This is a genomic window from Methylovulum psychrotolerans, from assembly GCF_002923755.1.
In the GTDB taxonomy this organism is placed as follows: Bacteria; Pseudomonadota; Gammaproteobacteria; order Methylococcales; family Methylomonadaceae; genus Methylovulum; species Methylovulum psychrotolerans.
Map to the genome: position 1 here is coordinate 65,453 of NZ_PGFZ01000008.1, position 57,671 is coordinate 123,123.

The following is a 57,671-nucleotide window of genomic DNA, read 5'->3' on the forward strand; positions in this document are numbered from 1 at the left end:
AAACAAGGCTTTTTTCATTAAACGGACTGAAATCAGTCTGATTAAAATCTCTGAGCTATATGTATAAGTCATTGATTTTATTCTCCCCACCCCAACCCTCCCCATCAGGGGAGGGAGCCGTCTACCTTGACAAGCCTTAGCTCTTCGCTAATCTTTTCCACTATTTAGAGGTGACTTTATGAAAAACTTGATGATCGAGTTTAACGTTTGTCTAAATATTTCCTACCCATTCCTAAGTAGGCTTTCATCTATTTTTTTAGCCTTTGTTAAAATGTCTATAGGGGAGAGCAGACCCCAGCCCTCGTTCCCTTCGGCTTCGCTCAGGGAACGGCTGGCTTTTAGGCGCAAGTCTAAAGACGCGCTAAACCCCTAAAAAGCATCCAAAATTGCTTTTTTCTTCGCGGCATACTCCTCCGCCGAAATCAATTCCGCTTCAAACAGCTTCTTCAATTGCGCCAATTTTTCGCTGGGGTCTACGGCGGCAGGGCTAGGGGAGGCAGGTGCCGCCGCATTATTGCCAAACGCTTGGGCGATGTTTTGCCCAAAACTGATGCCTGCCCCCAAGCCCATACCCATACCCGCGCCGCCGCCTTCGTTTCTGGCTGCTTCCCGTAACGCCTCCAATTGCTGTATCTTGGCATAATCCAAACCGACTGCCTGCGCGGCTTGGGCTTCGGCGGTCATATCGGCGATACGGTTGATGCGCCGTAAGGTATCCTCGTCAAAATCCGTGCCTTCGATACGGAAATCGGTGATGGTAAAGCCTAAATCGGCAAAAATCGCCGCCAATTTTTCTCGGACACCATCGGCGATTTCTTCGCGGTTGGCATCAATATCGACATAGCTGAAGTGACTGGTGGCGAGAAAGTCCGCCAAGGGTTGGTTAAGACGGGCGACAATCACCGCCCTTAAGGCTTCGCTGGTAAACAGGCTCTGCCCGCCGACCACATTGGTAAAAAAAGCCGCCGCCGTTTCGATACGGTAGCTATAATTACCGAACGCCCGCAAACCGACCGGAAACTGGTAACGCGGGTCCAGGTATTTAATCAGCGAATTCGTCCCCCATTTCTGGTCCAGCATCACCGTGGTCTTAAAAAAATACAGACCGACCTTATGCTCGCTCTCAAACGCCTGCATAAACTTGCTGATCGTCGTCCAAAATGGGATATTATCGGTTTTTAGGTTAACTGAGCCGGGTTCTTGGTAAACCGCCTGCACCTTGCCTTGATAAACAAAAATACAGCCTTGGCCGGGGCCGACAATCAGCGTTGAGGCGTTTTTAATCTCGTCGCCGTTATCTGTCCAGCGTTCAAACAAGGCATTAGGCTGAGGGTTTTCCCACTCAATCACCGAACGCAGTTGGCGCTTTAAACCGTCAAAGAATCCCATGGATGTTGTCTCCGTTGTAGCAGTTAGTAAAAATACGATTAGGGGGTTAGGGGCTTTTAGGTTGGTGCATTTGTAAAATACACAAGCCTATAGGGTAAGACAGTTCCCTCCCCTGATGGGGAGGGTTGGGGTGGGGAGAATAAAATCAATAACTTATACTCATGGCTAAGAGATTTTAATCAGGCTGTTTTTATTTTGTTTAATGAAAAAAGCCTTGTTTAGAATCTCCGCACCCCAACCCTCCCCATCAGGGGAGGGAGCCGAATTCCATTGCAACTTTTTGTTTTAAAATAGCTTGTATTCTTTTTTAATATCCGATAGCTGAACTATTTATTCGGATTTTAAAAACTTGATTATCGAGTAATAGCTCTCCCTACATTGCTAGCAAACCCCCAAAACCCATATAGATCCACCATCATTATATAGGCCTATTGCCGCTTATGAAAAAAACCCTACCCCCCGACTTTCAAAACCGTCTCTGGACGGCCATTAAAGCCATCGAGCAACACTCGCAAGTGGAAGTGGTGGTCGTGTTGCGCTCACGCTCGGCAGACTACCACGACATCCACCTCAGCTGGGGGTTGTTAGGGGCATGGTTGGGGCTGACCTATAGCATCTTCGCCCCCACTTTATTTAGCGACTTATGGGTCTACAGCCTTCCTATCGGCGGCTTCATGCTCGCCTACCTGCTCGCCCATATCCCGGCACTGACCCGGCTAAGCGCAGGCAAACGCCGCTTAAACAAACAAGTGGAAATCATGGCGCGGGCGGTGTTCCAAAAAGGTGGCATCCAGCATACCCAAGCCAAAATCGGCGTGTTAGTGTACTGCTCATGGCTAGAACGCCGCGCGTATCTGTTGCCCGACCAAGGCGCGGCGCAAGCCCTACCCGCCGCCGTATGGCACACCCTAGACGCAGGCCTGCAAAACGCTATGACCAGCCCCAAGCCCTTAGAGGCCTTATTGGTGGAACTGGCCAAAGCCCAGCCGATTTTTCAGCGTTATTTGCCGCCCCAAGCCAATGACATTAACGAACTGCCCGACCTGATGGAGATTGACTTATGAAAATCTGGCAACGCATCGGGCTATTGATATTCATTATAGTGGGGCTGAACGGCGCAGAAGCAAGACCCGGCGGCGGTCATGCCAGTTCCGGGCATAGCGCACCCTCAGGCGGCGGCTATAGCCATGGCGGCGCTTACAATTTTGGTTCATACGGCTCAGGCCATAGCTTTAGCGGTGGTAACGTAAAGTTAGGCGGTGTTCCCGCCGATTTACCCGCCGCTTATATCGCGATTATTGCCCTGATACTGCTGATTTACTTGCTGCGCCAATGGGACAAACCCAAAATGGTGGTCGCCCAAGCCACCAGCGCCTACAAAAGCCAGCAAAACAACCGCCTGCAAAGCCAACTGGCAGTCTTTAAACAGCACGATACGAATTTTTCGACCGTGTTATTGCTCGATTTTGTCCACTCCCTGTACAGCAAATTTTATAGCTATTCCACCCACCCCGAATTCAGCTACCTTAGCCCCTTTCTCAGCCCCAGCATCCAAACCCATTTCCAACAAGCCGGGCCGTGGACAATTAACGAAATCGTCATTAATGGCCTGCGGATTGAAAATATCGGCACAATAATGGAAGGCGACCAGCCCACCGACCGCCTCAGTGTGCGCATAGAAGCCAATTACACCCTGCACCAGCAAGACCACGCCACCCGCTACACCGTCACCGAACGCTGGGTTTTGCAACGCCAACACGGCCAGCTATCGCCCCCACCGGAAAAAATGCAGGCCTTATCCTGCCCACATTGCGGTGCGCCCGCGCATTTTACCGATGCCGGGGAATGCCAGCATTGCGGCAGCACCATCAGCCAAGGCGCGAACCAATGGTATTTAAGCCAACGCGCCGTTATCCAAACCACGGCCTTGGCGACGGCTGATTTGGTGAGTTACGCCCAAGAACAAGGCACGGCTTTGCCGACCCTGCTACAAGAAGACTTGGCGCAACAGCAGCAAACCTTTAGCGAAGCGCATGGCCTAGTCGCATGGCAAGACTTTTGGCCGACATTTGCTGATGATGTGGTTAAAGCCTACTTTCTCGACATTTATAACCATTGGAGCCAGCGCGACTGGCAAGCCGTCCGGCATTTGCTCTCAGACCGCCTCTACGAGAGCAACGCTTTCTGGATGGCCTTATATGCCGAACACGACTGGTATAACCGCCTCAACCAGCTCAGCATCAGCCAAATAGAAGCCGTAAACATCGACCGCGATGCCTTTTACGAAGCCATCACCGTGCGGATTTTCGCCTCGTGCTACGATTACACCGAAGATGCCCAAGGCAAGCTCATCGGCGGCTCTAAACGTGAGTTGCGCCGTTACAGCGAATATTGGACATTTGTCCGCCGTAATGGCGTAACCCCCAGCACCGCGCCGTATAGCCTAACCCAATGCCCCCAATGCGGCGCCCCTGCCGACAAAATGGGTCAAACTGCTGAGTGTGGGTATTGCGGGGCGAAAATCAGCACCGGGGCGTTTTCTTGGGTGTTGTTTATTATTAGCCAGGATGAGGTTTATGGGGGGTGACAAGCCGTAGATACCGGGCAGGCGGTTTTGCCCGATAGTTTGCTGCGTGGCCTGCCTATGCGGCGGTAAGCCATACCGCCGCTTTTTTAAGCTAAAAACAGTACAAAATAGTTTAATTTTTTGGTTTTTATAATTTTTTCTATTTTTCAAATGCGCTGGACGTGTATGTTGCAAGCGTTAATAAACGATGTGTAGATACTTATGCCCGCTTTGGCACTTGTAGTGATTATTTTTGGTAATCTTGCACACATTCCAAAAACCGTAAGAACGTGCGCCGCACCGCGAAGAATGCGGGGTTCGCGCCAAACAAGTGCGTTAAGCCAGTGGCGTATTAGCCCTAAGCGTGTAAAATCATAAGTAAAAATCACCGTTAGTATTGATTTTGCGGTATCATAATCCCCATTTGAATTTAGGGTGTTTTATGGCTTCATCTATCAGTCCCAATAAAATCTATCTGACACCTAACGAGGTGGCAGAATTGTTGATGGTGTCCCCTGTAACTGTCAGGTCATGGGCGCAAAAAGGCGTATTGGTTGCAAAGGTTACGCCAGGGGGGCATCGCCGCTTTTTGAAAAGTGACGTGGAAAATTTTGTCCGCGACAGTGGGGTGGCTTATGTCGAAGCAAAGCCCAGCGTATCACGGATTCTTATTGTTGATAACGACCCGCTGATGATGACGTATGTCTACGACATTCTTAATGGTTCGGGTTTGGGTTTTGTGTTGGCCACGGCGCAAAATGGCTTTGAGGCGGGGGCGAAAATGTATGCCTTTGCCCCTGATGTGGTGTTGGTTAACGTTATGTTGCCGGATGGCGACGCTTTTCTGATCACCTCGCAGATTAAAAAAGACTTGGCGACCCGCCATATCTCCGTCATTGCCATTACCGCAGACACGGCTACTGAAAGTATTGCGCGTATCTTGGCGGCGGGCGCCGAAACTTTTCTGGCTAAACCGTTCAGTCCGCAAGATTTGCTGGGGCTGTTAAGCCATACCGCCAGCGTCAGCAAAACTGGCAGGGGCGGGGCGGCAAAGACCGACCAAAAACCGTCGGCTAAATTAAGCGAAGCGGAGTCCTTGCTGTTTTCCTTAAAGCGGCTGGTTGAAACCAAAAACAATTATATAGGCCACCATGATGCTACCCGCCTTAAAGCTATGGTGGGGATTTTTGGCCGCTCGTTGGGCTTTTCGCCCGAACAGTTACAAGCCCTGCATAATGCCTGTGTCCTGCACGACATCGGCAACTTAGGCATCCCCGACAGTATTTTGCTCAAACCCGCCCCACTCACCGAAGAAGAGTGGACGGTTATGCGCAGCCATACGGTGATTGGTGCACAATTATGCGCCAGCTTAAAGGAAATGGAGTCGACGGTGCAGATTATCCGTTCGCATCATGAACGTTGGAACGGCAGCGGCTACCCTGACGGTCTTAAAGGCGAGGCGATTCCGCTGTTAGCAAGGGCATTCCAAATAGTCGATATTTTTGATGCCCTGACATCGCCCCGGCCTTATAAGCCCGCCCTAGATTTTGCTGCCGTCATCGACATTATTAAGCAGGAAATTGCCGAGGGGTGGCTAGACCCGCAGTTAGGCCGCATCTTTTTGGAATTGCTAGAAACCCGTCCACAAGATTTTGCCGTTATCCCTTCCGTTGACGAAGCCGCTTAAGGCAATGCGCTAAGGGAAGTCGCTGTACTTCCCCCTTAGCGCCGTTGGCGGTAGGCTCAAAATCCTCTTTTGCTAAATCCTAATCAAGCGGTCCGCCGCCATTTTTTGCTTTTTCTGTAGGCTAATGATAAAAGCGGCGAGTCTTGCACATTCCTCATGGCCTATGCCTTATCAAATTAGGGCTTTCAGGGTAAACGGGGTTTATGGTACAAAGGCCATAAATTTTCGCTAGGCTCCTGGGCGGCATTGTTGCAGGCGGCCTGTTTTTGCATCACTTCACTAAGGAACATTTGTATGAGCATCAGCTGGGAAACCGTCATCGGCTTGGAAATCCACACCCAATTGGCTACCCAATCAAAAATTTTCTCCGGCGCGTCCACAGCTTACGGGGCGGAGCCCAATACCCAAGCCTGTGCAGTCGATTTGGGCCTGCCGGGGGTGTTGCCGGTGTTAAATGCCGATGCGGTGCAAAAAGCGGTGATGTTCGGTTTGGCGATTGATGCCCATATCGCCCCACGTTCGGTGTTTGCGCGGAAAAATTATTTTTATCCCGATTTGCCCAAAGGCTACCAAATTAGCCAGATGGATTTGCCGATAGTCGGCAAAGGGCATTTGGATATTGAGGTCGATGGCGAGGTTAAGCGCGTCGGCATTACCCGCGCGCATTTGGAAGAGGACGCGGGCAAATCCCTGCACGAAAACTTCCACGGCTTAAGCGGTATCGACTTAAACCGTGCGGGTACGCCATTGCTGGAAATCGTTTCCGAACCGGATATGCGCTCCGCTAAAGAAGCCGTGGCCTATATGCGCAAACTGCATGAACTGGTGCGTTATTTGGGGATTTGTGACGGCAATATGCAGGAAGGCTCGTTCCGTTGCGATGCCAACGTCTCGGTGCGCCCGAAAGGCCAAGCCGAATTTGGCACCCGCGCCGAAATTAAAAACATTAACTCGTTTAAGTTTGTCGAAAAAGCTATCAACCACGAAATCGAACGGCAAATCGAGCTGATTGAAAGCGGCGGCAAAGTCGTGCAGGAAACCCGTTTGTACGATGCCAACAAAGACGAAACCCGTTCCATGCGCAGCAAGGAAGAAGCCAACGATTACCGCTACTTCCCCGACCCCGATTTATTGCCTGTGGTCATCAGTGACGACTTTAAGGCCGAGGTAAAGGCGACCTTGCCGGAATTGCCGGAAGCCAAAAAACTGCGTTTTAAGGCCGATTACCAACTCGACCATGAAAGCGCCACCATCCTGACCGCTTCGCGCCCCTTAGCGGATTATTTTGAGGCGGTGGTCGCCCAATCCGGCTGTGAAGCGAAGTTATGCGCCAATTGGGTCACAGGCGAATTGTCCGCCGCGCTGAACAAAGCCGATTTGGACATTACCGATGCCCCGGTCAGTGCCGGGCAATTGGCGGGCTTGCTGGCGCGGATCAGCGACGACACCATTTCCGGCAAAATCGCCAAGCAAGTGTTTGAAGCTTTGTGGCAACAAAGCGGTGCCAGTGCCGATGACATTATCGAGGCTCAAGGCCTGAAACAGATTACCGACACGGGCGCGATTGAGGCGGTTATCGACCAGATCATCGCCGCTAACGGCAAGCAGGTGGAGCAGTACCGGGGCGGCAACGAAAAAGTGTTCGGGTTTTTTGTCGGCCAAGTGATGAAAGCCATGCAAGGTAAAGCGAATCCAGCGGAAGTGAATAAAATGCTGATGGCTAAGTTGCAGAAGTGATGGGGCGGTTAGAGGACGGCGTTGAGGTGGGCAAGCGGTATCGTCGGACAATGGGATAAGCCGATAAGCTTGGCATTTTTCATTATTGCCAAGCTTATTCTCTGGCTAGCCGCTTAATTGTATTCTAACAACGCCAATAAGGTCTCTAACAGCAAATGAATATCAGCCGCCTCACGCGCGTCAACCCGCACGACAGGCCAAAGGTAGCCACGGTTTTCCAATACGCCGTAGTAGTCCTTAATCGCGGGGCGGCTGGCTTCGTCAAAATGGGTGATGCCGACAACGGCGGGGTTATCCATTAAAAATTCTTCGTTTAAGTGCAGATAGTAGTCCAATTGCGCCAGCGGGTCGTCGTCGCTGTTATCAATCAGAATAATCAGTCCTAAAGCCCCAGCCGTTAAAATTTCGGTCATGAAGGCGAAACGGATTTGGCCGGGTGTACCATACAAATGGACTTTTTCGCCGTTGTTTAAGGTCAGTTCGCCATAGTCCATCGCCACGGTAGTTTTACTTTTACGCAGCTTGACACTGGCTTCGGTCGAGATGACATCGGTGCTAATCGGCAAGGTTTCGCTGATGGTGGCAATCGCGGTGGTTTTACCGGCACCGACACTACCTGTAAAAATAATTTTGATCTGACTCTTCTCGTGCATAATCCCCTCCTTTTTTACGTTATTATTATTTTTGTTGGTCAGGCTTTTACAGATAAACCCGTTTTTTACTGTACTATTTAGCCCTAATGTTGTTAGGCATAGCGGATAAAATTTGTAGCCATGGCTGAAAAATATGACACAAAATAGTCTATTTGAAAAGTTTGTACCATCAATTAATGCAAGCTATTGTTTACTAGGGTGTAAACTATTTAATACTAGAATTATTTATAGTGTGACTACAATTAAAATATAAAGGGTTTATGATAGCTTTGAAAGCCCCGATGTTGCCGGGAAAGGCAGTTTTGGTAGAGTATGTGATATTCCGGCGGCAAAGCCTTCTTTTCATGAGATAATGGCAGGACAAGCCCCTATTGAGAGGGTGCCAGCGAGATGGGCGCGGCTTCCAACCCTTTAGCTAATCGGCCCAGACGGCTCTGTGCGGGCGGATAAGCAATGGCTACCCTGACTTTTTAGACTTAAAAAAACGATCATGCTTAAATACATTCTTCCTTTAATCCTATTCATCGTCATGGCGGTGTTTCTGGCCATTGGCTTAAACCTTAAGCCGAACGACATCCCTTCGCCGTTGCTGGATAAACCCGCGCCTAGCTTTACCGCCCCGAAGTTGCAAGCCCCGCAAGAAAAGCTCTCTACCAGCGATTTAAAAGGCCAAGTCTGGTTGTTTAATGTCTGGGCTTCATGGTGCGTCTCCTGCCGTGCCGAGCATCCGGTGTTGAACGGGTTGGCGCAGCATAAAGCCGTGACCCTCATCGGCCTAAATTACAAAGATGATCCGGCGGCGGCGCAAGGTTGGTTGGGCAGTTTGGGCAACCCGTACACCATCAGCATTATGGACCAAGACGGGCGGATCGGTTTGGATTGGGGCGTGTACGGGGTACCGGAAACCTTTGTGATGGATAAAAAAGGTATCGTCCGCTATAAGCACACCGGCCCCGTAACGGTAGACGATGTTCAACAGATTTTCTTGCCTTTAATCGCTAAATTACAAGCGGAAGCACCATGAAACGCGGCCTATTGATTTTCTGTTTACTGTTTTTGCCCTTGGCTGCCCATGCCATTGACGCACGGCAGTTTGCCGACCCCAAACAGCAAGAAGCTTATGACACACTGACGGCGCAATTACGCTGTTTGGTCTGCCAAAACCAAACCATTGCCGACTCCAATGCCGAGCTGGCGGCGGATTTACGGCGGCAAGTGTATGAAATGCTGGCAAAAGGCCAATCGAAAGAAGAGATTATCCAATTTATGACCGACCGCTACGGTGATTTTGTCTTATATAAACCGCCGTTCACCGCAAAAACCGGCTTGTTGTGGCTGGGGCCGGCAGGCTTTTTGCTGTTGGGCTTATTGGGGGTATTTTGGGTAATCCGGCAAAAAAAAGCTGCCGCCGACCCGGCCAGTGGCCAAGCGGAAAAATTGGCGAAAATCCGCCGTTTATTAGATGAAGGGGATGCGTCTTGACTGTGTTATTTTGGCTGTTTGCCGCCCTGATGGTATTAGCTGCCTTGGCTTTAATCGTACCGCCGTTATGGCGGCAACGCGCGGTCGCCGCCGCCGATATGGACGGGCGCAATATCGCCATTGCCAAAATCCGTTTGGCGGAGTTGCAAGAGCAACGCGAGGTGGGGCTGTTAAGCCCGGCGCAATATACCGAGCAGCGCACCGAGCTGGAATTGGCGTTGGCGGATGATTTGGACATTGCCGCCCCCACTGCCGCCGCAACTCCCCAAAGCCGTTGGCTGGTGTACGCGCTGGTGCTGCTGATACCGTTGTTGGCGGTGTCGCTGTATGCTGATTTGGGTACTTATCAGGCAGTGGAACCGACACCGGAAATGCTGGCGACCACCACCCCGACTGCCGCGACCCCCAGTATCGAACAGATTAACCAGATGGTCGCCAAGCTGGCCGAGCGCATGAAGACCAACCCTAACGATGCCGAAGGTTGGGTGATGTTGGGCAAATCGTATAAATATCTGCAACAATTCCCTAAAGCCGCCGATGCGTTTGGTCAAGCTTATAGGCTGTTGGGCGACAATTCTGAGGTGATGTTGCTGTATGCCGACGCATTGGCGTTTGCCAATAACGAGCAAATGGCGGGCAAACCTGCGGAGTTGGCGTTTAAGGTCTTGGCGAAAGAGCCGGACAATGTCACCGCCCTTTGGTACGGCGGTATGGCGAAAGCCCAAGCGGGGGAAGCGGTGGAAGGCGTTAAATTATGGCGCAAGCTCGCCGCCTTATTGCCGCCCGGCTCGCAAGCCCAACAAGAAACGCAAGCGATTTTGGCCAAACTGGAAGCGACCGTACCCGGCGGTGTGCCTAAGGAAGCGGGGACGGTGGCGACACCGGCCCCAGCGGCGGGCGTAACCCTGCAAGTACAAGTCAGTTTGGCGGCCTCATTACAAGCCGCCGCCGCGCCGGACGATACCGTATTTATCTATGCCCAAGCTTTGACCGGGCCGAAAATGCCGCTGGCGATTATCCGCAAACGGGTCGCCGACCTGCCCGTCACGGTCAGTTTAAGCGATGCCCAAGCCATGTTGCCGACCATGAAACTCTCGGCCTTCCCAAGCGTCAAATTATTGGCGCGGGTGTCCAAATCCGGCACCGCGACTACCGAGCCGGGGGATTTGTTGGGGGTTATTGAGCCAGTGGCGACCGGCAGCAGCCAAAGCCAAGCCATCGTCATTGACACGCAGGTACAATAAGATGACGGAAGCACGGATTATCGAGCTGGAAATCAAAGCCGCCTATCAGGAAGATTTGCTCCAGACCCTAAATCAAGTCGTCAGCCAACAGCAGCAACAGATTGACCGCTTGGAAAAGACCTGTACATTGCTGAATGAGCGGATTAAGAGCGTCTCCAACGAACGCCGCGATGGTGGCAACGACGGTAATGGGCATAAGGTGCCGCCGCATTATTAATCCGGCAGGCAAAACCAAAGACTTTATAAGGTTCATGCTTGTAGAGCGCAATAGCGTCTTCACCTTACTTGGATAAGCGATGAAAAAAATCCCCATCGGTATCAGCAGTTGTTTGCTGGGCCATAATGTCCGTTTTGACAGCGGCCATAAACGTGATGCCTATATCGTCGGTACTTTGGGCGAGTTTTTCGACTTCCGGCCTTTCTGCCCCGAAATGGCTATCGGCTTGGGTGCGCCGCGCCCGACCTTGCATCTGGTCAAGAGCGACGGCGATACCCGTTGCGTCGGCGTGAAAGACCCCAGCCATGATGTCACCGAGCGTCTGCGTGCTTACGCGGCGCAAGAGCAACCCGCTTTTGCCGATTTGTGCGGCTATATTTTTAAAAAAGATTCGCCCAGTTGCGGAATGGAGCGGGTAAAGGTTTATACCAACGGGCAGCCGCACCGCGAAGGTATAGGCATTTATGCCGCCGAGTTGCTGCACAATAACCCTTTGTTACCTATGGAAGAAGAAGGCCGCTTGGGCGACCCCGGCTTGCGGGAGAATTTTATCCGGCGCGTGTATGTCTATTATCGGTGGCGGGAATTATTGGCGGAGGGGCTGACCGTCAATAGCCTGATGACCTTCCATGCCCGCCATAAATTGATTATTATGAGCCATGCCGATTACCGGGGCCTGGGGCAATTGCTGGCCTGTATCGGCAAGGACAATATTGAAGCGGTGGCTGGCCAATATATTAAGGAACTGATGCGGTTGCTGAAAATCATCGCCACGCGGGGCGGCCATGTCAATGTCCTGCAACATATCCAAGGTTATTTGAAAAAAGACCTCTCCGCCGATGATAAGGCCGAATTGTGCGAGGTGATTGAAAGCTACCGCAATGGCGAAGTGCCGCTGATTGTGCCGCTGACCTTGCTTAAGCACCATTTCCGCCACTCCCCCGACCCTTATATCGAAAACTCTTATTACCTGTCGCCTTATCCGCAGGAGCTACGCTTGCTCAACCAATAACGCCCCGTCCGTTATTTTTAAGCTAGGCACAATTTTTTAACGCCCGCCCAATCTGGCCGACTCTCTAACCGCCAGATTGGACTTATCTTCTCCTCTCTCTAAACTGAAAAGATTATCATGAACATACAACAAAAAGCCCACCCTTGGCACGGTATCAGTGCAGGCGATAATCCGCCTAATATTGTCACGGCCTTTATTGAGATAGTGCCTTCCGATACCGTCAAATATGAAATCGACAAAGTCAGCGGTTATCTGATGATCGACCGCCCGCAAAAGTTTTCCAGCACTGTGCCGACCCTGTACGGCTTTATTCCGCAAACCTATTGCGCCGAAGAAGTGGCCGAATTTGCCGAACAAAAATCGGGCAAAACCGTTGCCAAAGGTGACGGCGACCCCTTGGATATTTGCGTCCTTAGCGAGCGCACTGTCACCCATGGCAACATCATCTTGCAAGCCATCCCTATCGGCGGTTTCCGTTTATTGGATAAGGGCGAAGCCGACGATAAGATTATCGCGGTGATGAAAGGCGACGAGTTTTATCGGCAATGGAACGATGTCTCCGACTGCCCCGAATCGTACATCAACCGCTTAAAGCATTATTTTTTGACCTATAAAAATTTGCCCGGCGAACCCAGCACTTGTGAGATAACCAATGTTTATGGCCGCGAAGAGGCCCATGAGGTCATCCGCCGCGCCCAGCGCGATTATCAAAACCATTATGGCAGCAGCCCTTGGGTTAAACGGCGGGCAACGGATACGGATATTGATTTGGTCTAAAGGTTGGCGCAACAGGGCTGTGTGTTTCAGAGTATTCCTTAGGTTAACTCCGCCCTGATAGCCGATCAACGGCCAAAATCCGGCAATTTTTCGGCTAATAAAGTTATTGGCTTTAATGGGCTTGCGTTTCCCCGCAAGTTACGATGAAATAGCAGGAATATTTTTATCCTCTGATTTTGTTAATTGTGTAATGACCGAAAAATATAAAATAGTCGTTGAGGCCAAGCCGCATTACATTGCCGCACAATCCGCACCGCAGGAACACCGCTATGTGTTTGCCTATACCATTACTATCACTAATCAAGGCACTGCGCCGGCCAAGCTGTTAAGCCGCCATTGGCTGATTACCGACTCTAATGGCAAAGTCCAAGAGGTTAGGGGCGATGGCGTTATCGGCGAGCAACCCTATCTTAAGCCGGGCGAGATGTTCCAATACACCAGCGGGGCGATGCTGGACACGCCAGTCGGTACCATGCAGGGCGAATATACGATGAGCTCTGATGAGGGCGAACATTTTAACGCTCTTATCCCTAAATTTACTTTATCCATACCCAGAACCTTGCATTAAGCCATGGCCATTTACGCTATCGGCGATATTCAGGGTTGTTTTGATGATTTGTTAAGACTTCTGGATGTTATCGCCTTCGACAAAAAAAACGACCAACTCTGGTTTGCCGGAGATTTGGTTAACCGTGGCCCTAAGTCCTTAGAGACCTTGCGCTTTGTCAAGGGTTTGGGCGACGCGGCGGTCACGGTGCTGGGCAACCACGACATGCACTTGCTGGCGGCGTCGTGTACACAGAAAATTGCCCTGAAAAAAGACGCACTGACCCCGGTGCTGGAAGCCCCCGATGCCCAAGAGCTGATCGATTGGCTGAGGAACAGGCCGCTGTTTCATCACAGCAACGGCTTTTGCCTAATCCATGCGGGTCTGCCGCCGCAATGGGATTTGAAAAAAACCCAAAAAATGGCGCAGTTGGCGGAAGCAACCTTAAGGGGGCCGGATTATGCGATGTTTTTAAAGCAAATGTACGGCAACAAGCCGAATATGTGGTCATCGAACCTGAAAGGCATGTCGCGGCTACGTTTTATCATTAATTGCTTTACGCGGATGCGTTATTGCGATGAGGCTGGGCGTTTGGATTTTGCCAATAGCGGGCCGTTAGGGTCGCAGCCGAAAGGCTTGATGCCGTGGTTTCAGGTACCTAACCGCAAAAGCGCGGGGTTGCGCATCATTTGCGGGCATTGGTCAACGCTGGGCTATTATGAAGGCGACAACTGTTATGCCATTGATACGGGCTGTTTATGGGGCGGACAACTGACCGCCATCCGCCTAGGCGAGACGGTCGAGCGTTTTAGTATTGATTGCCCAGGGGAGAAGAAGCCGGGCAAGTCGCGGCTGGTTGAAAAAACATCAGCGAAAGCGCAGATGGTAGGGACGGCGGCTTATTCATAAGGCTCGCCTGAGCCAAACCTGTTGATTAAGCTCTGATGTTACGCAGTCACTTTTTCGATATTGAAAAATGTAGCGATGAGTCGCTGTCGCGACGGTTTTTTTAATCGGGTTCTCGCACCCGAAGGCGAGATACTTTCTTTTGCTCCGCCAAAAGAAAGTATCCAAAGAAAAGGCGGCCCGGTTGCCGCTTCTTCCTGCGCTTCTCGGTTTTGTCGGGGGTCGGCAGAGTGGGCTCCTGCCCACCTGCCGACGCGCGGCATCCCTGCCGCGCCCCTTCGGGCTGATCCCGACAAAACCTGCGATGCTCGGCGCGGCAAACGGGGGTAAAGCACGTTACTGCGTAACGTCAGTTAAGCCCTTATTGCGCCGCTTGCAAAAACTTGCGGTAATCGATGGACACTTTCAGCCCGGCAAACTTGCCCGCCATGATAATCAGGGCTTGGGTGTTCTTGGCAAAGGTGAGTTTAACTTCGGATACAGCGTTATCTTCGTAGCCTTTTTCAATGCGGGGGGTGTCCAGCAAAAACAAATAGCTGTACACCTCTTGTTCCGGTTCGTCCTCAATTTTTAACGGTGGCCCCAGTTTTGCCAAAACGGCGGCTTTACTTGGCAGCGGTGCGGTGATTTTGCCGATATGGTCGGTATTGGCCCGTAACGATTGCTTCTCCTTATCAATTTCCGCCCCGGCGATGGAACGCAACGACACTTCTAAAAATTGGGGCGGGGCGATTTCTAAAAATAACCCCGAAAACGACCAGTCGGTGAGTTTTTTCTCGGCATTAAAAACCAATTGGGAATAAAACTTAATTTCCGGCTTCAGCACCTGTTTGTCTTGCCCGACTTTACGGAACCAATACCGCCACCGCCTGCCGTCCTTAAGGGGCAGGTCTTCGCTGGGGTAGAGTTTGGCAAGGGCGACAAAGTCGCTGCTGTAGAGTCTTGGCTCCTTAAAGTGCAGGGTAAACTCGTCACTGGCCTGCACGTTAAAATGGCGGTCGAAGTCGCTCATTTGCAGATAAGTCTGGTAGGCGTGCAGCCACTGCAAGCAGCCGGTCAGCGCGGCCGCTAGCACGAGGATGCCAAGACGGCGGGAATGGCGGGCTAACCAGCTTGGGGTCATTATTTTAGCCTAAACGTTAGTGGCGGGTGGTGGAGGTGATCGCCAAGCCTTCGGGTGCGAAGAGGGTTTCGGCATCGACTTTGTCGAAGCTATAATGCGCCCCGCAAAACTCACAGATCACTTCAATCTGGTTTTGTTCCGCCAAAATCCCTTCCAACTCGGCGCGGCCCATGGCGCGTAAGGTGCGCTCGATGCGCGGACGCGAACAGGCGCACTGGAAGGCGACGGGTTCAGCCTCAAAAACCCGCACTTTTTCTTCATTAAACAAGCGGTACAGCACTTGTTCGCAGTCCAGTTCCAACAATTCTTGGCGGGTAATAGTGCTGGCCAGCAGTTCGACGCGCTCCCAGTCGGCCTGAAAATGTTTCTGGGCGGGCAGTTCCTGCAATAACAGGCCGGCGGCATGGTATTGGTCGGCAAACAGCCACAAACGGGTTTTCAGTTGTTCCGACTGCACGAAATAGGTTTCCAAAGCATTCGCCAGCGATTCGCCTTCCAGTGGCACAATGCCTTGGTAGGGATCGCCATTGGCTATCTCAATGGTCAGCACTAAGCGGCCTTCGCCAAATAACTCGCTTAGGCTGCCTTGGTCTATCGTAGTGTTACTGCGCACCAAGCCGCGTATTTTCCGGTCATGGGTGGCTTGCGCGACTAAAGTCCTGATAGGGCCATCGCCTTGCGCCTGTAAAATCATCGACCCGGAAAATTTAACGGTGGCGGACAATAGGGCGACCGCCGCCAAGGCCTGCCCCAGCAGTTCTTGGACAAAAGCGGATTCTTGCTGATGTTGGCGGGCCGCTTGCCAACTGTCGCCCAGTTTGATCCATTCGCCGCGTACGCCTAATTCTTCGAATAGGAAACGGTGTAAAATATCTTGTTTAATCATGTTACTCTCATTAAAGGTTTGGCCTTTATTATAAGGCAAATTCCTGATAGTCTTAGGTAAAGGCTATTTCCGAACAGAACTTTACCTAAAATACCCGCCATTTAAAAGGTTGCCAATGATTTTCTCCACTAAAAAACTGGGCTTACCCACACCTGAAGAGGCTTTGCCGGGGCGGGACACGCCTATGCCTATCGTTAATCGGCATTTTGTCAGTGGCGAGCCGATTGCCCCACCTTTTCCTGAGCATTGGCAACTGGCGCTGTTCGGGATGGGCTGTTTTTGGGGGGCGGAGCGCAAGTTCTGGCAACAGCCGGGTGTGTGCAGCACGGCGGTGGGCTATGCGGGCGGCTATACGCCCAACCCGACCTATCAGGAAGTCTGCACGGGCGATACCGGCCATAACGAAGTGGTCTGCGTCTTTTATGACCCTGCCCACACCACTTATCAGGCGTTGCTGGAAGTGTTTTGGCAAGCCCATAACCCTACCCAAGGGATGCGCCAAGGCAATGACCGGGGCAGCCAATACCGCTCTGGCTTGTATACCTATACCGATGCGCAATTGGCTCAGGCACGGGCTTCCCGGCAGCATTATCAAGCGCGTTTACTTAAGGCTGGGCTGGGGGAGATTACCACCGAGATTCTGCCCGCCCCGACGTTTTATTATGCCGAAGACTATCATCAGCAATATCTCGCCAAAGAGCCGCAAGGCTATTGTGGCTTGGGTGGGTTAGGGGTGGGGTATAGTTAACTGATGTTACGCAGATATATTCTTCGGTTAAAAAAATAATGAGTCGCTATCGCGACGATTTTTTAATCGGGTTCTCGCACCCGAAAGCGAGATACTTTCTTTTGCTCCGCCTCGGCAATTGCTCCTGCATTGCTCTACCTCCTGCATCCGTGCAGTCGAAAAGAAAGTATCCAAAGAAAAGGCGGCCCGGTTGCCGCTTCTTCCTGCGCTCCTCGGTTTTGTCGAGGGTCGGCAGAGTGGGCTCCTGCCTTTATGCCCTTTGGGTGCACCTGCCGACGCGCGGCATCCCTGCCGTGCCTCTTTATGCCCTATGGGTATTCGGGCTGATCCCGACAAAATCTGCGGTGCTCGGCGCGGCAAACGGGAGAAAAGCAACGTTACTGCGTAACGTCAGTAAATTAGGGAGCAAAAACGGCGGGCAAAAAAAAGGCGGTTAAAAAAACCGCCTCAAGAGTATTAGGAAGGATATAACGCAACTTTCAGCCAAGTAAGCTCTAGGAGCTTCAAAAGTTAGGTTAATAATATCAACACGCCATGCAATTAAAAATGTGACATATTGTCGCAGGTGTGCAACAGGGGGGGTTAGGCAGGCAAAAGCCACTGTGGCAAGGCGGGAAAACGGTCGCCTGAACGTATCGGCTGGCTCAGACAGTATGGGTTTATGTCATTAATTAACTGATTATTATGATAATTAATAATGTATCCTGCTGTTGTATTCGGTTTTTTAGCGGTTGGCAGCCGTAACAGTGTACGCTTTTGGATACACACTATATCTAAAACTCCCGCATAAAACTAAGCCTTCTGAAACGGTTATGGGCGGCAGTCTGTGCCTCAAAACTTAAAACGGCATTTTTGCCCCAAACCTAAACAACAATAAAGCGGCCAAGCTTGCCCCCAAGGTATCCGCAACCCAGTCCATACTGTCGGAACTGCGGCCAGGGACAAAGCTTTGGTGCCATTCGTCAGACAGCCCATATAAACTGCTGAAAGCAATACTGGCCACCGCCAGTATAATAGGCGGCTGGACAAAGGTGCGGAAACCGCGCCACGCCAACACCGCCAAGATAAAATACGCCCCGCTGTGGTAGAGCTTGTCTTGTCCGGCAAACCACATCGGTGCGGGTAAGGACGGCTGGTCTGACAGCCAATAAATAAAGCCGCAATACGCCAACAACCCAAAAACGTCTATACTTCTAACCATAATGAATAACCTGTTTGACTACGCGCAAGCCTGTTTGCATAACGCGGACATTGCCGAGAAATTGGCGTTAACCCATGAAGCGAAAGCCCGTTGTAGCCGTGGCGAGTTAAGTCTCGCCCAGCTAACGCCTGTGGCGGATATTAGCCACGTCACGTTTCCGGCCCAGCCGCAGTGGTTGCCGCCGCGTTTGGTGCCTAACCGCAAACTGACCCAAGCGGGCGGGGTGGCGGCGTTTTTCCATGCCATTGCCCATATTGAGTTTATGGCGATTTATCTGGCCTGGGATATTCTTTATCGGTTCCGTGGCTTGCCTGACGCATTCTATCAAGATTGGCTGAACATTGCCGACGAAGAGGCGCAGCATTTTGAAATGATTTGCCGCCATTTGCAGACCTTAGGGCTGGGATACGGCGACTTGTCCGCCCATGGCGGCCTCTGGGATCATGCGCGGGACACCGCCGATGATGTGCTGGCGCGTTTGGCCTTAGTGCCGCGCTGTATGGAAGCGCGGGGCTTGGATGTGACACCGGGCATCATCAAAAAATTCGCCGCTATGAACGATACTGCCAGTATTGCGGTCTTGCAACGGATATTGACCGATGAGGTCGGCCATGTCGAACGCGGCTCTTATTGGTTTAACACCCTGTGCAACCAACAAGGCTTGGAGCCGGAAAGCCATTATCGGCAGTTAATCCGCCATTACTACCAAGGCGGCAAGCCAAAAGGCCCATTTAACCGAGAAATGCGTATAATTGCAGGCTTTTCTGCTACTGAATTGGACTGGTTGGAAGAAGCATCCTCATGAAGACAAAAACACTATTCGATTACCCGCTGTTTGCCTTGGGCTTTAGGGCGTTTTTCGTCCTCGCTGGCCTGTCTGCACTGATGCTCATCTTGCTGTGGAACGCCATGTTGAAAGGCCAATGGCTACACGCCAATTACTTCGCCCCGAATTTTTGGCACGCCCATGAAATGCTCTTAGGTTATTCGGTCGCTGTGGTGGCGGGTTTTTTGCTCACTGCCGTGAAGAACTGGACAGGCCGCGCCACCGTCACCGGTGGTGCGTTGTTGGGCTTATGCCTGTTATGGCTGTATGGGCGCATTTTGCCGTTTTATGCGGGGCTGTTGCCGGATGGCCTGATTGCCTTAGCCGATCTGGCTTTTTTGCCGTTATTGGCGTTCCGGGTCGGCGTACCTATCGTCCAGGCTAAGCAGTATAAGAATCTGGTTTTTGTGCTGATTTTACTGGTCTTAAGCGTCGGTAACGGCCTGATCCATACCCAAGCCCTAGGCCTTGCCGATACCGCCAGCGTCGGGCTGGAACTGGTGCTGGCGACGTTAATCATCTTGATTTTGGTGATTGCCGGACGCATTTACCCGTTTTTTACCGAACGCGCCATTTCCGGCACTTTAATCCTGAAAAACCCGCTCATTGAAGGCTTGGCTATTGCCAGTGCCGTGCTGGTGTTCGGCCTGCAATTGGCTGACGTGGCGGGCGGCTGGCTGGCGTGGGGCGCGGGCTTTGCCGCGACGGTCAACTTCCTGCGCATCGCTAACTGGTATGTGCCTAGAATCCGCTATGTGCCCTTACTGTGGGTGTTGTATGTCGGCTATGGCTGGATTATCGCCGGGTTTGTCCTTACGGCTTTAGCTGCCTACGCATGGGTGGCCCCGTCTTTGGCTTTACATGCCTTTACCGTTGGCGGCATCGCCGTAGTCACCTTAGGGATGATGGCGCGGGTGGCGTTAGGCCATACCGGACGGGCGCTGAGGGTCTCCAACGCCATTGCCTTGGCGTTTCTGCTGATTAATCTGGCTGCGGTGCTACGGGTGCTGTTGCCCATGGCCTTACCCAGCTGCTATGACTGGTTTATTTATGCCTCGACTTTATGTTGGTTGGCGGCGTTTGCGTTATTCATCTTCATCTATTTGCCGATTTTGACCCAGCCGCGCATAGACGGCCAAGAAGGTTAGTCCTGCCATGCTTTCACACGTCTCCCCCAAATCCGAATTTTCCGCCCGTCAAAATCTGCGCTGGCTGTTTATTTTAAGAAATCTGATGATCCTCAGCGAATCTTTGCTGATTATCCTCTCGACGTATGGTCTGAACATCCGCTTGCCTGAGCAACAGCTCTGGCTGGTAGTATTTATGATCTGCGCCTTAAACTTTTACACCTCCATGCGCCTCCAGGCTGAAGAACCGGTTAACGAGACGGAACTGTTCATCCAGTTAATTATGGATGTGGTGGCTATCGGGGCCTTGCTGTATTTGACGGGCGGTGCGTCCAACCCGATCATTTGGGTGTTTTTATTGCCGGTGATCATCACCGCCATTATGCTGCCGCACTCTTATGCGTGGTATATGGTGATTATCACCACCTCCATGTACACGGTGCTGATGGCGTTTAACATCCCTTTGCCCGCCATCGAGCCGCATTCGCCCAGCCCGCATTTGCTGCATTCGACCATGAACTACGATCTGTTGCAGCAAGCCCATGCCATGAGCGACAAGCACTATTTCAACCTGCATATCTTCGGCATGTGGTTTGGTTTTGTATTCAGTGCGGGTTTGGTGGCGTTTTTTGTCGTCGAATTGGCGATTGCCCTGCGCATCCAAGAGCGTAACCTTGCTGAAGCGCGGGAAAATGCCCTGCGTGATGAGCGCGTGGTCGCCCTCGGTACCTTAGCCGCCAGCGCGGCCCACGATATGGGCACACCGCTGGGGACAATCGCCATTGTCGCCCACGAGTTGGAACAAGAGTACCCCGAACACCGCTTCCCGGATCTGCATGAAAAGACTCTGATTATGAAGCAGCAAATCGAACGCTGCAAAGCCGCCTTGTCGGTGATGTCGGCTTCGGCGGGGGAGTTACGCGCCGAATCTGGCCGCGTCATCTTGCTGACTGAATATATCGACGAGGTGATCAAACAATGGCGCACCCATAAGGTCTCGACCAAACTCAGTTTTGTCATTGACCCGGATGTGCCGTTTGATGCGCAAATTATCGCCGAGCGTACCCTGACCCATTCGATCATTAATATCCTCAATAATGCCGCCGAAGCCTCACCGCCAGAAAAAGGCATCGAATTCCATGCCGACTGGAGCCGTCAACAGGCGATTATCCGTATCCGTGATTTTGGTACCGGTCTCCCCCCGGAACTGCTTAATTTTGCCGGCAAACAGCCTGTGGTCAGTAAAAAACGCGGCTTAGGAGTCGGGCTGTTTCTTACCTACTCCACCATTCAACGTTTAGGCGGCAAAATTAACCTTTACAATCATGACGCAGGCGGTGCCTGTGTGGAGATTACTATTCCCCTTTTACATGCAGAAGAGCAACATGATGACCTTACAGGAATTGGACAAGCCCCGTTTATTGCTGGTGGATGACGACGAAACCTTTTGCAAGGTTTTAAAAGCGGCGTTGGAAAAACGCAATTACGAAGTCCTCGTCGCCAATAACGTCGCCAGCGGTATTGCCTTAGCCGAACAAAACCTGCCCGAATATGCGGTGATAGACTTGCGCATCGGCTATGAATCCGGGTTGGAATTGGTCAAAAAATTGATCTCGCTGGACGATAACACCCAAATCGTCATGTTGACGGGTTTTGCCAGTATCGCCACCGCCGTCGAAGCCATCAAGCTCGGTGCCACCCATTACTTGACCAAACCCGCCAACGCCGACGAAATCGTCAACGCCCTGAATAAAAACGAAGGCGATGCGTCTGTGTCCATCAGCGAAAACCCCTTATCGGTGAAGCGCTTGGAATGGGAGCATTTACAAAAAGTGCTGATGCAGTATGACGGCAATATCTCGGCAGCGGCACGGGCGTTGAACATGCACCGTCGGACTTTGCAAAGGAAGTTGGATAAGCGGCCCGTGCGGGAGTGAGTGTTGCAGACTCCCTCCGTTAACCGTTCCGGCAAGGTATCAAAACCAAACTGGCGCGGTTTTTTAGGGTAAGCACATAAACAATCGATTATATAATAATCCCTTAGACAGTATCAGGAAGTTTGTCCAGATGCTTTTTATTTTTTACCAAGAGCCACCCCCATGACCGCCAAAGACCCCAAAGCCATCCGTATCGCCCCGAAAAAACAAGGCAGTACCTTATCGGCGGCGCAGAAACGCTTTAATAACCTGATCAAACAAATCGATAAAAATAAAAAATTGTTGCTGGACTGGAAAGACACCATTCCGGTTTACCAGCAAAAAGTCGGGCAAGAATACGAGCCGCTGTTCGATACGTTTAACGGCTACCGCTTGGAATGGCTACAATTATTAGACCAGTATTATGAACACCCGCTGTTTAAGAAAACCGATAAGGCCAAAATCAAGCATATTATCAGCGCGGTCTGTGATGATTTAGTGGTTGATATGGAATCGGAGGCGGTGAAAGCTCTGTTCAATAAATACAAAGACACCGACTACTATGCGATGGTGCAGGAACAGGAGCAAGCCATGGCTGAGATGATAAAGGGTCTCGCCAAAGAAATGTTTAAGGTCGATATTGATGACGACGTGGATGTCAGCACCCCAGAAAAATTCCAAGCCCATTTGCAAGACAAGCTACGCGAGCAAGCTGAGGCAGAAGAAGCCGTAAAGGCCGCTAAACCGAAGAAAAAAACCGTCAAGCAATTGGCACGCGAAGCCAAGCAACAGGAAGACGAAGCCTTAGCGGGTAAATCGGTGCAGGAAATTTACCGTAAGCTGGTCGCCGCCTTGCATCCTGACCGCGAACCGGACGAGCAGGAGCGGGCGCGTAAAACCGAGCTGATGCAGCGCGTCAATACCGCTTACGGCAAAAAAGATTTGTTGCAATTGCTGGAACTGCAATTGGAAGCGGAGCAGGTGGATGCCGCGCAATTAGGCCATATCGCCGATGACCGCTTAAAGCATTTTAATAAAATACTCGGCGAACAATTGGCGGAATTGACAGAGGAAATAGGCCATATCGAGATGACGTTCATGGAGCGTTTGAATATGCCGTTTTTTGGCAAAATCACCCCCAAACATTTGTTAGCGGAACTTGCACACGATATGCGGCAGGTCAAACAAGATATTGCTTATATTAAAGAAGACCTGCAAGACCATGCCGACCCGGCCACCTTTAAGGCGTGGCTAAAAGCTTACCGGATACCTAAGCCTAAGCGGCGGGATGCTTTTGATGAGCTGTTTGGCGGCGATCCTTTTGACTTTCGCTAACAGTCTGCATGGCCCTAACGCCTGTTAGGGCAGGTCAGCGGACTATGCCTTTGTGCTCCCGTTTTATTATCGGCTTATCCTTACCTTGGCGGCGGCTAAGGATACCGTAACCGTTTGTTACCTTGCCGCCCTAACCGAAAACCGATATGTTAAGAATCACCGAACTGAAACTCCCCCTAGACCATACCGAAGCCATGCTGAGCGCCACTATTATCGGGCGGCTAGGCATTAGCCCAGAGCAGCTAAACGGCTATACCATTTTTCGGCAAGGCAATGATGCCCGCAAACGCGCGGCGATTTTGCTGGTCTATACCCTAGATGTGAGCTTGAGCAATGAGGCGGAGGTGTTGGCGCGTTTTCACGCTGACCCGCATATTTTGCCGACCCCCGACACCACTTACCGTTTCGTCGGCCAAGCCCCCAGCAACCTGAGCGAACGGCCTATTATTATCGGCATGGGGCCGTGCGGTTTGTTTGTCGGGCTGATTTTGGCGCAAATGGGCTTTAAACCGCTGATTTTGGAGCGTGGCAAGGAAGTGCGCGAACGCACTAAAGACACCTTCGGTTTGTGGCGCAAACGGGTGTTTAACCCCGAATCGAATGTGCAGTTTGGTGAAGGCGGGGCGGGGACATTCTCCGATGGCAAGCTCTATACCCAAATTAAAGACCCTAACCATTATGGCCGCAAGGTCTTGACTGAGTTTGTCAAAGCCGGGGCACCGGCAGAGATTTTACGGGTCAGTAAGCCGCATATCGGCACGTTTCGGCTGGTGTCGATGGTCGAGCAGATGCGGGCGAGTATTGAGGCCTTAGGCGGGGAAATCCGCTTCCAATGCCGGGTGGATGATCTGGCGATTAGCGACGGACAAGTACAAGGCGTGACCCTCGCCAGCGGTGAAACCTTGCGTAGCCGCCATATCGTCTGCGCGGTCGGCCATAGTGCGCGGGATACCTTTGCCATGCTCTATGAGCGCGGCGTTTATATCGAAGCCAAGCCGTTTTCGGTGGGATTGCGTATCGAACACCCGCAATCCTTAATCGACACCTGCCGCTTTGGCGCGGCTGCCGGACACCCTTTATTGGGTGCGGCGGATTATAAGCTTGTCCACCATTGCCAAAATGGCCGCTCCGTGTACAGTTTCTGCATGTGTCCGGGCGGTACAGTGGTGGCGGCGACCTCGGAAGCGGGGCATGTCGTCACTAATGGTATGAGCCAATATTCGCGCAATGAACGCAACGCCAATAGCGGTATTGTGGTCGGCATTACCCCGGAAACCGATTACCCCGGCCACCCCTTAGCGGGCATTGCCTTACAACGCCAGTTAGAAGCCCATGCCTTTGTCTTAGGCGGCGGCACTTATGATGCACCCGGGCAATTGGTCGGCGACTTCCTCGCCCAACGCCCCTCGACCACCTTCGGCAGCGTTTTGCCTTCGTACACGCCGGGGGTGCATCTGGGCGATTTGTCCACCGCCTTGCCTGATTATGCCATTACCGCCATCCGCGAAGCCTTGCCCGCCTTCGGCAAAAAAATCAAAGGCTTTGCGATGGATGATGCGTTGTTGACGGGCGTGGAAACCCGCACTTCGTCGCCTATCCGCATCAAACGTAACGGAGATTACCAAAGCATCAACACCAAAGGCCTATATCCGGCAGGCGAAGGGGCGGGTTATGCGGGTGGGATTTTGTCGGCGGCGGTAGATGGTATTAAAGTCGCCGAAGCGGTGGCTTTGGCGATGTTAAGGAATGAGTAGGGGGTATACGCGCTAATTTAACAATCAAGCTATGCTGCAAGCTGGGCAAACAGCCTCATGCTTTCAAGCACTGACATATTGCAACATAAGCTTGCGGGGGCGCAATATCACTGCCACGCCTTGGCCGGGCTGTTCAAAAATGGCCTACGGATGGTAGCCCCTGTCCAGCCAGGCCACGTCGCCTTTGACGAGATGGAGAGGTTAAGGCGTTCGCCCACATCCTGGTCGGTCACTGCAATGTGGACGAACGGCAGCACGGCCAAATCCAACGCCACATCTAACCGGTAAGACGTGCCCGCCGCGTTCACCAAACTGCCGCAGGTTGCCGGGCATCCCCCTACATGCGGCCACATTTTTTTACAACAGGGCTTTTAACCAAGGGATGTACACGGAAAGCCGTTTTTGCACGGCTGTGTCAGCGATGCGCTCCTGCAATAGGGTGATATTTCCCGCCACACCCTGCCGCGATTTGTCCAAATTGCAGTACATCAATACCAACTGCCCCAAACCCAAGGGGCTGCTGATCTTCCGCGAACGGGTGAAAGCCTTGAATTCCCCCTTTCTTCCTTTTTTGTCTGAATTTAAACACCTAATAAGCACATAGTAAGCATGTGGTAAGCACTTATTAAGCACATAAGGGTTTTATTTATAATATTTATTCTCGCAATTAACTAAAATACGGTATAAACTCTAAATCCAGACAGGTCGATTTTCTGATGGCGCAACTTAGAGTGATAATTAATGGCGACATATAACGGCGATAACGGCAATAACTATTACGTCGGCACGGCAGGCGATGATGTTATTGAGGGCAATGGCGGCGATGATTCGCTGTTTGGCAATGGGGGCAATGATACCGTTACGGGTGGGGCGGACAATGATTCGTTATATGGCGGTGACGGTAATGACACGCTCAGCGGCGGGGCAGGTAATGATACGTTATGGGGTGGGGCGGGCAACGACACTTATCTGGTCGCCAAAAACGGCGGGATAGACGCGCTGTACACTGGCGGCGGTAGCGATGTGGTCAAGTTCACTGATGTGGCCGCCGCCGACATCAAAATTAGCCGGAGCACTTCAGATTTGCTGCTGCAATATAGCGGCGGCCAGTTGATCGTCCAAGGTTATTTTAACTCGACAGACTATCGTGTCGGGCAGTTTCAGTTTAGCAATGGGATTGTATGGGGCTGGGCGGATATTAGCCTGAAGGTGTTGCAAGGGACTGCCAATACTGACATCTTGTCTGGTTATGACGACAGTAACGATACTTTGAATGGTTTGGCGGGCAATGATTGGCTGTATGGCAACGGCGGCAACGATACGCTGAATGGCGGTACGGGTAGTGACACCTTGTCTGGTGGCTTGGGCAACGACACTTATCTGATCGCCAAAAACGATGGGGCGGACACGCTTTACGATAACGGCGGCACCGATGTGGTCAAGTTTACCGATATGGCAGCTACCGACATGACCCAAGTCAGCCGTATAGATGTAAGTTATAGCAACGGCGATTTGTTGTTAAGTTATAGCGGCGGCCAACTGATTGTCACGGATTATTTTAATGAGGACATGGCGTATTATCGTATCGAGCAGTTTCAGTTCAGCAATGGGGCGGTGTGGGCTTGGGCGGACATCAAGGCCAAAGCGTTGCATCCCCCCACCAGCGGCAATGACCGCTTGTATGGCTATGACGACAGCAATGATAACCTAAACGGTTTGGCGGGTAATGACAGGCTATATGGCTTCAACGGCAATGATACCCTAAACGGCGGCACTGGCAATGACTGGTTGGAGGGTGGTCTGGGCAACGACACTTATCTGATCGCCAAAAACGACGGGGTGGACTCGCTGATCGATAACGGCGGCACCGATGTGGTCAAATTCACCGATCTGGCAGCCACTGGCATCACCCGCGTTAGCCGCGAGGGCTTCTATGGCAACGATTTGGTGCTGGGCTATGGCAGCAGCCAATTGACTGTCCAAAGTTATTTTTACTCGACAGACTATCGGATCGAGCAATTCCAGTTCAGTAATGGGGTGGTTTGGGGTTGGGCGGACATTAAAGTTAAAGCCTTGCAAGCGGCCAACAGCAGCGGTAATGACAATATCTATGGCTATGATGACAGTAACGATACCCTGAACGGTTTGGCGGGCAATGACACGCTGTATGGCTTCAACGGCAATGACACCCTAAACGGCGGGGTAGGTAATGATTATTTAGAGGGCGGTGCGGGCAACGACATTTATCTGATCGCCAAAAATGACGGGGCGGACACGCTGTATGATTTCGGCGGCACCGATGTGGTCAAGTTCACCGATCTGGCCACCAGCGGCATCACCCAGGTCAGCCGGGTAGGGTTGTACAATACCGATTTGTTGCTGGCTTATGGCGGTAGCCAGTTGACCGTCACGAATTATTTTTCCTCCGCAGGTTACCGTGTCGGGCAATTCCAATTCAGCGATGGTGTGGTGTGGGGTTGGGCGGACATCAAGTTAAAAGTGTTGCATCCGACCAGCGGCGATGACCACTTGGATGGCTATGACGACAGCGGCGACATCCTGAACGGTCTGGCGGGTAATGATACCCTGAATGGCGGCGGCGGCAATGACACCCTGAACGGCGGGTCAGGCAATGACCTTTTGTATGGGGGCGTTGGCGACGACACTTATTTGATCGCCAAAAATGATGGGGACGATACGCTTTATGATTTTGGCGGTACCGATAGGGTGGTATTCACCAATCTGGCTTCCACAGACATCACGCAAGTCAGCCGCTTCGGCGGGTTCTACTACGGCGATATATTGTTGCTGGGCTACGGCAACAGCCAACTGACCCTCCCGGATTATTTTTCTAGGGCAGACGACCGCGTCGAGCAATTCCAATTCAGCGATGGCGTGGTGTGGGGCTGGGCGGATATCAAGTCAAAAGTGTTGCAGGGGACTGGCGGTAACGACACTTTATATGGTTATGACGACAGCAACGACATTCTGAACGGTCTGGCGGGCAATGACACCTTGATGGGCGGCGGCGGTGATGACACCCTAAACGGCGGAACAGGCAATGATAAGCTGGATGGTGGCCAGGGTGCCGACACTTATCTGATTGCTAAAAATGACGGGGCGGACAGCATTTCCACCGATAACGGCGGTACCGATACCGTCAAATTCACCGATATGTCAGCCACCGACATCAGCCAGGTCAGCCGGGTCGGTGCCGGTTACGATTTGTTGCTCAGTTATGGCAGCAGCCAATTGACAGTCCAATATTATTTTGGCGTAACCGACAGCCGCGTCGGGCAATTTCTGTTCAGCAATGGCGTGGTCTGGCGCTGGGCGGACATTAAGGCCAAAGTTTTGCAGACAGCCGCCACCAGCGGTGATGATAGCGTGGAAGGCTTTGATGACAGCGACGACACGCTGAACGGTTTGGCGGGTAATGATTCGCTATATGGCTATGGCGGCAACGACACCTTGGACGGTGGCACAGGCAATGATTCTATGGTCGGCGGCAAGGGCGACGACCGTTATTGGGTCGATAGCGCCTTAGATCATGTCTACGAGTATCTTAATGGCGGCAATGACACTGTCTATAGCACGGTGAGTTTTAGCTTATGGGGATATGGGGTGAACTTTGTCGAAAACCTGACCTTGCTGGTCGGCGGCCAAGCCGCAACCGGTAACATTCTGGACAATATCCTGATTGGCAATGCCGCTGCCAATAGCTTAAACGGCTTGACGGGCGACGATGTGCTGCAAGGTGGGGACGGCAACGACAGCTTGAATGGCGGTGCCGGTAACGACACCCTGGATGGCGGTAACGGTACCGATGTCGCCCACTATTGGGATGCCACGGCGGGCGTGAGCGTCAATCTGGCACTGACGGGGGCGCAGGACACCCTCGGTGCGGGTACGGACACCTTGGTCAGTATTGAAGGCATCAACGGCAGCACCTATAACGATACGCTGACGGGTAACGCCGCCAATAATAGCTTATGGGGCGGGGCGGGTAATGACACTCTCAAAGGCGGTGACGGTAATGACGGCCTTACGGGCGGGCTGGGCTCCAATATCTTGGATGGCGGCAACGGCTTGGATGTCGCCCAATATTACACCGCCAGTGCGGGCGTGACCGTCAATCTGGCGCTGACCACAGCGCAAAACACAGTGGGCGCAGGTACGGACATCCTGCGCAATATCGAAGCCATCAACGGCAGTGCCTATAACGACACCTTGATTGGCAATACCGCCGCCAACAGCTTATGGGGCGGCGGCGGCAACGATGTGCTGGACGGCGGCTTGGGCAATGATTTGCTTAAGGGCGGGCTAGGCCAGGACACTTTTGTCTTCGACACCGCCCTGGGCCTGAACAACAAAGACACCCTCGACGACTTTACTGTCAGCGACGACACCATCCGCTTGGAAAACGCCATCTTTACCGCTCTGACCCACACCGGCGTATTGGCCGCCGACCAGTTCAAAATTCTCGGTAACAGCGGGGTGGCCGACAGCACCGATCGCATCCTTTACAACAGCGTGTCCGGTGGCCTGTTTTACGATGCCGACGGCAACGGCACTGGCGCGGCGGTGCTGGTCGCCGTGCTGGGCAAAGGCTTGGCGATGACGGCGGCGGATTTTATGGTGGTGTAGGGGGCTGTATAACCTCCCTAAGGAATGAGTGGGAAATAATTTAGGTAAACGCTAAAGGGTACGGGTCTTGGAGCGCGGGCAAGATGCCCGCGCTCCAAAGAGAAAACCGCCTCACGATAAGATTTATTTTATGCGCGTTCCTTAGCCGCCGCTATCTTTTCCACGATGATACCGCTACCTGTCTGATTGATGGCGAAGCCGTTTCTGCCTTGGTGTTTGACTTCGTACATGGCTTGGTCTGCCGATTTATAGAGTTTTTCCAACGTTTGTCCGTAACCGTCGCCAATGGCAATGCCGATACTGACCCCTATGTGCAGGGTGGTTGCCGCATTGAGTGGGATAGGCTTGCTCAGGGCGATAATAATATTTCTGGCAATTTGCCGAATGTGTTCGGACGTGCAGTTCACCAGAATAATAAGAAATTCGTCGCCTCCCAGCCGGGCGATAATATCGCTGGTACGCACACAGTCATGAAACCGTCTGGCGACTTCCACCAAAACATAATCACCGGCATCATGCCCATAAGTATCGTTGATTTCCTTGAAATAATCCAAATCAAGCAGCAGGATGGCCGGTGCCTTGTTCTGGTTTGCCGGGGCATTAAGCAGTTTGATTAACTGGCGTTCGGCAGCTTGTCGGCGCAGCAGGCCCGTCAGCGAATCATAGTCGGCCTCGTGCCGGATTCGGGTCTCGACGGCGATGCGGTCGGTAATGTCATAGACCACGCCTTCGAAATGCGCCGCGCCCGACAGGGCAGGTTGTCGGGAGATTAAGCAATGGACCCAGGTCGCCGTATTGGCGGCATCGGCCCGCGTTTTTAAGCACATGTCCTGGGCTACCGATTGGTTCCGTTCGGCGGCCAGACGCATGAGTTCGCGCATCAGTTCCGGTTCGGCGAAAGCCACTTCAGGAAAATCCTGCCCCAACAAGCTGTCAGACATCGCCTCCGGCAACCTGATGGCTTTGCTCAATGTGGGATTGGCGGCCAGTAGCTTGCCCGTTTCATCCAGTAAGAAAATGCCCGCACTCGTCGTGTCAAAGATATTGCGTAACTGTTGCCCCATCATCTCGATTTCCTCGCGCAGGAGATGCTCGGCACTGAATTTTTCTTGTAGCGTTTCCAACAGGCCATTGATGTCTTGGACAAGCTGGCCCAATTCGTCGTCCTGATTGTGTGGTAAAGGCTCTAGGCGCTCTTGCTCCCCTACCTCAATGGCGTGCAGTGTGTCGGATACTTTCATTAATGGGCGAGAGAATGACGAGCGCACCATCAATAATACGATGGCGGCGGTTAGGCCGATGAGCACAGACGAACTTATCCCGTTAGACAGGGCGCTGTGGCGTGCCTCTAAAAGATTATATTGTGCTTCCGGGATAATGGAGAGGCTGCCGATGACTTCTGCATCCCCAAATGGCGAGTGCAGGATGCGGATGATTTCGGTTTGCCGGGCCACTTCGCTGTTGCGTACTTGCGTTAAGTGGAGGTCTTGGCCATTGCTGAGGCGGGCTTCGTGGACAATATCATTGCGCAGCAATCCTTTGAGGACATCCTCGCCAATGCTGATGTTATTGGAGTATGCCGAAATGGCGGCGGTGCTTTCCACAGTGTCCAGCAACTGGTTGATCATGACCACGGTTTTTTCGCTGGCCCGTTTAAATTCAGTGAGAAAAAAAACCACCGAAGTCAATATCGAAAACAGTAGGGTGACCACAAATACGGACTTGGCCAGTTTATGGTAAAGGTAGCGCTTTTTTGCAATCTTCATCAGTGTAGCGGCAACAGGATATGGACAGTATTATCGACATGGGTTTTATCGATATAGCCAATGGCGCCTTCATTTTCGCGCACCGTCTGCAATACCGCCTTATCATCGGGCAATTGTTGCGGGGGCGAGGCTTGCCCGGTGAACATGATCCGCGCCCAGTAGGCATTGATTTGCTCCACGGGCCGCGCGGTGAGTTTTTGGTAAAACTCGGCACGCAGGGGCGAGGATTGGTCTATGGGTAGGGCAAATTTCCCATTGGGAAACAAGCGGGTGCGCCCCATGAAAATGTCTTGCACTTGCTTGGCGGTGAGATTGTTGAGGTTATTGGAAATATGGGTGATGACCACCAGTTCGGCTTGTGCCGAGGGGATGGGGAAAGCCAGCACTAGGGAGAGAAGAAGTTTTTTCATGGTCAGAACACAAAGTCCATACCGACTGACCATACATTAACGGCATCGGGCGTAGGCCCGCCGGAGGCTGGGGTACGCCATAATGCCGTGCCGTTTTGGCCCAGCCAGTAATAGCTCCATTGTGTTTTCAGGGCGATATGCTCACCGACATCCCAGCGCAGGCCTAAAGAAAGTGATTTTTCGTCCACGCCGTTGCCGTTGATCAATTGGTCGGCGGCACTGTGCAGTTGGCTTAGTGCCGGGAGGGCGATTAGCGGATCGCTGAGCGTAATCCGCTTACTCAGGGATTTCGATAGGCCCAACAGCGAGTACAGCGTCACTTTCCCAAAGCGCCTGCCTGCGCTCAAGTAGCCGCCTGCAACACTGGGATAGCTTGCTATATTCGAATTGACATAAGAAACTTCCATTTGCGCCAGCCAGATGCCGTCATCATAAGCCAAGCCGATGGCGTTAAAATGCGCGACCCTATTTTTGGTGGCGATGCGCTGCGCAAGCCCTTGCGCACCTGGCCAGACCGTATTGATCGCCTCACTATTGAGAGTGTTTAACAGGGGGTTTAACGCGCTCAACTCATCGTTGTTTTTTGAATAGCTGTAGCCCAAGCGGGCCGTCCAGTTGCCATATTCATAGGCCAGTTTGCCGCCGACAACGGTAAAGCTCTCGTCGGCAGAGCCCGCAAAGTTGGTGGGGATTTGCAAGAAGCTGTTGCCCCCGAAAGCCTTGATGGTTATCGTTCCTGCACTGGTTGCGAATTTCTTCGCAATGTCGGCGCCGTCAAAGTGGTAGACGGGTATGCCTGCGTAAAACTCATGGGGAGGACGTATCCAGAGGAAGGCATAGCCAACATTACGGTATTCCGAGAGCATGAAATTATCGAAACCCAACCGTCCGGCTCTGATGTCCAGATCATCCGCAGGCCGCCAGCGCAAAAAAGCCCAGTCAATGTTTTGTTCTAAAAAATCGCCTGTGGTATTGCGGGCGACCCATTGTACCGTCGCATGCCAGGATTTATTAATGTCCGCATCCGCTTGCAGGCCTAAACGGGAGTCGTCGTCAAGCCCCCAGTTATTGGTCACGCCGGGGGTTTGTTTGATGTCGCGGCGAAAACCGAGTTGGCTGGTATTTGTGCCGCTGGCCCCTAAGGTGCCGAAACCGGAAACCGTGAAGTTAGGATAGGTGTCTTTGGCAAAGGCATTAGCGACATCCAACAGCAGTACCGTCGCTGTTAATAAGATGAGGGTTTGTTTCATGGGGCTTTGTCTTTAAAATGGCGATGCGCATTGGGGGGTGTCCAGTGCAATCAACGGTAAACCTAAGTGCCTATATAGAAGGCGAAGCCAGTTAAGCTATGCTCTGAACGGTCAAGTTTTCGGTTTTTGGAGCGTGGTCATCTTGACCGCAATTGGTGGGCAGGATGCCCGCGCTCCCTCACACTAAAAAACCGAAAACCTGACCGCTTAAAGTATACATAGAGTTGCCGCCAACCAAAGCCTATCCTTAGATACGTTTATGACCAGCCTTGGAATTATATAATATGATGAAAATGATGAAAGGCCTATTTTTAAATTAACTAAATTTTGTAACTGCTCACGCCCCCTTTATAAAAATTAATCATTCATAAACAATTTGTTAAAATTTAAAGACCCCCGCTTCTTCATTTTTTTAGAACTATTCACTTTTTTAGGTGATTTTTGACGATGATTCCAAAAAAATAATCTATGGACATTGTCAAAATTAACGCCTTAAATAAGTTGCCTTTGGTGAGCATATAGAGTCCGAAGTTGATCACGCGACATAATAAGTGCATGAGTTAAAAACGGGCTTCGATTAGCAGAGAGCCTACGTCGTTTAACTGGCTTCGGTCTCTATACTGTTGGGGCGCTGGCGTTTTCCGAACAATGAACCGCTAAAAGACGTTACCCTTATACTACAACAAATAAAGCTAATGCTCTGAAATTTTGCTGGTTTTGGCAAGGGATGTGCGAAGATTGTCCAGCCGTTGACTAAGAAGGTGTGCATATATTTTTTAACATTGTTATCTCTGCCTTCTGAGGAATTGTACGGTGTACGCAAAAATCCCGGACAAATTAACAATAGGGCCGATAAGCCAGAGTATGTGCACATTAAACAGGCATTAGAGAAGAAACTATTGACGGAACTGAGAAAAGCGGGGGACCTGCGGGTCATAGGCCATGGCAAGCATTTTGACCGCCCGCTTTATACCGACCGCAAATTTGTTGCTTGCCAAGATACATCCCTTTACCTAACCCTGCCGACAGGGATACGGTTACGGACTGCGCGACACCGCGTGCAAAGGCCTTTAGCCTTTGTACGCGGGTCTTATACGCTGAACGGTCTTTTGGAGCGCGGTCATCTTGACCGCAACTGATGCCCGCCCCTCACCTCGTCGCCACATCCTCACACCCCGCCGCTCTGTTTTATTTTAAGCACCTCATCAGCAGTAAATAAACACAGAAAGGACGATGTATAAGGCTATAAATTTTTGTGTGCGGTAGATTCTCTCAAAATTAACTAAGATAGGGTATAAGCACTAGGTAAAGGTGAAAGCCTTTGCCCGAAGGCCTAAGCCCGTGTGCCCGTGTCCTGCCTAGCGTTGAATTAACCCCGGACGTTATATCCATAAAAACAATATATAATATAGGGTTTATATGGCATTAAAATTGTGTGGCTATTTAAAGTGCCGGCTTACGATTGTCGTTTGCCCCCCCCCCAACAATGCGGCCTGTTTCAGTCCGATACGACAATTCTTCAGTGCGGGTTTGTATGAAAAAAAAAGCTATGTGTAAAATAGGGTTGGCTGTTATGTTGTTGCTGACACCCATGATGGGTTGGTCAGCAAAGCGGCTGAATATTGTGATCATTGTCGGTGACGATTGGGGAGGGCCTTACGCTAGCGCCTACACCGGCATTTATGGACGTAATTTACCCAGTAATGTCGTCAAGACCCCTAATGTTGACCGTATCGCACAGAATGGTGTGCTATTTAAAAACGCTTACGTTAATGCGCCTTCCTGTACCCCGTCGCGCAGCTCCATTTTTACCGGGCGGTATTTTTTTAACACGGGCGGTGGCGCGGTGCTCGGTGGGACTTGGGATTTTACTATTCCTTCTTTTCCTTTGTTATTGTTAGATGCGGGTTACCATATTGGCTTGACTAGCAAAGGCTGGTCGCCCGGTACGCCTCGGAATGCCCCTTTTGGCGGTACAGCGCATTACTACCAATATTTTGGCACGTCAGTAAGTAGTTTTAGTAAAAGCGTTACGAAATGGACAGCAAAGGGTATGCCCTTTGAAAAGGCCAAACAAACCATGCTTGATCAAGTCCGCGGTAATTTTGAAGCCTTCTTAGCCGACAGAAAACCCGATCAGCCTTTTTTTTATTGGTTCGGGCCGACCAACACGCACCGCACTTGGGTGAAAGGATCAGGTAAAGCCTTATGGGGGATTGAGCCAGACAGCTTAAAAGACCAATTGCCGGTTTATTTACCGAATAACCCGGAAGTACGCGAAGATATGGCCGATTATCTGGGTGAGATTCAAGCCTTAGATGCGTATATTGGCGTGCTGTTGAAAAAGCTGGAAGAGATCGGCGAATTGGATAACACCATAATTGTCGCTACAGGCGATAACGGACCGGGCGGTTTCCCGCGTGGGAAATGGAATTTGTATGATTTTGGTGTCGCCACGCCCTTGGTTGTGTGGTACCCACACAGTACAGGCGGACGTGTTGTCACAGATTTCACGACGCTGATGGATTTGGCGCCCACTTTTCTGGAAGTGGCTGGTGTGGCCATACCGCCAAAAACGGACGGGCGTAGCCTGCTCAATATTTTGACATCGCCTCTTAGCGGACAGGTCGACCCACAACGGACATTTGCGATTACAGGCGAAGAACGGCATAACGCCAAGGCACGGGACGATAGTTTGCCTTATCCGGCGCGGGCATTACGCACAGCAAGATATCTTTATATCCGTAACTTTGCCCCTGACCGTTGGCCTATGGGATGCCCTTACGTTGCGGCGCATGTCCCCTATGTATTTCACGATATAGGTGAACCCAGCCCTACTTATGACTGGATTATTACTAACCGCTCTATACCCAGTGCGGCAGACTATTTTACATGGGCGTTCGCAAAACGTCCGGCTGAGGAATTGTACGATGCACACAAAGACCCTGGACAAATTAACAATGTTGCCGATGATCCGATGTATGCCGATATTAAGAAGTCATTAGCAGAGAAATTATTGGCTGAACTTAAAAAAGCCGGTGACCCACGGGTCATAGGCGATGGCGGAACGTTTGACCGCCCGCCTTATACCGACCTTAAAACCGTCGCTTGCCAAGATACCATCCCTTTAAATTGGGCACCCGGCAGTCATCACTAGCGGCTCAACCGATGTTACGGTTGGCGGGCGGGCAGCTTGCCCACCCGCCAAAATCCGTGGCCAGACTAATTGCCTGCTATTTTTATCATCCTGCCGCACAGGCCCTTACGCAGTTCCTCCAACACCAGTACCGCTCCCGCTATCCCCGTCGCTAACAGCCAATCCCCACCCGTTAACGCGGTGGTATGGAAAACCATCTGTGCGGGTGGCCAGTGGATAATCAGGATTTGCAGCGCCAGCACGGTGCTGATGGCCAGCCAGAACCAACGGTTGGCGAAGAAATGGCGGTTAAAGGCGGTGCCGTGTTCGGTGCGGGCGTTAAAGACGTTAAAGACTTGGAACAAGACAAAGGTATGGAAGGCTAAGGTGGTGGCATGTGCCGCCGTGCCAGTTTGGAGGCCATAATATAAAATCCCCAGCGTGCCTATCGCCATGGTTAAACCATAGCACAGTAAATTGCCCAAGCGCGGCCACGATAAAATGGGCGCGGCACTGGCGCGGGGCGGGTGCTCCATGCTGTGTGCCGAGAGAGGGTCTACGCCCAGCGACATGGCGGGCGGGCCGTCCATGATGATGTTAATCCACAACAATTGCACGGCGGTAAACGGCAAGGGCATGCCCAGTAAGGGGGCACTCAGGACGGTGAGGATGGCGCCGATATTGGTGGACAGTTGGAAGCGGATAAACTTAACCATATTATCGTAAATGCCCCGGCCTTCCTTAACGGCGTTGACGATACTGGCAAAATTGTCATCGGTCAGGATCATGGTGGCGGCCTCTTGGGCGACATGGGTGCCGCTCACCCCCATGGCAATGCCGATGTCGGCGCTTTTTAAGGCGGGCGCGTCATTGACCCCGTCACCGGTCATGGCGACGATGTGTCCGGCCTTTTTTAGGGCGTTGACGATTTGGACTTTTTGGGCAGGGGTCGTCCGCGCAAACACGCCGATGCCGTCAATTGCCGCCGCTAAGGCTTCCGCTGACAGCGCGGCCAATTGCGTACCCTCCAGCACCGTTCCCGGTAAGCCCAGTTCTTGGGCAATCACCGACGCGGTCAGGACTTGGTCGCCGGTAATCATTTTTACGGCAATGCCCGCCTGTTGGCATAAGGCGATGGCTTGGCGGGCTTCCGGTCTGGGCGGGTCGATCAGGCCGATTAAGGCGGTAAAGGTCAACGCTTGCAGCAAGTCGGCCAAGGCCGGGATAGTGTCGGGTAAGGGGCCGTCGGGCAACTGCCCGACCGCTACCGCCAGTACCCTTAAGCCCGTGCTTGCCAAGGCGGCGTTGTGGGCTAAGAGGGCTTCGTGCGGTAGGGCGACTGACTCGCCTTGGGCGTTTTGGACAAAGGTGCACCGCGCCAGCAGCACTTCCGGCGCACCTTTGACAAACACACGGATGCCGTCGGCACTGCGGTGGAAGGTCGCCATAAATTTATGCTCGGCATCGAAGGGGATTTCGGCAATGCGCGGCAGTTGCGCCAGCGCTTGTTGCTTGTTCATGCCGCCTTTCGCCGCCAGTACCAGCAACGCGCCTTCCAACGGATCGCCGATCACCTCCGCGCCGTGCCAGTCGCTGTCATTGCATAACACCAAGGGCAGCAATAAATCGTTGAGGTCGGCAGTGCCGGGGCTAGCGGTGTCCGGCACAATAGCCCCGGCGGCTTGGTAGCCTTCGCCGCTGACCTGGTAGGATTGGCCGCGATAATAAACCGCGCGGGCGGTCAGTTGGTTGACAGTTAAGGTACCAGTTTTGTCGGTGCAGATGACAGTGGTGCAGCCTAAGGTCTCCACTGCCGCCAAGCGTTTAACAATGGCATGTTGCTGAGCCATGCGGTGCATACCCAAGGCCAAGGTGACGGTCACTACGGCGGGCAGGCCTTCTGGGATGGCGGCCACCGCCAGGGCAATGGCGGTGAATGCCGCCTCGGCCAGCGGCTCGCCGCGCCATAACGCCGCCGCGAAGACTATTGCCACCACCGCTAACGCCAATAAAGCCAAACGTTTGCCGACACTGCCCAGTTGCCGCTGTAAAGGTGTTTCTGCCTCGTCGGTGCGCGTTAATAGCTCCGCCAGTTGACCGATTTCGGTCGCCATGCCCGTAGCGGTCACGACCATTTCGGCACGGCCACGCGTAATGGTGTTGTTCATATACAGCATGGTGCTGCGTTCCGCGAGCGGTGCGGCGGCGTCGCTGAGGGCTTGGGTTTGTTTGGCAGCGGGCAGCGATTCGCCGGTCAGTGACGATTCGTCGGCTTCCAAGCTATAAGCCAGCAGGATGCGGCCATCGGCAGGGATTTTGTTGCCCGCTTCCAGCAGGACAATATCGCCCGGCACCAGTTGTTCGGCGGGCAGTTCCGCGACGTTGCCGTCGCGGCGCACGGTAGCGTGTAAAGTCAGCATTTTTTTTAACGCCGCCAAGGCTTGTTCGGCTTGGAATTCCTGATAAAACCCCAGCAAGGCATTTATCATCACCACGCCCATAATGACCGCGCCATCCATAAGATCGCCAATCAAGGCCGCCAGCACCGCCGCTGTTATCAGCACCAAAATCAGGATGCTTTTAAATTGCGCCAACAGTAAGCGCCAAGCGGGGCGGGGCGGCTTGGCCGCTAATTGATTCGCACCGTGCTGATGCCGGCGTTGTTCGGCTTGGGGAGTGCTTAAGCCAGTGAGCGCGTCGGTTGCTTGCGCTTTCAGCACCGCCTCGGCTGACAAGTGGTGCCAAGCGGTGTTGGGCGGTTCGTTGGCTTCGGGCGGGGCAGTTGCCGTGTCCGTTTGGGTCGCCAGCCAGGCTTGCCAGACCGCCAATAAGACCGACAGCACCACTGGCCCTAAGAACAGCCCGACCAGTCCGAAGCTGCTGAGGCCGCCAAATACGCCAAACATCACCACTAAAAATGGCACTTTGCCTGCCCCGCTAATCACCAAGGGGCGGATGACGTTATCAATGGTGCTCACGACCAGCGTCCCCCACAGCAATAAGCCCAGTCCGGCCAGCCATTGGTCACTGAGAAACAGGGACAGGTCTATCGCCCCCCAGACCAGCATCGCCCCCATCGGCACCATCGCCAGTATGGCCGTCACCACGCCTAACAATACCGGGGCTTCAACACCCGCCACGGCATAACCGATCCCGGCGGTAAGCCCTTGGCCTAGGGCCGCCAGCACCAGTCCGTAGACCACCGCGCGGGTGGTGTCGCCAGCGGTTTGCCAATACAAGGCTTGGGAAGCGCCCAGAAAGCCTTTCAGGCCGAGCCGTACTTGTTGGAGTACGGTATTGCCATCACGGAAGCAAAAGAAGACCGTGACTAAGACTAGGCCTAAGTTTAGCAACGATTCCCCGACTCCGCCCAGCCATTGCGCCAGTTGCCCCAAGCCTTGCCGCGCCGCGTTCAGCACTTGCACGACCGTACCGCTACGGTCGCGGTTAAGCCGGTCCATCCAGGGCTGTAAATAATCCCCTAACCATGGGTTGTGCCTGATAGCGGGCGGCAGTTGGTAGGGTTGTTGGCTGAAATTGGCGGCGAGGCTCTGGTAGGCCATAGTGACCTCATTGTGCAGCATCGCCACCAGCCAGAAGATAATCAGGGCGATAAGGCCAGTGATGGCGGCGGTCATCAGTCCCGCACTCAGGTCGGCGTTATCGTTAAGCCTCTGCCGGAGCCGCCGATAGAGCGGCCAAGTGATATAAGCGATAATCACTGCCCAAATGATGCTGGTGAAAAAACCGCTTAATACCCAAGCTGCCAGTAGGATCAGGCCAATTAGCAGCAGCAGGGGCATAAAAGCTTGTAGGGGGGCTTTCGCTAAGAATCTGTCCATTAGGGATAACACCAAGATAAGGGGGAAGGGCAGGCATCGGCAAGGCGACGGCTAAGGGCGGTGTATGGGCTGTTTGACTGTTGCTGATTATACCCGTTAACCGGCATGTCACGATGGCTTTCTGGTTGATAATGGCAGGGGGCGTTTTTGCCTTGTGCCGGATAGGGCGAAGAAAAACGCCGCTTAAAGTGAACAGCCGCTGCAATAATCGGTCAATGCGCTAAGGCTGGATGTACAACAGCCAGACATCTGTCCTTGCCTCTTTTCCGTTAATGCCATGAAACCTATCAACAATGACCTCTCCCACCACATCTTACCCAATTCCGCGACCATGGTCGGAGTTTGTATCATGGTTATCAGTATCGTTAAGGGCAGTATGGAGTCGGGTTTGGAATGTTATCTGATTGATAAGTTTTTAGCTGTCGATAGCTTAGTGTTTATGGTGAGTGCCTTGCTGTCTTTTTCTTCGATCCGCACCGTGCGGATGGAGGCTAATTTGGAACGCTGGGCGGAAATCCTGTTCTTGTTGGGGCTGGTGTCAATGACACTGATCACCTTAGTCTTTGCGTTTGAGATTGTCTAAGGGCTGGGCATGAAAAACGGCCAAGCCCATTTTTGGGAGCGCGGGCATCTTGCCCGCAGCCTTTGCGGGCAAGATGCCCGCGCTCCTAGGCTTTATCAGCTAACGTCGTCCACTGGCCGTATGCGCCGTCTGGCGCGTATCAGCGAGACGATCACTACGACTAATAAGGTCGCTAAAGACAATTCCAGCAACACAAACGCCGCAATTTTAAAATAGGCGAACAGGGGATGGACGAAGCGCACCAGCCAACCGCCCGCTTCGTCGGCGACGGCGGAGAGATAAGTCAGGCTGCTGAGCCAGATTTTCAGGCGCACCGAGAACTCGGTCATAAGCATCAGATGGGTCAAGGTCAGCACCAGCATCCCCATAGAAAACAGGTGGAAATGCGAGACTTCCAACATGCCTTGGTAGCTGCGCGGTTGGGTGAACTGTTCTTCCGAACCGAGATAATAGCCGACCACCGAGCCGGGGGTTAAGTCCATACGGTGGAAGTACATCAGGCCGTTGCTGAGCCAGAGCAGGACAATATAGCCTAAAAACATCAGGACTAGGGCATTCAGCAAGGCTTTACGCTGTTGTTCGCCAGTGACAAAGTAGCGCATCAGAGGCCTTTATGTTGGATCATGATCTGGTGGAAGGCCATCACCTTACGGATGCTGGTCAAGGCCGAGCGGGTACTGAGGGTCGCGCCGGAAATGCCGTCTACGCCTTTGCTTAATTCCATGTCTGCCAAGGGGCGTTTATACAGTTTCTCGTACCAGTGCGCGGACGGCAGGTATTCGGGCGGTTCATGGAAAGCCAGGGTGTAGACATTGCTTAATTCGCCTTGCGGGGTCAGGACGATCATCAGGGTTTCCGGTTTGGTGCGGACATTACTGGTTTCAATGGCGGCGTAGGCGATTATCGTGTCCTTATCTTTGCCGACATAAAAAGTGAACATGCCGGATTCCAACGGGGCTTTGGTGAGGGCTTGGATAGCGGCAGTCTCTTTGTCATCAGGAAACAACGCTAAGTTTTCGACCGTGGCGTTTTTGCCAAAGACCAGTTCCATTGCTTCATTTTTGCTGTAGAAAATGGTTGCAAAGCTGGGTAAGGCAGATAGGGTAAGCAATAAGGCTAAACTAAGGATAAGGCGTTTCATAGTGGCTGGCTTAAAAAGGTGTGGCGGTAAAGTCGGCGGGGGTTTCCAGGCTGAACGTGTCGTCATGGATGCGGGCGACGTAAAATCCGGCGTTGAGGACGCGCTGCTTAAGGGCTTCGGTCATATCGACGGCGGCGATAATACCATATACTGTTTTGTCCTTATGCTCCGGGAACAGGCTTTTAAATTTGCTTAAGGTGTTCTGCAATTGGCTAATGGCCTCTTCGCGCAAATGGCTTTTGACCTCGACGACGTAGGCGGCGTTAATCTGGCTGTTGGCGTAGGCCAACACGTCGATCTCCAGTTCCACACCGTTCTTGCTGACCCGCACACTGGGGCTGACCACCTCCATGTTAAAGCGTTGCCTGAGGATTTTGGTCATTGACGGCAAAGCTAGGCCTTCGGTGAAACTGCCGAATTTTTTGCCCAAGCCGCCGATTTGCTTGCCCAGTTCTTTGAGCTGCTTATCGGTTTCTTTGGTCCGCTTATCCGCTTGCCGCCCCAGTTCTTTGAGCTGCTGGTCGGTTTCTTGGAAGCGTCTGTCCGTTTCCTGGAATTGTTTGGCGGTTTCCCGCTGGGCGATAGCCAAGCTGGCAACCAGTTGTTTTAATTCATCGTCAGTCATGGGGTCTTCCCGCCAATAAAGAGGAATAGGTCAGCTATTCTAACAAACACAAGGCCGTTCTGTGCAGTTATCCGCGCCTATTCCTCCGGTTCCCATTTGCGTCTACGTCAGGCGATTAAAAGATAAAGCCAAAGCCTAAGTTAAAGTCATCCGGTGCCAAACCTTGTTTGGCGTGGAAATTACGGTAATCGGCTTTGATAACGACATTCGGGATAGGCTTATATTGCAGGCCGAACTGGTAAATGCGCAGGTCTTGGCTAGGATCGTCGGCATAGCCGGTGGGGGCGCTGGCGATGGTGTCCAAACGCTCATACCTGAAAAACGGCGCGAGATACTGGAGGGTATCCGCCCTGAACAACGGCAAAATGTCATAACCTAGCTCAGTGTACCAGCCGTAATTTTCTGAACCGATAGTTTGCCCGGCGGCTTTGCTTAGTAAATCGGCATTGCCGATGTGTCCCCATGAGCCAAGGGTACGGAATTCTAAGCCCCGGTATTTCCATTGGACATGGCCTTCATAGAGTTGGGTGAAGACATCGGCGCGTTGTCCGGCATAGCTTAAGTTTTGCCCGGAGTTACCGACAAACAGCGAGCCGCCCAAGGTCACGCCCGGCAAATAGCCCGGCGTATAATCCATGCGCCCGACATAGCCGACATCTTCCGCTTTGGCTTGGCTACCGCCGCCGCGCCCTTCAGCAATCCCGGCCGAGCTAAAGCCGCTGGCATCCAAGCCGTTGACCAGATAAGTGGTGTAGGTCAAATTCGGCGTGATTTGCCCAAACAAACCCACGCCCATTTCCCGCCAAGTGCTGGGGATGATGCGTTGCTCGACTTCGGGGCGGTGGTTACCGAAGAAGAACGGCGGCTCATGGATTTGGTTGATAAAGCCCATTGGCATCAGCACCAAACCGGCACGGACGTTCGCCAACGGATCAATGAAAAAGTCGAGGGCGGCAAATTCTACGCCGACTTCGCCCTTTAGTTCAGAGCCTTCGCCGCTGGAAGCGTGTTCGAATTCAATTTCGCTGTTAAATAAAATGCGGTCGGTGAACTTATAACCCGCATACAAGACCATCCGTTCCAAATCGGCATTGTTTTTGGTGTCTGGATTACGGTCATTGACATAATTTTGGTAAATGGCTTCGCCATAACCGCCTATCGACAAGCCTTTGCCGACTTGGTAAACCTTAGAAGCCGCAGGGCCTAAGCCATAGGCGCTTTTGTATTTGACTTCATCGGGTATCACTAAGTTGGTGCGCAATTTTTCCACTTCTTGACTCAGCACATTGGTTTTGCGTTCCAGTTGTTGCACCGTACTGGTACTCGGTGCGGGGCTGCTGGCAGGAACAGCTTGGCTGGCAGGGGTGGCGGCGTTCATCTTGGCTTTCATCGCCTCAATTTCTTGCTGTTGCGCCTCGATGATTTTCCACATTTGCTCCATCGTTTTGGGTTTGTCCAAGGCGTTGGCAGCGGTGCTTAGCCCGGCCAATGCGGTCACTAATAGTGTCTGTTTTAATTTCATTGTTAGGCCCTTTGCATAATTTAAGTCTGGTTTGATTATAGTGTAAATAGTTGCAATGATGCAAATGATTCTTATTTGAATTTTTATAATCTGTCCAAGCGGATATTGGCTGCCCGCTATCGCGCTGCTATGGCGGCAAAACGATGATTTTCTGTAAGATTACGGCTTATAATGGTTAACTAGAACGCCCGCTTCTGGTATATTCAGACCTATAGCGTCATGACGCTATAGCCGTAGCCAGTCTAATAAGAGGGGGCGGCGCGGTATTTGGGGTGGAGCTGGCATCAGGGCATGATGGGCTGCACTGCCGATAGGCCGTTTAGGCCGATGGGCAAAACTGATAAGGTTATGATTTGCCAAAATAATAATAAAAACTACTGAAGAGGAAAGTCGTTATGACTGAAATACTGTTTATATTCACCACTATTTTTGTGGCCTACGTCATCTATAGCATCGCTGACGGACAAAAGACGGCAGCGCCGTCACCCGTACCGCCCCCCGCCAGCCCTGCCGAGCCGCCAGTCGCTAAAGCCGCTCCCGCTGCCAAGGCTACTAGTGCCCTGGCTTCTGCTCAACCCGCCGACGCACCAGTGTCCGCCGAGCCTGCGGCCGCTGTTGCCGTTAACCCCTCCGCCGCAGAACCTGCCGTCACTATCGCCAAAGCCCCTCCAGTTGCCGCTAAGCGTGTAGCTGCCGAGCCTGTCCCCACTGCGGCGCATACCGTAGCAGCCAAAGGCAGTGTCCGCAATCCGAAGACAGGGGAGGTGGCGACCGTGACCAACAATTACCGCTTCACCAAGCGTTGGATTAAAGAGGCCTTGGTGGCCGAAGGCCTATTAACTAAGATATATAAGAACAACGAGCTGGATACGGCGGCGGAGGCGGCCATAAAAACCGCGTTACTGGAATTGGCGGCAATGGCTAAATATCAGGCCTAAAGCGATAAGTGTGGGCTCGGTAATGGGTAGGGGATAGCTTATCTACAAACCGCTGAGTTTGCTGTATCTGCCTGTGCTTAAGGCGGAGATATTGAAATCTGGCGGTTGTGCCAAAATGCCGGGCAGAGGCACCTGCCCGCCCTATCTGCATTGGGTTTTTCCCAACAACGGGTGATGATCCTTGGCCCGCTTTTACCATGTGGTATTCCTCCCCTGTTTTTCTAACCACCACCCCGCCAACAGTCCTTGTCTGTACACGCTTTAGCAGGTGCTGAAAAATCAACAGCAAAGCAACGATTTCTGTTTATAAGCCAACATGATTTAGCCTGTTAAAAAACCAAGGCATTGATTTTTCATGGACTATATTGTGGCATTTTTATTGCGTTGATGTGTATTGGGCAATAAAACAAAGTGAGTTGGAGGAAACCTATGAATATGTCTGCAATTGAATTAAATGCTACTGTTGGTATCATCACCCCTATAGTCACAACCCGTTCCCCAGAAGCTTTCGTCAAGGCTAGCCAATTTGCAGCGGTGAATATCCTACCTTAGCCAATCCGGTAAACGCCCCTATGCAAGCCGCTAAAAAAATAGCCGTCGTTGGTTCATCCCATGTCACTTGGTGGGAGTTGGCTATCGAAAGGCGGCAGATACCGCAGCCATTGCCCGCCATCGTCTTTATAGGCCGTAGTGCGATGCCGATTTGGGCGGATTATATCCAAGCCAAACTTGCCGCTATTGAAGATCAGGTTGATGAAGTCTTTGTATTTTTAGGTGATTTAAGGTTTGGCAATAAAATCTTAACGGACGGGGAATTTATCCGCACCGGAGCGACATCGGGAAGCTTCCTTTATATTGATAAAGACTTGATCAGCGACGCAAACGACAAAATCATGTTGGGTCTCACGCTGTCTTATTTACAGCAATTGTCCGCCCGATTAGGGTCAAAATTGCGTATCTTGTTTTGGTCATCGACATTCCGTGAATACTATAACCTAGAAACTGGGCGCTATGGCGGGCGGGGCAATTATCGCCATCCGGTTTGGAATTTGGCCGAGCTGATCGCTCCGTTCGGTAGCACTGCCATCGATACCACAGGCTTAACCGCATTGCCGATAGACAGTTATTTTCTTGACGGTAACGGCCATTGCACCAGCAAAGGCTATGCTTTTATTTACCGTTTGCTGGCAGGGCAGCGGGCTGTGGCGGCTTACCAATCCGTCTACGCCGATTTTGCAAGTTGGGGCCATCTGTTGTTCCCAAGCGGAGCTGAGCGCTATAAGGTAAATATTACCGGTGCTTCGATAGCCTTTAAAACTTTGTTAAAAGCAGTGCGCACCGATTATTTTAAGCTACCCGCCCAATGGGCGGTCAATGAGGTAAAAACCTGTAAAACGGTAGAGGATTCTTATGATGTTGTGGTTTATCTTTCCGGCTTACATTTCCAGGACGAGGATCAGGTGCAGATTCACGCTAAAATCGCTGAAGAAAAGGCTAACCTTCAACGCTTGTCCTCTGGCGGGTCTCTGTGCGTTATTTTTTGGGACCAGTGGGCGCGGGAAATAGTGGCTCAGCGTCCTGAGTATCGGCAGCAGTTTTTGCCGAAACATCCCGATGGCCGAGTCCGGCAGATTGAGCAAGCCTTTGCCCCTTATGAGGTCAAGCCATTAAGCCTTATCCCTTTCGTGGATGCCGATGGCATGGTGGAGTGCGGCAGCTCTTTTGAGCCCACGACCAAAGGTTTTGCCGCCCTTTTCCATCTGATCATAACCGAAGACATGGTGACGGCCTTTGCGCGTTACCATAAGATGGCTGGCTATTGCCTAAACCAAGCTTATGACGCAAATGCCTAGCCCATTAACCCACATTTGGGATGGTTAGGTGTTTTTGCAATTTGGCCGGGCAGGCCGGATTGCCTGCCATGGTCTTTTGCCCGTCTATCCGTTAGCCCCGCCTGACAGGGGGTTAGTTATCCATGTTCAGCTTTTTAAGACGGTAGCGGAAGGAGCGGAAAGACAGCCCTAACTGCTTGGCGGCGGCGGTTTTGTTCCATTTATTTTCTTCCAGTGCGGTGGCGATGGCTTTGCGCTCAATGTCTTCCAAATAATCTTCCAGCGACCCCTGAGACGGATCATAATCGGCGGGGTTGTTGGTGTTCGGGCTACTGACAGGCAAATTAAGGTCGTCAACTTCAATCTCTTTACCATTGAATAAAGCCAGTGAGCGTTCCAAAATATTTTCCAGTTCGCGGACATTGCCCGGAAACGCATATTGCTGCAAAGCCGCTAGGGCAGCGAACGATAAGCTAGGATTATTGCCGCCTGTCAATTTTGCTAAAATATGGGCGATGAGCAAGGTGATGTCGCTGATGCGTTCGCGTAACGGCGGGATATGCAGGTCAATGACATTGATGCGGTAATACAAATCTTGCCGGAAGCTACCCTCTTGCACCATTTGCGCCAAATTGCGGTGGGTGGCGCTTAACAGGCGGATATCGACGGGAATTTCTTGGTATTCGCCGACCGGGCGGATCTTTTTCTCTTGGATAGCCCGTAGCAACTTCACTTGCAAGGACAAAGGTAAATCGGCGACTTCATCCAAAAATAAGGTGCCGCCTTCCGCCGCTTGGAACAGCCCCTTCTTATCACTGACGGCTCCCGTGAAACTGCCTTTTTTATGACCGAAAAATTCGCTTTCGATCAGTTCATGAGGGATGGCTCCGCAATTAATGGCAATAAATGGCCGGTCGTGACGTGAGCTTTGTTCATGGATCAGTCGGGCGACCAATTCTTTGCCCGAACCGGATTCACCGCTGATATAGACCGGGGCTTGGCTACGCGCCAGTTTAGTGATTTTGGCGCGGATCTCGCACATGACCGCCGATTCGCCGAGCAAAACCTGTTGCATCTGCGGTTTTTTGTCGCTGGCATCGCCCGATTCTTTCAGGGCGCTTTTGATGAGTTGCCGTAAGGCCGCCAAATCGACCGGCTTGGAGACAAAATCAAAAGCGCCTTTTTTCATCGCCAAAATTGCCGTGTCCATATTGCCGTGCGCGGTAATCACCGCAATTGGTAAAGGGCTGGGTAAGGTCTGGATCTGGTCGATCAAGTCCAGTCCGTCGCCGTCCGGCAAGTGCATGTCGGTCAGGCAAACATCAAACGCATATTGCCTAAGTAGGGCTGCGGCTTGGGCGAGTGTGCCTGCGCATTGGCAGTTAATGCCCATCCGGTTGAGGGTGATTTCGAGCAGTTCCCGAATATCCGGTTCATCATCTACGATTAGTGCCAGTGGTTTGGTCATATTTCAATCAGGTTTTTGTCCGCATTGAGTACACAGAGCCGAAAGCAACTCCGATTATCATCTGTTAAATGATAGCTTAATTTTGCCTGATTGAGTTCCGCCAGTTCTTTGGAAATGTATAAACCCAGACCTGTGCCGCTGGCCGATGTCGTGAAAAAAGGTTCGAAAAGATGGTTAAGGCTTTGTTGATCAATGCCTTTGCCGTTATCAATGACTTCGATGCAAGGTAAGTCTTCGTCGAGAAAGCTTTGGACAAAAATGTGGCCCAGTTCCGGTTTTCCGTACTTTAAGGCGTTCTCACATAAATTATTCATGATTTGCCTTAGATGGTTGGGGTCGATAAACCCATACAAGGGAGTTTGGTTATGGGTGATACGGAAATTTTCGGTACACACCTGATGTAAGAGCGTGAAATTTTGCAGATACTGATCAAGCCAAGCGGTCAATTCAATGCGTTCGCGGTTGGAATCATGGCGTTTGGACAAACGCAGAATATCCTCAATAATGACATTGACCCGCCCGCATTGGGTCACGATAATGTCGGTCAGGCGACGGTCCGCAGCGGGCAACTGCTCGGATTCCGCCAACAATTGCCCGGCATGGCTGATGGCACCGAGCGGATTGCGGATTTCATGGGCAATGCTGGCGGTGAGGCGGCCTAAAGAAGCCAGCTTGCCTTGCTGGACCCGTTGGTTATGCAGGGCACTATCCTCTAGCATGACCATATAAAAATTATCATAATGTGCGGACAGCAGCATAAAACGGCTACTGATGTCGGCTTGGTCGGGGATGGCGATGGCGGCGACATTGGCTTCCGAGTCGGTCAGCCAGTGCCGGAACGCCCGCGCCAGATGTGGGGAAACGTCGCTTAGGTGCTTAGGCGGCTTGGTTTGTTTGGTTAACCTTAAGGCCGCCTCATTAATCGAATGGATATACTGGCGTCGGTCGGCAATGATGATTCCCGATTGTAAGTTTTGGATAATATACTGGTTTAAGTCTTCTAGCTTAAGAATGGTCGCCTGCTGCTGCTCGGCCAGTTGCAAGCTGTCTTCACTACGCTTGGCAAGAATATAGGCTAATAAGGCAATAGTAAAAAATGCCGCCCCCAATATGCCGGTATAAGTGTAAGAACTGGGGTCGATGATCTGGTGTTGGTCGGTAAAAATCCGCTCAGCGAGTACCGCTAAGCTCGCCATGGCCGCAAATAGCACGGCACAAATGCCGCCGATTAACAGACCGCCTGAGGCAATGGAAATGGCGATCAAAATGCCTAAGCCGCTTTTAATGCCGCCACAGGCGTGCATCAGCAAGGTGAGCAGGATAATATCGGTAAAAATCAGCAATTGCGCTTGCGATGTGTATTGGGTCAGCCGCCAGAACACACAAATCAATGACGTGAAAGTCAGTAACCAATAGCATTGGCTGCTGTATACATATAAGTCACGGTAGTAAGGGGTCAGTAGGCTGGTATCGGCATCTTGGTATAACAGCGCGAGAAATAAGCTCGCCAAGATCAGCCGATAGATCAAGAATACTTTTAACAAGGCCCAGGCTTGCTGCGCCGGAATGCCATAGCCTTTGGAAAAAGGGCAGGGGTATAGCCGTTCAGAGGGTTTTATAGCCATTTGCTTATGATAAGGATAGCGTTTTATAGAGACTTGGCTAGAATAGCCACCAGCTTATAGCATAGCAGCTAAAGCCCCGGTCAGGGGGTTAAGGCTGTTTAAGCCCATTCTAAATAATAATAGCGCCGATTACCCAATCGTTTTTCGCCAAAACCGTCAGGAGCACGTATGAATATCCATGAATATCAGGCCAAGCAGTTGTTTCAGCATTACCATATCCCGATCCCCGAAGGCCAGTCGGCCAGTACCCCGGAACAGGCCGAAGCGGTGGCGCAACAATTGGGCGGCGGCACTTGGGTGGTGAAGGCGCAAGTCCATGCGGGCGGACGCGGTAAGGTCGGCGGTGTCAAACTGGCCAACAGCGTCGCGGCGGTCGGGCAATACAGCCGTGACTTGCTGGGCCGCCGCCTAGTCACCCAGCAAACCGATGCCGCAGGCTTGCCCATCGGCGCAGTGCTGGTGGAAAAAACCTACCCGATCAAACGCGAGCTTTATTTAAGCTTGGTGTTAGACCGTGCCAGCGAACGGTTGATTTTTATCGCGTCGGCGGCAGGTGGCATGGATATAGAAACCGTCGCCCATGATACCCCAGAATTGATTCTGACCGTACCCGTCCACCCCGCCGCCGGCTTGCAAGGCTACCAATGCCGGAAAGTCGGCTATGCCTTAGGTTTGCAAGGCGGGCAGCAAAAAGCCTTGGCGGCGATTATGCAGGGCCTGTATGATTTGTTTTTAGCCAAAGATGCCAGCCAAATCGAAATTAACCCACTGATTGAAACCGATACTGGCGAGCTGTTGGCCTTGGATGCCAAAATCAATTTTGACGACAACGCCGTTGCCCTGCACCCCGACATTTTGGCGATGAAAGACCCGGCGCAAGAAGACGACAAAGAAAATGAAGCCCAACAATTCGGCCTGAACTATATTACCTTAGACGGCAATATCGGCTGTATGGTCAATGGCGCGGGTTTGGCGATGGCGACGATGGACTTGGTCAAGCTGAAAGGCGGCTTACCCGCCAACTTTTTGGATGTCGGCGGCGGTACCACGGTCGCCAAGGTCTGCGAAGCCTTTAAGTTGATCCTGTCAGATGGCACTGTTAAAGCGGTGTTGGTCAATATTTTTGGCGGTATCGTCAAATGCGATGTCATTGCCGAAGGCATCCTGGAAGCGATCAAACAAATCCATGTCAGTGTTCCTGTCGTGGTGCGCTTGGAGGGCACGAATGTCGAAGAGGGGCGGGCGTTGTTAAGCAATACCGGACTGAATTTATATGCCGCCGAGGACTTGGCGCACGCGGCGGAACAAGTGGTAAAACTGGCGGAGGCCGCATGAGCATTTTAATCGATAAAGACACTAAAGTCCTGTGCCAAGGCTTTACCGGCAAACAAGGCACTTTCCATTCCCAACAAGCCTTGGATTACGGTACGCAACTGGTCGGCGGCGTAACCCCTGAGCGCGGCGGCGAGACTCATTTGGGTTTGCCCGTTTTTAACACCGTACAAGCCGCTGTGGACGCGACTGGCGCGACCGCCAGCGTCATCTATGTGCCGCCGTTTTACGCCGCAGACGCGATTTTAGAGGCCGTAGACGCAGGTATCCAATTGATTGTCTGTATTACCGAAGGCATCCCCATTTTGCAGATGCTGCGCGTTAAAGCCGCTATGGCGGGTACTGGCGCGTTACTGATCGGCCCCAACTGCCCCGGCATCATCACCCCAGGGCAGTGCAAAATCGGCATCATGCCTGCGAAAATCCACTTACCGGGTTCTATCGGCATCGTCTCGCGCTCCGGCACCTTAACGTATGAATCCGTCCATCAGACCACCGCTCAAGGCCTAGGCCAAAGCACTTGCGTCGGTATCGGCGGCGACCCCGTGCATGGCATGAACTTCGTCGATGTCCTCAGCCGCTTTCAGGCTGATGAGCAGACTAAAGGCATTGTCATGGTCGGCGAAATCGGCGGCGGCGAAGAGGAAGATGCCGCCGACTATATCAAAGCCCACGTCACCAAGCCTGTGGTGGCGTATATCGCCGGACAAACCGCCCCGGCGGGTAAGCGTATGGGTCACGCCGGGGCGATAGTCACTGGCGGCAAAGGCACAGCGGCGGGTAAGATTGCCGCGTTGAAGGCGGCGGGGATTGAAGTGGTCAGCTCGCCTACCGATATTGGCGTGGCGATGAAGGCGTGTTTTTAAGTTAGGCTTGTTGTTAAGCCAACATTCTAAGACGCGGGTAGCCGCGTCTTTTCATTGCCGCGACGATATTAAATCTAAAGCCGATCGCTTGGGTTTTGGAGCGTGGGCATCTACCCTAGGTTCCTTAATTATGGTTTTTTGCCTGCATTCGCCAAGTCGAGTTCCTTTCTTGCCCTGTTTTAATCAATTAGGAATTGTATGAATAAACCTTCCGTGCCAACGCTACCTAAAATCGGCTTGGCCGGTTTAAAAGAAAACTGGCGTAGTGATTTGTCCGCCGGATTTTTGGTCTTTCTTATTGCTTTGCCGCTATGCTTGGGGGTGTCGATAGCCTCCGGTTTTCCGCCGTCGGCAGGAATTATTTCCGCTATTGTCGGCGGGTTGCTGGTATCGCGCATTAACGGTTCTTTTCTGACCATTAACGGCCCGGCGGCAGGGTTAATTGTCGTGATATTGGCGGCGGTACAGGCGTTAGGTGAAGGCGACGCTATGGCGGGATACCGTTATACCTTAGCGGCCATTGTGGTGGCCAGTTGCCTTCAAGTCATGATGGGGGTGCTGAAAATGGGGCGGTTCAGCGCCTTTTTTCCGGCATCGGTAGTGCATGGCATGTTAGCGGCGATTGGGATTATTGTTATTGCTACCCAAAGCCACGTTTTGCTGGGCGTTACCCCAGAGTCCGGCAGTTTAGTTTCGGTTATCTTGCAAATTCCGCATAGTCTATTGAATTTAAAACCAGAGATTGTCCTTATCAGCATCTTAGGCTTGTTGGTATTGGCTATTTGGCCATTAATTGGCAGCCGGATTCCGGCGGCGGTGCTGGTGGTCTTGGTGGGGATGATTTTTGCTTGGCATTTTGGCTTGGCGCAAAAGACGGCGGTTAGTGGTGGGCCGTTTTTGGTGACGATTGCCGATAATTTTGCCGCCGATTTTTATTTTCCCGATTTTTCCAAGCTGTTCAGTATCGCTTTTTGGGAGGCGGTGCTCAGCATCAGTTTGGTTGGTAGCCTTGAAACCTTGCTCAGTGCGGCGGCGGTCGATAAACTTGACCCTTATCAGCGTTCTTCTGATTTCAACCGGGATTTAACGGCGGTCGGCATCGGTAATATCGTGGCCGGATTAATAGGCGGCTTACCGATGATTGCTGAGATTGTCCGTAGTTCGGAAAATATCAATAGCGGGGCGAAAACCGCTTGGTCTAATGGCTTTCATGGCCTGTTATTGCTGTTATTTGTGCTGCTTTTCCCCAGCTTCATCAATAGTATCCCGCTTGCTGCATTAGCCGTATTATTGGTCTATGCCGGTTATCGGTTGGCGTCGCCCAAAACCTTCTTTAAAGTTTTGAATATCGGTAAAGAACAGTTTTTCCTGTTTATTATCACTATTATCGGTGTGCTGGCAGTCGATTTATTGGCGGGGGTCGCCTTGGGTATTCTGGCGAAGCTGGCGATTAATCGGCTACGCGGCGTTTGGTTTAACAATTTGTTTAAGATCCATTTTACGATTCGCCAAGATGGCCCTGCTTTGGTCGTCAAGCTGTTAGGTTCGGCCTTATTTTCAAACTTCTTACCCTTAAAAAAAGCCCTCACAGAATTGGAAAGCGGTAAGACGATTATTTTTGACTTTACCGACGGCTACCTGATAGACCATACCGTTATGGAATTTATTGATGAATTTAGCCGAAGCTATGAAGCGCAAGGCGGACATTGCCAAATGGTCGGCAAGGCTTTGGAGACGTTTTCAGACCACGCGCTGGCGGCACGGTTAATGACGGCGGATGATAGGCGATGACAAAGGGCGGCTTAAGGCTGGGTCGCCGCCAACGCCGCGCTGGGTGAGGGCGGGATTTACGGTATAAAGCGGTAGCCCTTCGGAATGACAGTGATGCCGGATTCCGAACGGGTGAAGCGGGCGGCATCGGCGGCGGCATCAAAGCCAATCTGCTCGCCAGGCGGAATATGCACGTTCTTATCGACAATACAGCGCCTTAACTGCACCCCCGCGCCTACCGACACACCCGAAAATAAGATGGAGTCTTCCACCACGGCATGTTCGTCAACGTGGACTTGCGGAAACAAAATCGAATGCCGGACGTTACCGCCACAGATAACGCTGCCGCTGCTAATCAGGGAGTTAACCAGTTGGCCTTCGTGGCCGGAAGTCCCCCTGACCATTCTTGCGGGCGGGTTTTGTTCGTGGTAAGTGCGGATCGGCCAGTCCGGTTGATACAAGTTCATCGGCGGTACCGGGTCCAGCAGATCCATATTCGCCGCGTAATAGGAGTCAATGGTGCCGACATCACGCCAATACTGGTCGGGCGTAACCCGACCGGCTTCCCCGCCGAACCGATAAGCGCAGACCTTATGGGTTTGAATCAGTTTTGGAATAATGTCTTTGCCGAAATCATGGCTGGATGAAACAAGTTCGTGGTCGGCCTGCAAGGCATGGCAAAGCAACTCCCTATTGAAAACGTAGATGCCCATTGACACCAAGGCGCTGTGCGGATTGCCGGGCATGGGTTGCGGTTGCTGGGGCTTTTCGTTAAACTCGCTAATGCGTTGGTCATGATCCACCGACATCACCCCAAAGGCACTGGCACTGGCTAGCGGCACTTGCATACAGGCCACGGTCAGTTCTGCCTGCTGGTTATGGTGAAATTGCAGCATGGCCGCATAATCCATCCGATAAATGTGGTCGCCCGACAAAATCAGCACATAATGGGGGTCGCTGCGTTCGATAAGGTACATGTTCTGGAAGATGGCATCCGCCGTGCCGACATACCAGGATTCTCCGGTACGCATCTGAGGCGGTACCAGCATGATGTATTCGGAAATTTCCGAGCTGAAAATCGCCCAGCCATCTAACAAATGCTTTTGCAGCGATTGGGATTTGTATTGGGTCAGCACCAATACGCGCCGCAGTTTGGAGTGCAGGCAATTCGTCAGGGTGAAGTCAATGATCCGGTACTTGCCGCCAAACGGCACGGCCGGCTTGGCACGGTCGGCGGTCAGCGGATGCAGCCTTGTGCCGATGCCGCCAGCCATGATGATGGACAAAGTTTTATCGAACATAAACCACCTCTGAGAGATTTGGGATTGTTGGTTAAAACATCAGGGAGAATGCTATTCTAAACGATTGATACCTAGTATTGCACTTTAGTGTTGGATTGTCTTGTTTGGAAAGCTAAGTAGGGTAGGTTTTACCAACTTTATGTATAGCTTATTAATATAGCTAAACGGTGTATTATTCTAGCTTAATCAAGCAGTCTTTCAGGGTTTGGGTATCGCAAACTTTGACATTGCCCATCATGCCGGACAGTTGCCGCCTTAGTGGATCCAGTATTTTTACATCAGTATGGTTTTTGCAAACTACTAGCAACCTATAGCTCGGATCAGCATCACCCAATTCTTGAGTTTTGCGGTACAGCCGCTCGATAACAGCAATTGAGCCGCTCCATTTTTTGAAAAGTTCATCTTTCTGTATTGCCCAAACAACTGCGACGGCTTCCTTCTGTATAGCTTTTTCTTCCTCGTCGCTGATTACGCGCTCTGGGGCGTTTTGTTTAAGAGCCGCGTAGCTATCCTTTATAAAGATTTTGTAGTATTGGGCGGTTTCTTCCAGATCACTTAACTCAATAAGTTGGACGATACATTGGTTTTCCAGAAAATAATCGACTTTTTTGAACATTCCGTCATGAAAGCCAAGAGCCTTGGAAAGGCCATCTTTATCATCAATTTTAAACGCTTTTAAGTCGGAGCTTTCGGTCTCGCCTCCCTCATCAGCGGCATGGCAAATGGTTTGCAGATAAGGGTACTTGTCGAACATGAGGCTTATAGGTCGCTAAAATATAGCTGCTGATAGGCCAAGCTCAATAATTCGCGGGCTTCTATGATTTGCTGTAAAGAGTCTTTTGATTCAAATTCAAGCAATTTGCCGTCGGTGCCAAGAAAATGCACCGAAAGAAAGTCTTCCATTACGTCAATTTCCAGCTTTTTTATCTTAACTTCCAGTGCCTTAACAAGGTCAGAGCTGTGCGTGGTGATGACGATATTAACGCCGCCTTGCGCCAATAACAACAACACATCCACCAGCTTGACTTGCCAATCGGGGTGCAAATTGGTTTCCGGTTCGTCAATGAAGATGAAGGAGCCTGCGGTGATGATGTTGTATTTTAGCAGGGCTTGGATCATGCCCAAGTTGGTCATGCCGAACGACATGAGGTTTTTAGAGATTTCCCGCCCGTTTTTGTCCTTAAAGCTTAACTCATCGCCCTTAAAAATAAATTCGCCGCCCAAGGTGTGGGTTAACAAATCGGTAGCGGATTTAAAAGTCCCTTCGGTTTTGGTTCTTGTATTTAAGGCAATGTCTAAATCATAAAAATATTTCGGGACACCCGTTAAGATGTCATCATTTTTTCTGCCCATTAATGGTGGGCGGTTTGGATTGTTTTTCGCTGATTTTAGCGCGTCCCTGACTTTCCAATATGCGGGCGATTCGAAAAAAACGACGCTAGATAACATTACAAAATCGTCAATAAGGCTAGTTCCAATATCGATTAACAATCGCTCTTCGCTTATTTCCATAGCAAAAAAATCATCTATCCTAACTTCAATTTGTTTTTCCCCAAAACGAGTCAATTCACTTAAAGCGGCTACTTGAAAACTTTCTAATAACTCGTCTTTTACATGAACATTAAGAAAATCAATGTAGACAGTTCGACAATTCACTAATGTAATCAATAAATCTTTTATTCTTGCACTAATCCCTAACGAAATACCCTCTTTTGGCTCTAATAAAAACGTCGAACGATAGCTTTCATCAATTGCATCAACACTTTTAGTCTTTGATACGGCAAAAGAAAAATAATCATTGATTTTCCAGCGACTAGCCTTTTCAAATTCAGTTTGTAATTGCAACAGCTCTGACTTTATTTTATTTGCGATGGCTACATTAGCATCTGCATTATCTACGAGCACATCAAATTGAAATCTAATATCCTGAATTGTGTCAATTATATTTTCATGGTAAACATTTCTATTCACCACATTCAAAATCGAATACAAAGACTTGGTAAAAAAGCTCTTGCCCGTACCGTTCGGCCCCGTGATAACGGTGATCGGGCGGATATGAAAATTAGCTTCTTTAATTTGCCCCAAGTTTTTGACGCTGACTTCAAGCTTCATCTCTGTCTCTAAAGTTAAGTGTAACCTTAAACGCTTTTAGGCTTCTTCTTACGCTTTCTCTTCGGTTTGCCTGTCGGTGCGCCGCCATCGGCTTTCTTAACCGAAGCTTGCTTTTGCACCAGCTCAAAATCCATTTTCTTTTCGTCCAAATCAACCCGCACCACGCGGATTTTTACGCTGTCGCCCAAACGGAAGTTAGTGTTGGTGCGTTCGCCTTTTAATTGGTGGCTGGTCGGGTCGAAGTGGAAATAATCTTGGCCTAGGTTGCTGATATGCACCAAACCTTCGACATAAATGTCCGCCAGTTCGACAAAAAACCCGAACGAAGTGACGGCGGAGATGATGCCGCTGAATTCTTCGCCGATTTTGTCC

At 51.7% G+C, this 57,671-nt stretch carries 48 protein-coding genes (1 of these 48 cut by a window edge); 28 read left to right on the forward strand and 20 right to left on the reverse strand.

The features are described 5' to 3' along the window. Positions 1 to 369: 369 nt before the first annotated feature. Positions 370 to 1,389: an SPFH domain-containing protein gene (locus tag AADEFJLK_RS16340; RefSeq protein WP_103974977.1), complete on the reverse strand. Its 1,020-nt coding sequence runs from the start codon at positions 1,387 to 1,389 to the stop codon at positions 370 to 372. Between the two features lie 440 nt (positions 1,390 to 1,829). Here AADEFJLK_RS16340 and AADEFJLK_RS16345 point away from each other — a divergent pair, with 440 nt between their 5' ends. From AADEFJLK_RS16345 to gatB, 4 genes are all read left to right on the forward strand, one after another. Beyond that, complete coding sequence (locus AADEFJLK_RS16345; RefSeq protein ID WP_103974978.1) at positions 1,830 to 2,453, forward strand: TPM domain-containing protein; 624 nt, start codon at positions 1,830 to 1,832, stop codon at positions 2,451 to 2,453. Beyond that, on the forward strand, positions 2,450 to 3,976 hold the full coding sequence (locus AADEFJLK_RS16350; RefSeq protein ID WP_103974979.1) for a zinc-ribbon domain-containing transport protein: 1,527 nt from the start codon (positions 2,450 to 2,452) through the stop codon (positions 3,974 to 3,976). Before AADEFJLK_RS16345 ends, AADEFJLK_RS16350 begins: the two co-directional genes overlap by 4 nt. Before the next feature lie 421 nt (positions 3,977 to 4,397). Beyond that, positions 4,398 to 5,642 (forward strand): HD domain-containing phosphohydrolase, encoded by a 1,245-nt coding sequence (locus tag AADEFJLK_RS16355; protein ID WP_103974980.1) that lies wholly within the window; start codon positions 4,398 to 4,400, stop codon positions 5,640 to 5,642. 300 nt (positions 5,643 to 5,942) lie between these two features. Next, a complete protein-coding gene (gene gatB / locus AADEFJLK_RS16360; protein ID WP_103975106.1) occupies positions 5,943 to 7,379 on the forward strand; it encodes an Asp-tRNA(Asn)/Glu-tRNA(Gln) amidotransferase subunit GatB in 1,437 nt (478 codons plus the stop codon). A gap of 113 nt (positions 7,380 to 7,492) precedes the next feature. Here gatB and AADEFJLK_RS16365 read toward each other — a convergent pair whose 3' ends face one another. Then, a complete protein-coding gene (locus AADEFJLK_RS16365) occupies positions 7,493 to 8,032 on the reverse strand; it encodes a GTP-binding protein (RefSeq protein ID WP_088620657.1) in 540 nt (179 codons plus the stop codon). Between the two features lie 490 nt (positions 8,033 to 8,522). Between AADEFJLK_RS16365 and AADEFJLK_RS16370 the strand changes: the two genes are divergently transcribed. From AADEFJLK_RS16370 to AADEFJLK_RS16405, 8 genes are all read left to right on the forward strand, one after another. After that, entirely contained in the window at positions 8,523 to 9,056 is a 534-nt protein-coding gene (locus AADEFJLK_RS16370; RefSeq protein WP_088620658.1) for a DsbE family thiol:disulfide interchange protein, read from the forward strand. Continuing rightward, positions 9,053 to 9,514: a cytochrome c-type biogenesis protein gene (locus tag AADEFJLK_RS16375; protein ID WP_103974981.1), complete on the forward strand. Its 462-nt coding sequence runs from the start codon at positions 9,053 to 9,055 to the stop codon at positions 9,512 to 9,514. The genes AADEFJLK_RS16370 and AADEFJLK_RS16375 overlap by 4 nt, the downstream gene beginning before the upstream one ends. After that, positions 9,511 to 10,758: a c-type cytochrome biogenesis protein CcmI gene (gene ccmI, locus AADEFJLK_RS16380; RefSeq protein ID WP_103974982.1), complete on the forward strand. Its 1,248-nt coding sequence runs from the start codon at positions 9,511 to 9,513 to the stop codon at positions 10,756 to 10,758. Before AADEFJLK_RS16375 ends, ccmI begins: the two co-directional genes overlap by 4 nt. A 1-nt stretch (position 10,759) precedes the next feature. Then, entirely contained in the window at positions 10,760 to 10,975 is a 216-nt protein-coding gene (locus tag AADEFJLK_RS16385; protein WP_103974983.1) for a SlyX family protein, read from the forward strand. A gap of 79 nt (positions 10,976 to 11,054) precedes the next feature. After that, positions 11,055 to 11,987: a YbgA family protein gene (locus AADEFJLK_RS16390; RefSeq protein WP_103974984.1), complete on the forward strand. Its 933-nt coding sequence runs from the start codon at positions 11,055 to 11,057 to the stop codon at positions 11,985 to 11,987. A gap of 117 nt (positions 11,988 to 12,104) precedes the next feature. Continuing rightward, positions 12,105 to 12,764 (forward strand): inorganic pyrophosphatase, encoded by a 660-nt coding sequence (locus AADEFJLK_RS16395; protein ID WP_103974985.1) that lies wholly within the window; start codon positions 12,105 to 12,107, stop codon positions 12,762 to 12,764. A 190-nt stretch (positions 12,765 to 12,954) separates the two neighbouring features. Continuing rightward, on the forward strand, positions 12,955 to 13,332 hold the full coding sequence (apaG, locus tag AADEFJLK_RS16400; RefSeq protein WP_088620666.1) for a Co2+/Mg2+ efflux protein ApaG: 378 nt from the start codon (positions 12,955 to 12,957) through the stop codon (positions 13,330 to 13,332). Between the two features lie 3 nt (positions 13,333 to 13,335). Continuing rightward, positions 13,336 to 14,220 (forward strand): symmetrical bis(5'-nucleosyl)-tetraphosphatase, encoded by an 885-nt coding sequence (locus AADEFJLK_RS16405; RefSeq protein ID WP_103974986.1) that lies wholly within the window; start codon positions 13,336 to 13,338, stop codon positions 14,218 to 14,220. 358 nt (positions 14,221 to 14,578) lie between these two features. Here AADEFJLK_RS16405 and AADEFJLK_RS16415 read toward each other — a convergent pair whose 3' ends face one another. Next, positions 14,579 to 15,340: a hypothetical protein gene (locus AADEFJLK_RS16415; protein WP_103974987.1), complete on the reverse strand. Its 762-nt coding sequence runs from the start codon at positions 15,338 to 15,340 to the stop codon at positions 14,579 to 14,581. A 16-nt stretch (positions 15,341 to 15,356) separates the two neighbouring features. Continuing rightward, positions 15,357 to 16,226, reverse strand: a complete 870-nt coding sequence (hslO, locus tag AADEFJLK_RS16420) for an Hsp33 family molecular chaperone HslO (protein WP_088621682.1) — start codon at positions 16,224 to 16,226, stop codon at positions 15,357 to 15,359. 115 nt (positions 16,227 to 16,341) lie between these two features. Between hslO and msrA the strand changes: the two genes are divergently transcribed. Both msrA and AADEFJLK_RS24625 read left to right on the forward strand, forming a co-directional pair. Continuing rightward, positions 16,342 to 16,974 carry a peptide-methionine (S)-S-oxide reductase MsrA gene (gene msrA / locus AADEFJLK_RS16425; protein ID WP_103974988.1) on the forward strand — a complete coding sequence of 211 codons (633 nt, stop codon included), beginning with the start codon at positions 16,342 to 16,344 and terminating at the stop codon, positions 16,972 to 16,974. Positions 16,975 to 17,012: 38 nt separating this feature from the next. After that, on the forward strand, positions 17,013 to 17,411 hold the full coding sequence (locus AADEFJLK_RS24625; protein ID WP_170065139.1) for a hypothetical protein: 399 nt from the start codon (positions 17,013 to 17,015) through the stop codon (positions 17,409 to 17,411). A gap of 401 nt (positions 17,412 to 17,812) precedes the next feature. On the opposite strand, the gene AADEFJLK_RS16435 is transcribed toward AADEFJLK_RS24625, so the two are convergent. Beyond that, entirely contained in the window at positions 17,813 to 18,175 is a 363-nt protein-coding gene (locus tag AADEFJLK_RS16435; protein WP_088620671.1) for a VanZ family protein, read from the reverse strand. Position 18,176: 1 nt separating this feature from the next. Between AADEFJLK_RS16435 and AADEFJLK_RS16440 the strand changes: the two genes are divergently transcribed. From AADEFJLK_RS16440 to AADEFJLK_RS16465, 6 genes are all read left to right on the forward strand, one after another. After that, positions 18,177 to 18,980 (forward strand): ferritin-like domain-containing protein, encoded by an 804-nt coding sequence (locus AADEFJLK_RS16440; protein WP_103974989.1) that lies wholly within the window; start codon positions 18,177 to 18,179, stop codon positions 18,978 to 18,980. Then, positions 18,977 to 20,149, forward strand: a complete 1,173-nt coding sequence (locus AADEFJLK_RS16445) for an NnrS family protein (protein ID WP_103974990.1) — start codon at positions 18,977 to 18,979, stop codon at positions 20,147 to 20,149. The genes AADEFJLK_RS16440 and AADEFJLK_RS16445 overlap by 4 nt, the downstream gene beginning before the upstream one ends. A 7-nt stretch (positions 20,150 to 20,156) precedes the next feature. After that, the gene (locus tag AADEFJLK_RS16450) at positions 20,157 to 21,563 is read left to right on the forward strand and encodes an ATP-binding protein (protein WP_170065140.1); all 1,407 of its coding nucleotides are present in this window, start codon (positions 20,157 to 20,159) and stop codon (positions 21,561 to 21,563) included. Continuing rightward, complete coding sequence (locus tag AADEFJLK_RS16455) at positions 21,517 to 22,065, forward strand: response regulator transcription factor (protein ID WP_103974992.1); 549 nt, start codon at positions 21,517 to 21,519, stop codon at positions 22,063 to 22,065. The genes AADEFJLK_RS16450 and AADEFJLK_RS16455 overlap by 47 nt, the downstream gene beginning before the upstream one ends. Positions 22,066 to 22,227: 162 nt before the next feature. After that, positions 22,228 to 23,379 (forward strand): J domain-containing protein, encoded by a 1,152-nt coding sequence (locus AADEFJLK_RS16460; protein WP_103974993.1) that lies wholly within the window; start codon positions 22,228 to 22,230, stop codon positions 23,377 to 23,379. 146 nt (positions 23,380 to 23,525) lie between these two features. Continuing rightward, entirely contained in the window at positions 23,526 to 25,133 is a 1,608-nt protein-coding gene (locus tag AADEFJLK_RS16465) for an NAD(P)/FAD-dependent oxidoreductase (protein ID WP_103974994.1), read from the forward strand. Between the two features lie 107 nt (positions 25,134 to 25,240). Here AADEFJLK_RS16465 and AADEFJLK_RS16470 read toward each other — a convergent pair whose 3' ends face one another. Then, positions 25,241 to 25,486 carry a hypothetical protein gene (locus tag AADEFJLK_RS16470; RefSeq protein ID WP_103974995.1) on the reverse strand — a complete coding sequence of 82 codons (246 nt, stop codon included), beginning with the start codon at positions 25,484 to 25,486 and terminating at the stop codon, positions 25,241 to 25,243. Positions 25,487 to 25,874: 388 nt separating this feature from the next. On the opposite strand from AADEFJLK_RS16470, the gene AADEFJLK_RS25925 reads away from it, so the two are divergent. Then, positions 25,875 to 29,780, forward strand: a complete 3,906-nt coding sequence (locus tag AADEFJLK_RS25925; RefSeq protein WP_103974996.1) for a beta strand repeat-containing protein — start codon at positions 25,875 to 25,877, stop codon at positions 29,778 to 29,780. 128 nt (positions 29,781 to 29,908) lie between these two features. Here the strand turns inward: AADEFJLK_RS25925 and AADEFJLK_RS16480 are convergent, their stop codons facing one another. The 3 genes from AADEFJLK_RS16480 to AADEFJLK_RS16490 are packed head-to-tail and all read right to left on the reverse strand — an operon-like array spanning position 29,909 to position 33,206. Continuing rightward, positions 29,909 to 31,546, reverse strand: coding sequence for a diguanylate cyclase domain-containing protein (locus AADEFJLK_RS16480; RefSeq protein ID WP_088620422.1), 1,638 nt, complete (start codon positions 31,544 to 31,546; stop codon positions 29,909 to 29,911). Beyond that, complete coding sequence (locus AADEFJLK_RS16485; RefSeq protein ID WP_170065141.1) at positions 31,546 to 31,956, reverse strand: type 2 periplasmic-binding domain-containing protein; 411 nt, start codon at positions 31,954 to 31,956, stop codon at positions 31,546 to 31,548. The genes AADEFJLK_RS16480 and AADEFJLK_RS16485 overlap by 1 nt, the downstream gene beginning before the upstream one ends. 2 nt (positions 31,957 to 31,958) lie before the next feature. Beyond that, the gene (locus AADEFJLK_RS16490) at positions 31,959 to 33,206 is read right to left on the reverse strand and encodes a hypothetical protein (RefSeq protein ID WP_103974997.1); all 1,248 of its coding nucleotides are present in this window, start codon (positions 33,204 to 33,206) and stop codon (positions 31,959 to 31,961) included. Between the two features lie 1,534 nt (positions 33,207 to 34,740). On the opposite strand from AADEFJLK_RS16490, the gene AADEFJLK_RS16500 reads away from it, so the two are divergent. Beyond that, positions 34,741 to 36,363, forward strand: coding sequence for a sulfatase family protein (locus tag AADEFJLK_RS16500; protein ID WP_157679340.1), 1,623 nt, complete (start codon positions 34,741 to 34,743; stop codon positions 36,361 to 36,363). A gap of 65 nt (positions 36,364 to 36,428) precedes the next feature. Here AADEFJLK_RS16500 and AADEFJLK_RS16505 read toward each other — a convergent pair whose 3' ends face one another. Further along, positions 36,429 to 40,184, reverse strand: coding sequence for a calcium-translocating P-type ATPase, PMCA-type (locus AADEFJLK_RS16505; protein ID WP_103974999.1), 3,756 nt, complete (start codon positions 40,182 to 40,184; stop codon positions 36,429 to 36,431). Between the two features lie 277 nt (positions 40,185 to 40,461). On the opposite strand from AADEFJLK_RS16505, the gene AADEFJLK_RS16510 reads away from it, so the two are divergent. Continuing rightward, the gene (locus AADEFJLK_RS16510; RefSeq protein WP_103975000.1) at positions 40,462 to 40,767 is read left to right on the forward strand and encodes a hypothetical protein; all 306 of its coding nucleotides are present in this window, start codon (positions 40,462 to 40,464) and stop codon (positions 40,765 to 40,767) included. Positions 40,768 to 40,862: 95 nt separating this feature from the next. Here the strand turns inward: AADEFJLK_RS16510 and AADEFJLK_RS16515 are convergent, their stop codons facing one another. From AADEFJLK_RS16515 to AADEFJLK_RS16530, 4 genes are all read right to left on the reverse strand, one after another. Then, complete coding sequence (locus tag AADEFJLK_RS16515; RefSeq protein WP_088620427.1) at positions 40,863 to 41,369, reverse strand: hypothetical protein; 507 nt, start codon at positions 41,367 to 41,369, stop codon at positions 40,863 to 40,865. Beyond that, positions 41,369 to 41,908, reverse strand: a complete 540-nt coding sequence (locus tag AADEFJLK_RS16520) for an FMN-binding protein (protein ID WP_088620428.1) — start codon at positions 41,906 to 41,908, stop codon at positions 41,369 to 41,371. Before AADEFJLK_RS16520 ends, AADEFJLK_RS16515 begins: the two co-directional genes overlap by 1 nt. A gap of 10 nt (positions 41,909 to 41,918) precedes the next feature. Beyond that, the gene (locus AADEFJLK_RS16525; protein ID WP_088620429.1) at positions 41,919 to 42,533 is read right to left on the reverse strand and encodes a DUF3782 domain-containing protein; all 615 of its coding nucleotides are present in this window, start codon (positions 42,531 to 42,533) and stop codon (positions 41,919 to 41,921) included. A gap of 115 nt (positions 42,534 to 42,648) precedes the next feature. Further along, a complete protein-coding gene (locus AADEFJLK_RS16530) occupies positions 42,649 to 44,055 on the reverse strand; it encodes a hypothetical protein (protein WP_088620430.1) in 1,407 nt (468 codons plus the stop codon). 395 nt (positions 44,056 to 44,450) lie between these two features. On the opposite strand from AADEFJLK_RS16530, the gene AADEFJLK_RS16535 reads away from it, so the two are divergent. Both AADEFJLK_RS16535 and AADEFJLK_RS16540 read left to right on the forward strand, forming a co-directional pair. Then, on the forward strand, positions 44,451 to 44,993 hold the full coding sequence (locus tag AADEFJLK_RS16535) for a hypothetical protein (protein WP_088620431.1): 543 nt from the start codon (positions 44,451 to 44,453) through the stop codon (positions 44,991 to 44,993). Between the two features lie 572 nt (positions 44,994 to 45,565). Beyond that, the gene (locus AADEFJLK_RS16540; protein ID WP_103975001.1) at positions 45,566 to 46,846 is read left to right on the forward strand and encodes a hypothetical protein; all 1,281 of its coding nucleotides are present in this window, start codon (positions 45,566 to 45,568) and stop codon (positions 46,844 to 46,846) included. 112 nt (positions 46,847 to 46,958) lie between these two features. Here the strand turns inward: AADEFJLK_RS16540 and AADEFJLK_RS16545 are convergent, their stop codons facing one another. Further along, entirely contained in the window at positions 46,959 to 48,293 is a 1,335-nt protein-coding gene (locus AADEFJLK_RS16545) for a sigma-54-dependent transcriptional regulator (protein ID WP_103975002.1), read from the reverse strand. Beyond that, on the reverse strand, positions 48,290 to 49,918 hold the full coding sequence (locus AADEFJLK_RS16550; RefSeq protein WP_103975003.1) for a sensor histidine kinase: 1,629 nt from the start codon (positions 49,916 to 49,918) through the stop codon (positions 48,290 to 48,292). The genes AADEFJLK_RS16545 and AADEFJLK_RS16550 overlap by 4 nt, the downstream gene beginning before the upstream one ends. A gap of 168 nt (positions 49,919 to 50,086) precedes the next feature. On the opposite strand from AADEFJLK_RS16550, the gene sucC reads away from it, so the two are divergent. From sucC to AADEFJLK_RS16565, 3 genes are all read left to right on the forward strand, one after another. After that, complete coding sequence (gene sucC, locus AADEFJLK_RS16555) at positions 50,087 to 51,253, forward strand: ADP-forming succinate--CoA ligase subunit beta (protein WP_103975004.1); 1,167 nt, start codon at positions 50,087 to 50,089, stop codon at positions 51,251 to 51,253. After that, the gene (gene sucD / locus AADEFJLK_RS16560) at positions 51,250 to 52,116 is read left to right on the forward strand and encodes a succinate--CoA ligase subunit alpha (protein WP_088620436.1); all 867 of its coding nucleotides are present in this window, start codon (positions 51,250 to 51,252) and stop codon (positions 52,114 to 52,116) included. Before sucC ends, sucD begins: the two co-directional genes overlap by 4 nt. A 198-nt stretch (positions 52,117 to 52,314) precedes the next feature. Then, the gene (locus AADEFJLK_RS16565; protein ID WP_103975005.1) at positions 52,315 to 53,907 is read left to right on the forward strand and encodes a SulP family inorganic anion transporter; all 1,593 of its coding nucleotides are present in this window, start codon (positions 52,315 to 52,317) and stop codon (positions 53,905 to 53,907) included. Between the two features lie 56 nt (positions 53,908 to 53,963). Here the strand turns inward: AADEFJLK_RS16565 and glgC are convergent, their stop codons facing one another. From glgC to rnr, 4 genes are all read right to left on the reverse strand, one after another. Beyond that, positions 53,964 to 55,187 carry a glucose-1-phosphate adenylyltransferase gene (gene glgC, locus AADEFJLK_RS16570; protein WP_103975006.1) on the reverse strand — a complete coding sequence of 408 codons (1,224 nt, stop codon included), beginning with the start codon at positions 55,185 to 55,187 and terminating at the stop codon, positions 53,964 to 53,966. 172 nt (positions 55,188 to 55,359) lie between these two features. After that, on the reverse strand, positions 55,360 to 55,941 hold the full coding sequence (locus AADEFJLK_RS16575; protein WP_103975007.1) for a hypothetical protein: 582 nt from the start codon (positions 55,939 to 55,941) through the stop codon (positions 55,360 to 55,362). A 5-nt stretch (positions 55,942 to 55,946) separates the two neighbouring features. Next, positions 55,947 to 57,299, reverse strand: coding sequence for an AAA family ATPase (locus AADEFJLK_RS16580; protein ID WP_103975008.1), 1,353 nt, complete (start codon positions 57,297 to 57,299; stop codon positions 55,947 to 55,949). A gap of 26 nt (positions 57,300 to 57,325) precedes the next feature. Next, positions 57,326 to 57,671, reverse strand: the final stretch of a protein-coding gene (gene rnr, locus AADEFJLK_RS16585; RefSeq protein WP_088620204.1) for a ribonuclease R. Its footprint extends 1,931 nt past the window's final position; 346 of the gene's 2,277 nt are visible here — the last part of the coding sequence; the start codon falls outside the window, past its right edge; the stop codon is at positions 57,326 to 57,328.

Excerpts from the sequence above, each read along its gene's own strand:
- AADEFJLK_RS16485 (WP_170065141.1), bottom strand. The coding sequence starts at position 31,956 with ATGAAAAAACTTCTTCTCTCCCTAGTGCTGGCTTTCCCCATCCCCTCG.
- AADEFJLK_RS16375 (WP_103974981.1), top strand. The coding sequence starts at position 9,053 with ATGAAACGCGGCCTATTGATTTTCTGTTTACTGTTTTTGCCCTTGGCT.
- AADEFJLK_RS16355 (WP_103974980.1), top strand. The coding sequence starts at position 4,398 with ATGGCTTCATCTATCAGTCCCAATAAAATCTATCTGACACCTAACGAG.
- AADEFJLK_RS16480 (WP_088620422.1), bottom strand. The coding sequence starts at position 31,546 with ATGAAGATTGCAAAAAAGCGCTACCTTTACCATAAACTGGCCAAGTCC.
- AADEFJLK_RS16340 (WP_103974977.1), bottom strand. The coding sequence starts at position 1,389 with ATGGGATTCTTTGACGGTTTAAAGCGCCAACTGCGTTCGGTGATTGAG.
- glgC (WP_103975006.1), bottom strand. The coding sequence starts at position 55,187 with ATGTTCGATAAAACTTTGTCCATCATCATGGCTGGCGGCATCGGCACA.
- AADEFJLK_RS16350 (WP_103974979.1), top strand. The coding sequence starts at position 2,450 with ATGAAAATCTGGCAACGCATCGGGCTATTGATATTCATTATAGTGGGG.
- AADEFJLK_RS16540 (WP_103975001.1), top strand. The coding sequence starts at position 45,566 with ATGCAAGCCGCTAAAAAAATAGCCGTCGTTGGTTCATCCCATGTCACT.
- AADEFJLK_RS16460 (WP_103974993.1), top strand. The coding sequence starts at position 22,228 with ATGACCGCCAAAGACCCCAAAGCCATCCGTATCGCCCCGAAAAAACAA.
- AADEFJLK_RS16530 (WP_088620430.1), bottom strand. The coding sequence starts at position 44,055 with ATGAAATTAAAACAGACACTATTAGTGACCGCATTGGCCGGGCTAAGC.
- AADEFJLK_RS16550 (WP_103975003.1), bottom strand. The coding sequence starts at position 49,918 with ATGGCTATAAAACCCTCTGAACGGCTATACCCCTGCCCTTTTTCCAAA.
- AADEFJLK_RS16440 (WP_103974989.1), top strand. The coding sequence starts at position 18,177 with ATGAATAACCTGTTTGACTACGCGCAAGCCTGTTTGCATAACGCGGAC.
- AADEFJLK_RS16370 (WP_088620658.1), top strand. The coding sequence starts at position 8,523 with ATGCTTAAATACATTCTTCCTTTAATCCTATTCATCGTCATGGCGGTG.
- AADEFJLK_RS16415 (WP_103974987.1), bottom strand. The coding sequence starts at position 15,340 with ATGACCCCAAGCTGGTTAGCCCGCCATTCCCGCCGTCTTGGCATCCTC.
- AADEFJLK_RS16365 (WP_088620657.1), bottom strand. The coding sequence starts at position 8,032 with ATGCACGAGAAGAGTCAGATCAAAATTATTTTTACAGGTAGTGTCGGT.
- AADEFJLK_RS16515 (WP_088620427.1), bottom strand. The coding sequence starts at position 41,369 with ATGCGCTACTTTGTCACTGGCGAACAACAGCGTAAAGCCTTGCTGAAT.
- AADEFJLK_RS16470 (WP_103974995.1), bottom strand. The coding sequence starts at position 25,486 with ATGTGGCCGCATGTAGGGGGATGCCCGGCAACCTGCGGCAGTTTGGTG.
- AADEFJLK_RS16405 (WP_103974986.1), top strand. The coding sequence starts at position 13,336 with ATGGCCATTTACGCTATCGGCGATATTCAGGGTTGTTTTGATGATTTG.
- AADEFJLK_RS16520 (WP_088620428.1), bottom strand. The coding sequence starts at position 41,908 with ATGAAACGCCTTATCCTTAGTTTAGCCTTATTGCTTACCCTATCTGCC.
- AADEFJLK_RS16455 (WP_103974992.1), top strand. The coding sequence starts at position 21,517 with ATGACCTTACAGGAATTGGACAAGCCCCGTTTATTGCTGGTGGATGAC.
- AADEFJLK_RS16580 (WP_103975008.1), bottom strand. The coding sequence starts at position 57,299 with ATGAAGCTTGAAGTCAGCGTCAAAAACTTGGGGCAAATTAAAGAAGCT.
- AADEFJLK_RS16345 (WP_103974978.1), top strand. The coding sequence starts at position 1,830 with ATGAAAAAAACCCTACCCCCCGACTTTCAAAACCGTCTCTGGACGGCC.
- AADEFJLK_RS16395 (WP_103974985.1), top strand. The coding sequence starts at position 12,105 with ATGAACATACAACAAAAAGCCCACCCTTGGCACGGTATCAGTGCAGGC.
- AADEFJLK_RS16445 (WP_103974990.1), top strand. The coding sequence starts at position 18,977 with ATGAAGACAAAAACACTATTCGATTACCCGCTGTTTGCCTTGGGCTTT.
- AADEFJLK_RS16535 (WP_088620431.1), top strand. The coding sequence starts at position 44,451 with ATGACTGAAATACTGTTTATATTCACCACTATTTTTGTGGCCTACGTC.
- AADEFJLK_RS16505 (WP_103974999.1), bottom strand. The coding sequence starts at position 40,184 with ATGGACAGATTCTTAGCGAAAGCCCCCCTACAAGCTTTTATGCCCCTG.
- AADEFJLK_RS16565 (WP_103975005.1), top strand. The coding sequence starts at position 52,315 with ATGAATAAACCTTCCGTGCCAACGCTACCTAAAATCGGCTTGGCCGGT.
- apaG (WP_088620666.1), top strand. The coding sequence starts at position 12,955 with ATGACCGAAAAATATAAAATAGTCGTTGAGGCCAAGCCGCATTACATT.
- AADEFJLK_RS24625 (WP_170065139.1), top strand. The coding sequence starts at position 17,013 with ATGAGTCGCTATCGCGACGATTTTTTAATCGGGTTCTCGCACCCGAAA.
- AADEFJLK_RS16500 (WP_157679340.1), top strand. The coding sequence starts at position 34,741 with ATGAAAAAAAAAGCTATGTGTAAAATAGGGTTGGCTGTTATGTTGTTG.
- AADEFJLK_RS16510 (WP_103975000.1), top strand. The coding sequence starts at position 40,462 with ATGAAACCTATCAACAATGACCTCTCCCACCACATCTTACCCAATTCC.
- AADEFJLK_RS16390 (WP_103974984.1), top strand. The coding sequence starts at position 11,055 with ATGAAAAAAATCCCCATCGGTATCAGCAGTTGTTTGCTGGGCCATAAT.
- AADEFJLK_RS16385 (WP_103974983.1), top strand. The coding sequence starts at position 10,760 with ATGACGGAAGCACGGATTATCGAGCTGGAAATCAAAGCCGCCTATCAG.
- AADEFJLK_RS16435 (WP_088620671.1), bottom strand. The coding sequence starts at position 18,175 with ATGGTTAGAAGTATAGACGTTTTTGGGTTGTTGGCGTATTGCGGCTTT.
- AADEFJLK_RS16525 (WP_088620429.1), bottom strand. The coding sequence starts at position 42,533 with ATGACTGACGATGAATTAAAACAACTGGTTGCCAGCTTGGCTATCGCC.
- sucD (WP_088620436.1), top strand. The coding sequence starts at position 51,250 with ATGAGCATTTTAATCGATAAAGACACTAAAGTCCTGTGCCAAGGCTTT.
- msrA (WP_103974988.1), top strand. The coding sequence starts at position 16,342 with ATGATTTTCTCCACTAAAAAACTGGGCTTACCCACACCTGAAGAGGCT.
- AADEFJLK_RS16490 (WP_103974997.1), bottom strand. The coding sequence starts at position 33,206 with ATGAAACAAACCCTCATCTTATTAACAGCGACGGTACTGCTGTTGGAT.
- hslO (WP_088621682.1), bottom strand. The coding sequence starts at position 16,226 with ATGATTAAACAAGATATTTTACACCGTTTCCTATTCGAAGAATTAGGC.
- AADEFJLK_RS25925 (WP_103974996.1), top strand. The coding sequence starts at position 25,875 with ATGGCGACATATAACGGCGATAACGGCAATAACTATTACGTCGGCACG.
- sucC (WP_103975004.1), top strand. The coding sequence starts at position 50,087 with ATGAATATCCATGAATATCAGGCCAAGCAGTTGTTTCAGCATTACCAT.
- AADEFJLK_RS16545 (WP_103975002.1), bottom strand. The coding sequence starts at position 48,293 with ATGACCAAACCACTGGCACTAATCGTAGATGATGAACCGGATATTCGG.
- AADEFJLK_RS16465 (WP_103974994.1), top strand. The coding sequence starts at position 23,526 with ATGTTAAGAATCACCGAACTGAAACTCCCCCTAGACCATACCGAAGCC.
- AADEFJLK_RS16575 (WP_103975007.1), bottom strand. The coding sequence starts at position 55,941 with ATGTTCGACAAGTACCCTTATCTGCAAACCATTTGCCATGCCGCTGAT.
- AADEFJLK_RS16450 (WP_170065140.1), top strand. The coding sequence starts at position 20,157 with ATGCTTTCACACGTCTCCCCCAAATCCGAATTTTCCGCCCGTCAAAAT.